Here is a 57,671-nt window from a genome sequence, read left to right on the forward strand (position 1 = left end):
GCAGGTTCCTGCTTTCACAATAAAATGATACGGAGGGATTTAACATGAATATTATCGACGAATTAACTTGGCGTGATGCCATTAACCAACAAACGAATGAAGAAAGACTTCGTGAACTTGTTGACGAAAAGAGTATTTCACTATATTGCGGAGTTGACCCAACTGGGGATTCTATGCACATCGGACATTTGATTCCATTTATGATGATGAAAAGATTTCAATTGGCAGGACATCATCCATACATTCTGATCGGTGGCGGAACAGGTACAATTGGAGACCCAAGTGGTCGTAAGACAGAACGTGTCTTACAAACAATGGAACAAGTCCAACATAATGTCGATGCTTTATCTAACCAAATGAGAAAATTATTTGGGAAAGATGCAAACATCACGTTTGTGAATAACTATGATTGGTTATCAAAAATCTCATTACTTGAATTTTTACGTGATTACGGTAAAAACTTCAATATTAACACGATGTTAGCGAAAGATATCGTAGCAAGTCGTTTGGAAGTCGGTATCTCATTTACAGAATTTACTTACCAAATCTTGCAATCAATTGACTTTTTACACTTACACAAAACATATGATGTTCAACTACAAATCGGTGGTGCTGATCAATGGGGGAACATCACAGCTGGATTAGACTTAATCCGTAAATTAGAAGGACCAGAAGCAGAAGCATTCGGTTTAACGATCCCATTGATGTTAAAAGCGGATGGGACAAAATTTGGTAAAACTGCCGGTGGCGCTATCTGGTTAGATCCTGAGAAAACATCACCATTTGAGTTCTACCAATTCTGGTTGAACCAAGATGACCGAGATGTTGTGAAATACTTGAAATTCTTTACTTTCTTATCACAAGAAGAAATTGAAGATTTGGCGAAAAAAGTTGAAACTGAACCTGAAAAACGTGAAGCACAACGACGTTTAGCAGAAGAAGTGACGAGATTCGTTCATAGTGAAGAAGACTTGAAAGAAGCGCAAAAAATAACAGAAGCATTGTTCTCTGGAAACATCAAAGAATTAAATGCAGCTGAGATTGCTCAAGGATTTGGTAAAATGCCAAACGTTGAAATTTCAAGTAAACCTGAAAATATCGTGGAATTATTGGTTTCCACAAAAATTGAACCATCAAAACGCCAAGCGCGTGAAGATGTTTCAAACGGAGCTATAAGTATTAACGGTGACCGTGTTACCGATTTAAATTTTGTCATAGATCCATCGAAGGAATTTGATGGTAAGTTTGTGGTTATTCGAAAGGGTAAGAAAAATTACTTTTTGGCCAAAGTAGTTGATTAGAATTTAGTAATTTTTTGGCTTGAAAATGGTCAACTCTATTACAAGATTCCAATTTTGAAACCCAACCTAAAAGGGTGACGTGGGATCTCGTTAATACAATCTTTACGAGGGAATTTACTTTTGTAAATTCCCTCGTTTTTTTTAATTTTTTTAAATGTGTAAACAATTTGCACAATTGATAATTATTATAAAATGATTAAAAAACCACTTGTGATTTAGTTTACAGAAATAAAAAACAGGTGTAATGTAGGGCTCGACAAAATTTAAATATTTTTTAGGAGGGTTTCACATGGAATCATTGTCAAATGAATTAAACCTAAATGCACTATTTATCGGAGACAAAGCGGAGAACGGCCAACTCTATAAAGATTTGTTGAACGATTTAGTAGATGAACATTTAGGCTGGCGACAAAACTACATGCCACAAGACATGCCAGTTATTACACCAGAAGAACAAAGTAGTGCAAGTTTTGAGCACACAGTCAATAAAACAAAAGATGTTTTATCTGAAATCTCAGCTCGTATGCGTACTCACTCAGTACCATGGCATACAGCTGGACGTTATTGGGGTCATATGAACTCTGAAACATTAATGCCATCTTTACTAGCATATAATTTCGCAATGCTATGGAATGGTAACAACGTTGCTTACGAATCTTCTCCAGCAACAAGTCAAATGGAAGAAGAAGTAGGACTAGAGTTTGCGAAATTAATGGGCTATAAAGATGGCTGGGGACACATCGTTGCTGATGGTTCTTTAGCTAACTTAGAAGGTCTTTGGTATGCACGTAACATCAAATCACTTCCACTTGCAATGAAAGAAGTTGCACCTGAATTAGTCTCAGGAAAAAGTGACTGGGAATTGATGAACATGTCTACAAAAGAAATCATGGACTTGTTAGATAGTGTTCCAGAAAAAATTGATGACATCAAAGCACATTCTGCACGTAGCGGAAAACATTTACAACAATTAGGAAAATGGTTAGTACCACAAACGAAACATTACTCATGGCTAAAAGCAGCTGATATCATCGGTATCGGGTTAGATCAAGTAATCCCTGTACCAGTTGATCACAACTATCGAATGGATATCAACGAACTTGAAAAAATCGTTCGTCAACTAGCAGCTGAAAAAACACCAATCTTGGGTGTAGTCGGTGTTGTTGGTTCGACAGAAGAAGGAGCCATTGACGGTATCGATAAAATTGTTGCATTACGTCGAGTATTAGAAAAAGATGGTATTTACTTCTACTTGCATGTTGATGCTGCTTACGGCGGTTATGGTCGTTCCATTTTCTTAGACGAAGAAAATAACTTTATTCCATTTGAAGAATTAAAAGATGTTCATGCAAAACATCATGTATTTACAGAAAACAAAGATTATATCTTAGAAGATGTACACCGTGCCTTCAAAGCAATTGAAGAAGCAGAATCTGTAACAATTGATCCACATAAAATGGGTTATGTTCCTTACTCAGCTGGTGGGATCGTCATCAAAGACGTACGTATGCGCGACGTTATTTCTTACTTTGCTACTTACGTGTTTGAAAAAGGCGCAGATATCCCAGCATTACTTGGTGCATACATTTTAGAAGGTTCAAAAGCAGGAGCAACTGCTGCTAGTGTTTGGGCTGCACATCATGTCTTACCACTTAATGTAACTGGTTATGGTAAATTGATGGGAGCTTCAATTGAAGGAGCACATCGTTTCTATAACTTCTTACAAGATTTATCATTTAAAGTTGGCGATAAAGAAATCGAAGTACATCCATTAACTTACCCAGATTTCAATATGGTTGACTATGTATTTAAAGAAAAAGGCAACGACGATCTAGTTGCAATGAACAAATTGAATCATGACGTTTATGACTACTCTTCATACGTTAAAGGTAGCATCTATGGTAATGAATTCTTGACATCACACACTGACTTTGCTATTCCAGATTATGGCAACAGCCCATTACAATTTGTGAACCAATTAGGTTTCTCAGATGAAGAATGGAACCGTGCAGGAAAAGTAACTGTTTTACGTGCAAGTGTAATGACACCATACATGAATAAAGCAGAAAACTTCGAAGAATATGCTGGAAAAATCAAAGCAGCTCTTCAAGAAAAATTAGAAAAAATCTACGCAAATCAATTACTAGCAAGCGAAGAAAAATAATAAAATAAAAAACATTCTGAGTATAAGAAGTAGAAGTCACTTTTATTGTATGCTATAAAACCGAATAAACGGTGGTAGCTCAATCGAAAAATACAGTTGAAGGATCTTTAAAATACAAAAAGTTATTTTTTAGATTCTTCTGCTGGTTTTTCTGAGCTCAGCACTTCTGTTATCTGCTCAGGTGTTTTTTGTTTTACAGGTTGTCTTTGAAGCGATACAAGTAATCTGTTCAAAACAGCCGAGGTTGTAATGAAATTGCTTGCGCTCTTTTAGGTATTTTGTATGAATGAAGAGAAAGATCGAAAAGCTTCAATACAAATACAGCGAATGGAACACAAGACTATTTCAGATTTTTCTTTTTTAGCAAATAATAACTAATAAAATCCAGTCACTAAGCATCGTTTTTATACTAAAAAAGTTGTGGGGAACAACCTCTTGGCTTTTGTCTTGCGACTTGGGATTACTTTGAAGACAATGTTTTTTTATTCAAAAAAAAACAAGGAGCGTGTCAACAGTGAGTAAATCACAAGTAAGTAAAATGGGTCTTGGGACCTTTGTCGGTCTGACGATGGCTTTGTGTGCGACAGTTCGGAGTATTCCGACTTTAGCAGCCGTTGGTTGGACATTGATTTTTTATTCAATTTTTGCCGTACTGTTTTTTGCCGGTCCTATTTCGATGGTTTCTGGTGAGCTTTCTACGATGCTTCCACAAGAAGGTGGACCACAATTATGGGTCAAAACTGCCTTAGGAAGTAAATGGGGATTTGTTGTTGCCTGGTTGCTTTGGGTTCAAATGTTCCCAGGGATGGTTATGGTTGCATCAACATTAGGTCCATTATTAGGAAATACATTCGGGAACGTAGAATTAGGCAATAATCATTTATTTGTATTAGGTTGTATTTTAGTTATTTATTGGATCATTACAATTTTGAACTTGAAATTTGATATGGCCAAAGTTGGTGGGAACATCGGCGTTTGGTTAGGTGTGTATATCCCAGTGGTTATCATGTTTGTCCTTGGTTTATTCGCCGCATTCAAAGTGGGGCTAGTATCTAATGGTTACTTAGGAGATTTTTCTTGGTCAAAAGCTTTCCCAGATTTACAACATAGTGAATCATTGAAATATCTTGCAGGTATCACATTTATTTTTGTTGGTATCGAAATGAGTTCTGTTTACATGCCTCGTTTAAAAGATGCAACGAAAAACTACACTAAAGGGGTCTTTATTGCGTTGATTGGTCTTGTTTTATTGAACGTGATCAATGCAATGTTAGTTGCCAATGTTGTACCAAATGGAAAAATGGAATTAGCAAACATTACGCAACCAATCTTGATTTATTGCCAAATCCTTGGCTTACCAACAATTATTGGGAACATCTTCAGCTTTATGGTGTTTATCGGTGTGTTACTTCAATTATCTGCATGGGTAACTGGACCATCTAAAACGATAATCCAAGTAGCACGTGAAGGTTTCTTACCACCTAAATTTGGATTCCATAAAGAAAATGAATATGGTGTTTCTCGTAATGTCGTATTAACTCAATCAATCGTTATTTCATTATTCGCTTTACTTTATGGCGTAATGGATGACGTCAGTGCTGTATTCTTAACATTAACAAATGCTACAACTGTTATTTATTGTATCGTCTATATTTTGATTGCTGTTTCATTGATCAAAATGAGAAAAAGCCATCCAGATTTAGAACGTCCTTATCGAATTGGTAAAAAAGGAAATGGAATGGCTTGGGTAGTTAGCTGCATGTTGATTTTCTCTATCATTGCAGTAGTTGTATCCACTTTAGGAACATCTACCTTGACGGATGCATTATTGGTAGCAGTTATTGCAATCGTTATGTTTGTCATTCCTTTGATCATCAATCGTTTTAAAAATGATTCTTGGGGAAGCGAAGTAGAAAAGAGTTTAAAAGAATAGAATAAATAAGAAGCAAGTAAAAAATGTAAATAGGGAAGGGGGCTATGACAAAAATCTTGTCACAGTCCCTTATTCCTAACAAACGGTGTTCCAGAAGTAGCTCATGTCTGTTACAGCATGGTTTGCCAAATGTATGCTTTTTAATCAGGGAACCTTTGCGAAAATAACGCTAATCATAAGGTTCAGCGGATTTGAGAAAATAATCGTCATTAGCATCGTCTATCCGCTAAAACAAAAAAATGATGCTATGACCAGTTGTCCTACCAAAAGAACGCTTTTTTTAGGTAGGACTTTTTTTGTAAAAAAAATAGGAGAAGATACGATGAATAAAAAAATATCTGTGAAAGAAAGTATGGCAGTTTTATTCATATTGTTGGCGATATTAGGAATACTGATTATTGGATTTCAATTGTCTCCGCATATTCCTATACTAATCGCTTTCATGTGTTTGTTATTTTACGGACGATTTAGAGGTTTCTCATGGGATGAGATTCATGATGGGATTGTCAAAGGAATTACTCCAGGGATCATCCCAATTTTGATTTTTCTGTTGATTGGTGTTTTGGTAGCTTCGTGGATTTTATCTGGAACGATTCCAACGATCATGGTTTATGGTTTCCAATTGATCTCGGTTCGCTTTTTCTTACCGACTGCTTTTCTTGTTTGTGCAATCGTCGGGATTACTGTTGGAAGCTCATTTACAACGATTTCAACGATCGGTATTGCTTTTTTAGGAATCGGTCATATTTTAGGTTTTAGTGATGCGATGACGACAGGAGCAGTTGTTTCGGGGGCTTTTTTAGGAAATAATTGTTCGCCGTTATCTGATACTACGAACCTGGCGGCCGGGATCGGAGAAGTAAACTTATTTGAGCATATCGCTCAAATGCGTTACACTGATTTGCCAGCATTTTTAATTGCTATGTTATTTTATGTTTTTCTTGGGAATGGGAGTCACACAGCGGATCTACAAGCGATCACGGACATGATCCAAAACATGAAAGCAGGTTTCTGGATCTCTCCATGGACGTTGATCCCATTAGTGATCTTGTTTGGTGGAGCGATTAAAAAAATTCCAGCGATTCCAACACTACTAGTTGGTTCAACTGCTGCGATCATTCTTTCCTTCATCAATCAACCACATTTAACGATGTCAAAAGTAGCTAATATTTTAATGAACGGCTATGTTGCCCATACAGCAGACCCTAAAATCAATGAATTGCTTTCAAGAGGGGGAATTGTTAGTATGCTTGGTTCAGCAAGCTTGATTCTTCTAGCTTTAGCTTTGGGTGGCTTGTTGATCAAATATACGATTGTGGAAACGATTGTTCAGGAATTGCGAGAAAAAATGGATCGGCCTTCTCGCTTGGTTGGCTTTACAGCATTAAGCTGTATCGGGATCAATTTGATCGTAGGCGAACAGTACTTGTCGATCATTTTACCAGGCGAAACCTTTAAGCGATCGTTCGATCGTGCGGGCGTTAATAAAAAGTATCTTACCAGAACTTTGGCAGATGCTGGAGCAACCGTTAATTCACTCGTTCCGTGGGGAGTTAGTGGTACCTTTATTATGGGCACGATGAAAGTCAGCGCATTACAATATCTACCATTTACTTTCTTCTCGATCTTAGCACCGATTTTTACGATTTTGAGTGGTTTCTGGCTTAATCAAAAGATGAAAAAACGTACCAGTGAATAGTCTAGGCACCATCAAGGTTTGAGAACGAGAAGCGAAATAGCTTTTTATACTCAGTTTCTTTTTCATGAAAAAGTTATTTGAAGAATGTAGATTCTTAAAAAATGAACCTGTATAGTAAAAAAAACAACTGAAGACACTACAAATAGTTTATTTGTGTGTTCAACAGTTGTTTTATTTTTTTTCTTATAAACGAGGAACGACGGTTTCTCGTTTGACGAGTTGATGAGGAATGACTAAACGAACACCGCTGCTGATTTCATCGTGGATCAATTCGTATAATTTTTGCATTGCAACCCTTCCTAATTCAGAAATATCGATATCGATACTGGTTAAATAAGGGTGAGTCAATGTAGCGAAAATAGAGTTATTGAAGCTGATGATCGATAGGGTATCAGGAATTCGATAGCCATACATCTGTGCTAGTTGCATCGTTCGTAAGGCAAAAATATCGTCAATGACTACCAGCGCTGTTGCTTGGGACTTTTTCAAAATGGCATCAAAAGCTAAATAATCTTCGGGTTGTTCGATCACTACACTAGGATGAACTGTAAGTCCAGCTAGCATCAAGGCTTTTTGGTAGCCAAAATAACGTTCGAAGTAAAGGCTCTCGTGGGTTGTATTGGTTACGAAAAGAATGCTTTCATGACCGTTTTGAATCAAGAAATCCGTGGCTTGTTTACCTAATAATTGGTTATCATTATCGACATAAATGATTTCATTCTCATGTCGGTAAGGCTGACCAATCAAAGTGAAAGGAATCTCATTCGTATAGAGATAATCTATGACAGGATCTTCACTGTCGGAATAAACTAAAATAAACCCATCGACTTGTTTTTGCAGATGCATCCGTTGCACGTTTTCTAATAAAGTATCAAAATTTTTGGCTGTTGCTATAGCAGTTGTCAGATCATAACGGCGTGCTTCTTCATTGATCGCTTCCATGATCTCAAGATAAAAAGGATTCCCAATCCGTTCTTTTGAATCAAGGGGTGGGAGAATGACGCCAATTGCGCTAGAAATTCTTTTCCCTAGATTTCTAGCAGTGATATTTGGTACATAGCCTAGTTCATCCATGACTTTTTGTACTTTCTTTTTGGTTGCCTCTGAGATGCTTGGATGGTCATTGATGACCCGTGAAACGGTCGAGGTCGCAACACCAGCTTTTTTGGCTACATCCTTCACTGTGATCGCCATAAACGATACACCTCTTTTCTAGACTTGCTTTTCATTTAAACGATGAAATTGATAAGTGGTAGAGCAAATTTTTTCTTGTCCCGGATATAATGCGATTGACCCAAATTCAGGGAAATGAACGGCATCAGGAAGTTCTTGTGGTTCAATTGCCAACCCATAATTTGAGTGCATTTTTTGCCCATTGATTAAAAAATCTGCTTCAAATCCAGTCGTAGAAAATAATACCATACTTTTGCTCGTCGTTGCTATAGACAACTGGCGCCCCGCTTGCTTTTCGGTCAAGGTAAGTATTTTCTTCGTTCGTTTAGGCGTACTTAAAACAAAAGCATCATCTAGTCCGTTTGGATCATTCGTTAAAATTTCCAGTAGCGAATGTGGGTGTTTAAAATTAAGCGGTAAGTCGCTGAGAGCGATCACTTCACCAGTTGGTATTTTTTCGTGATCTAAGGCTAATATTCCATCTGTTTGGATCGTTAGTTCATGATCGTAGATATCTCGTTTGCCATTGCCAGAAAGATTGAAATACGCATGATTCGTTGGGTTGCAGATGGTTTCAGTCGAGCTGCTTGTCTTGGTGATCATTTCTAAATTATTTTGAACAATCTGATACGTAACGGTTGCGGTGATCGGACCGGGATAACCGGAAAAAGTATCCTGCAAATAAAAAACAACACCGATCGCTGTAGGAGTCTCAAAAACTTCTACCTCCCAATACTGAAATGCCCAACCGTTTGAACCACCATGGATATGGTGATTTCCTTCGTTTTTTTCTAGCTGATGATCAGCCCAAGAGCCATTTTTAATTCTGCCAGCGACTGGTCCAATCGTTGCCCCAAAATAGCTTTGATCTTTTAAAACGTCTTCTAAGGAATCATAAGATAATAAGACATTTTCTAAGTGACCATTTTTATCTGGAGCTAGAATTTGATGAAGCCTTGCCCCGTAGTTGAGAAGAACGACTGTGAGTTCGTCGTTCTTCAATGTGATTTGCTTCAAGTTGGTGTTGGGAATGGGGATCACAGTGATGGAAGGTTTAGACATACTGTGTCCACTCATTTTTTAAATAGTCTAGTGTAAGGCAAGTCGTATCAGGTACGACTGGGATATCTTTTCCAAGATCTTCTATTCGTCCAACACCAATTGGAAATGCCCCGCTAGCACGGATTGCTTTGATCCCAGATTGTGCATCTTCGATCCCGATGCATTCTTGTGGGGATAAGCCAATTTCTTTTGCGGCCAATAAGAAAATATCGGGAGCCGGCTTACCCAGTTTGATCGTTGCAGGATCGGCAATTGCATCGAAAAATGGCGTTAATGCCATTTTAGCAAGGAGGAAAGGTCCGTTTTTACTAGCTGAAGCAAGGGCAATCTTGATCTTGTTTGCTCTCAATTCTTCAAGTAATGGCAATATCCCTGGAAAAACATCTGTAGGCGTGATCGCTTGAATCATTTCAAGATAGTACTCATTTTTTCTGTGCGCTAATTCTTGAAATTCTTGTGGGGAAAACTCACTTTCTTTTTGTCCGTAGGAAAGCAATAAGCGAAGTGAATCTTCTCGACTAACCCCTTTCAATTGTTCGTTGAATGTTCGATCAATAGGAACACCGATTTCCTGACCTAATTTTTTCCAAGCGCGATAATGAAACTCCGCAGTATCTGTAATCACCCCATCTAAGTCAAACAAAACTCCTTTAAACATCTAATTCCTCCTTACGCAAAGGTACCTTTAACTGGTCTTCTAAAAGATACGTTTTTTCGTACACCTTTAATGGGCAACTTTCGCCTGATACTAAGGTCAATTGCACCTGTTCACTAGACACCGAAACAAATAATAAACGACCACGATAATTCACATGGAAGGAGTAGGCTGTCCACGTGTTTGGTAAGAAAGGAGCAAAACGTAACTGTTCGTGATCTGTTTTCATTTGAGCGAATCCTTGGACGATTGCGAGCCAACTACCAGTCATCGACGTGATGTGTAAGCCGTCTTCGGTATCGTTATTATAATTATCTAAATCAAGGCGGGCTGTCCGTTGATACATTTCCACTGCCTTATCCTCCATACCTAATTCAGCAGCTAAAATGGCATGGATACTTGGTGAAAGGGAAGACTCATGAACGGTCATTGGTTCGTAAAAATCAAAGTTTCGTTGTTTTTCTTCTTTGCTAAACGAGTCGTTGAAGAAATAGATTCCTTGTAGCACATCCGCCTGCTTAATGAAACAAGAACGCAAGATTTTGTCCCAAGACCAATGTTGGTTTAATGGAAGCTCGCTAGGAGATAGCTCTGATACCGGCAATAATTCTTTATCCAAAAATGTATCATGTTGGACAAAAATACCTAATTCTTCATCTTTAGGAAAATACATATTTTCTGCAATGGTTTGCCAATTCGTTAGTTCTTCGTCAGTGACCGTTATAGCAGTTTCTGTTTGGAATTTTAAATAGTTTTCCCGGGTATACGTTAATACCCAGCAAGCTATCGTATTGGTATACCAGTTGTTATTGATGTTGTTTTCATATTCATTCGGACCAGTCACGCCATGGATCATATATTTGTTATGACGTTTTGAAAAATGAACCCGATCTGCCCAAAAACGAGCAATCTCAACTAATACTTCTAATCCTTCTTTTTTCAAATAAGCGGTGTCACCTGTATAGTTCGTATAGTTGTAAATCGCATAAGCGATCGCACCGTTACGATGGATCTCTTCAAAGGTAATTTCCCATTCGTTGTGGCATTCGACCCCTGTAAAAGTAACCATTGGGTACAAGGCGCCTTTTAAACCTTGTTGTTGGGCATTATGAATAGCTTGAGGCAATTGATTATGGCGATATTTAAGGAGATTTTTTGTCACTTCAGGTTTTGCTAAAGCAAGATATAAGGGGACAGCGTAAGCTTCCGTATCCCAATAAGTAGCACCACCGTATTTTTCTCCTGTAAAGCCTTTGGGTCCAATATTCAAACGTTCATCTTCGCCGTAATAAGTAGAAAATAGTTGGAAAAGATTGAAACGAATCCCTTGCTGTGCTTCCTCGTCACCTTCGATCACCACATCAGCCAGTGCCCAGCGTTTGCTCCAAGCAGTGGTTTGTTCTGCTTTTGCTTGCAGATAATGACTTTGTAAGTCACTAAATTCTTGGAGGATCTGTTGGACTTGCTGTGCTTCGGGGATGTTACGGCTCGTCAATACAAGCACTTCTTTATCAAGTGTCACGGATTGATTCGTTGTTAAGTCGAAAGAAAATTCCCCAAGGACGGCTAATGTATCTTCGTGGTAAATTGGTTGCGCTAATTCTTCATTCACGAAATGTCTCATGGCAGCTGTTACGGTAAATTGTTCGATCGCAAAATTATTTGGAATCGTTTTGGTCATTAAGTAGGCTGTTTCATCAGAAGTACCTCGACCGATTTCATTCCAAAAATGTTCATCATAGTTACTATCTTCATTTTGAACGTTACTATCCAATTTAGAGATGACTTTGACCGTGCCATTTCCTTCGAGCATCGTAACTGTTAAACGAATATAAGCAGCTTCGCTTTTGACGATACTTAAAAAACGTTCAAAGGTGATCTTTAGTTTGTTAGTTGCAGTCGTTACTGTGTAACTACGTGATAACACACCGTTTTTCATATTCAATTCCCAATAAAAGTCTTCTGGTTCGATTGTAGCAAGGTCTAATAATTGCTCATCGATATAGATATCCATGGCAATAAAATTGATTGCATTAATCACTTTGCCAAAATATTCGGGATAGCCATTTTTCCACCAACCAACACGAGTCTTATCGGGGTACCAAACCCCAGCTAAATAAGTTCCTTGATGATGATCACCTGAATAGGCTTCTTCAAAATTCCCTCGCATGCCCATGTATCCGTTACCAATACTAGTTAAAGATTCCTGTAAACGGAGATTTTCCCGATCTAATGTGTTGGTGCTGATCTTCCAAGGATCAATTTGAAATAGGCGCTTGATTTGTTTCATTGTACTCCTCCTAGATAATTTCATTGATACGTTTATAATAAACGCAACCGATTGCGTAAGTCAATATAAATAAAGCAGAATTTTTTAGCGGGGATTTAAAATAAAGAAATGAAAAGATAATTTTCCTGGAAAACATTAACTGTTTTGATAATAAGTTACTACTAAATGCGAAAAGAAAATGATTCTTCTGATAGCGACTGCTTGGGTAGAAAGTGAATAAAATCAAAAATAAAGCATTTACAAAAAAAGAAACAAAGGCTATAATAACTAACAACGAAACCGATTGCATAAAGGAGAGCAGGAGTTATGAAGAAATTATTTAATTTTGAGTTTTGGCAAAAATTTGGGAAAGCTTTAATGGTTGTTGTGGCAGTGATGCCAGCTGCGGGTTTGATGATCAGTATCGGGAAATCTATCCCGTTGATTGACCCTAACTTAGCTTTTTTAGTAACAACGGGTGGTGTCATTGAAAATATTGGTTGGGCGATCATCGGGAATTTACATCTGTTGTTTGCTTTAGCAATAGGTGGAAGTTGGGCAAAAGAGCGTGCAGGTGGTGCTTTTGCGGCAGGGATCTCATTTGTTTTGATCAACCGGATCACGGGAGCGATTTTCGGAGTGACGAGTGAGATGCTAGCAAATGAAGATGCCTTTACCCATACATTATTTGGCACGAAGATCATGGTCAAAGGATTTTTTACCAGCGTATTAGAGGCACCTGCGTTGAATATGGGCGTGTTTGTAGGGATTATTGCTGGTTTTGTTGGTGCAATGGCCTATAATAAATATTACAATTATCGTAAATTGCCTGATGCGTTATCTTTCTTTAATGGAAAACGATTTGTTCCTTTTGTAGTGATTCTTTGGTCAACGATTGTAGCTTTAGTATTGGCTGTTGTCTGGCCAAATGTCCAAGCAGGTATTAATAATTTTGGTCTTTGGATTGCTCAGTCACAAGAAAGTGCACCGGTTTTAGCGCCATTTCTTTATGGTACCTTAGAAAGATTATTGTTACCTTTTGGTTTGCATCATATGTTGACGATTCCGATCAATTATACGCAATTAGGGGGCACGTATGAAATCTTATCTGGTGCACAAGCAGGAACGCAAGTCTTTGGACAAGATCCTTTATGGTTAGCTTGGGCTACTGATTTGGTCAATTTAAAAGGTGCGGGGGATTTGTCACAGTATGAATTTGTGTTGAACAACTGGACACCAGCTCGTTTTAAAGTGGGACAAATGATTGGTTCTTCTGGTATTTTAATGGGGTTAGCTTTAGCCATGTATCGAAATGTTGATCTTGATAAAAAAGCGCGCTATCGTTCCATGTATTTCTCAGCTGCATTAGCTGTTTTTCTAACAGGGGTTACTGAACCATTAGAATTTATGTTTATGTTTGCTGCAGTTCCACTTTATATTGTTTATTCTGTGATCCAAGGGGCAGCATTTGCAATGGCAGATTTATTACCGTTACGTGTTCATTCCTTTGGAAACATCGAATTGTTAACTAGAACGCCTCTAGCGATGAAAGCTGGACTTGGTGGCGATTTGCTTAACTTCGTCATTTGCGTCATTTTGTTTGGAGTTGTTACGTACTTTGTGGCAAACTTCATGATCAAAAAATTCAATTTTGCTACACCAGGGCGTAATGGTAATTATGATAGTGACAGTAACGATAGCAATGGGAATGGAGAACAAACGACAGTCCAAGCTGGCACGTCAGACCCACAAATCATCAAAATCATTCACTTATTAGGCGGGAAAGATAATATCAAAGATGTAGATGCATGTATGACACGGTTACGTGTGAGTGTAGCTGATCGTGAGAAAGTAGGTTCAGAAGAAGAATGGAAACGTGCAGGCGCTATGGGGCTAATCGTCAAAGATAATGGTGTACAAGCTGTCTATGGTCCAAAAGCCGATGTATTAAAATCAGATATCGAAGATTTGCTTCGATCGGGGGCGCCTATCCCAGCTCCAGTAGAAGAAGTTGTTGTTGAAAAAGAAACAGCTAAAAATCAAACGTTAGGTATACGAAAAGAGTTGCAGACTGTAGCAGCTGGTGAAGTGATAGACTTGGCAACAGTCAATGATCCTGTTTTTTCAAAGAAAATGATGGGGGATGGCTTTGCTGTTATTCCAACGACTGGTGAAGTTGTGGCACCTATTACTGGGAAAGTAGTTAGTATTTTTCCAACCAAACATGCTATTGGAATGGAAACAGAAGAAGGTGCAGAAGTACTAATCCATATGGGAATCGACACAGTCCAAATGGATCAACCAGCTTTTGAAATCCTGGTAACAGAAGGTCAAACCGTTGAAGCAGGAGCAAAACTGGCACAAATGAATCTAACCGAAATCAAAAATGAAGGAAAAGATATAACGATTATGGTGGTATTTACGGATGGGAAAGTCAATGAAATGATTCTCAAACATTTAGGACCAACGGAATTAGGAACAGTAATTGGCGAAATAAAACTGTGATCATTATAAAAGACACCCAACAATAATGAGTAAGATGACCAGTACCAAATTTAATTCCTTATTTGGTTTCCGATAGTCAGTTTTTCTGTTTCTCAAATAAGTCTGAAAACACGAAAACGCTATACTTCGTTTTTGAGTTCTCAGACTTATTTTTTTGAATATCTGCGAGCAGGTAAACAATCACAGCTAATAATCCATCGCTATCCTATCATAAAAGAAATGAAGTAAGTTTTAATCAATAAGGAGAATTGAAGATGAAGATGATGACTTTGAATACACATAGCTGGTTAGAAGAATCACCAGAAGAAAAGATGCGCCAGATCGTAGATAAAATCTGTCAAGCAGATTATGATGTGATTGCTTTACAAGAAGTCAATCAATTAATCACTTCCGAAAGTATCGTGAATGAAGAATTAAACAAATTTTGTCCAGTTATAGAACAATCGCCCGTCCATGTCGATAATTTTGCTTATTGTTTGGTGCGCTACTTAGCCAAACAAGGGAAAGACTATTATTGGAGTTGGGAAATGAGTCATGTCGGTTATGGGATTTATGAAGAGGGGAATGCGCTGCTTTCTAAGACACCACTAACCAGTGAAGCAATCTATGTTTCTGAAACAAAGCAAAAAGAGGATTACCACACTCGGAAAATTTTGATCTGTCAGACGATGATCGATGACCAAACAATCACTCTAGCAAGCTGTCATTTTTCTTGGTGGATAGATGAAACGAAGGGCTTTGCTTTTGAATGGCATTGCTTGATGGAACACTTAGCTAATCTCTCAAATCCGCTGTTTTTAATGGGGGATTTTAACAACCCAGCAGGAGAGGCAGGCTATCGCTTGGTTGAAAAAAGCCCTCTTGCGATTGTCGATTCCTATACTGTTGCCCAAGAAGTTCATGGTCAGGCAACCATTGAACAGAAAATCGATGGATGGGAAACGAATACAGAGCAGTTAAGAATCGATTATATCTATGTACCACAGGAATTCTCAGTTCCTTTTTATCGTAGTATTTTTGATGGAAAACAAGAAATCATTGTAAGTGACCATTATGGAGTAGAGATAACGGTCAGCCCCATTCAATAAAATAATCAAAAAGTCCCATAGAAAGAAAAATGGATACATCCTTTCCATGGGACTTTTTGTTTGCAGCAGCTTCAGCTACGTGCAGAAATTTGATTAGATAATGAAATGACTGTTAGTGCGATGGGAAGCACCAAGGAGGAAGGCAATAAAATTCTCTGTTTCTTTGGTCTCTGCATTGTTTTTTTAACTCGGCTGGACTTTTTTTCCGATTGGCAGAAATGAATTCTCGGACATTTTTCAAGGAGTCGGACTCTTTAGTTACCGGTGTATTTTTTTGTAAATTGGTATTATGTAGTACTTCCTCATGTAAAATATCAAAATGGTCTATAAATCGATCTTTATCGGAATCGGTTAGAATTGGCAAGTTATCTAAAAGATTCAAAAGTACAACGAGGGAATCTTTGATTTTAGGCTCATGAGGTTGCAGAACTTCACCGCTAGGCTCACGATGTGGCAGTTCATTAATTAACTGCTCTATGATGCTTGTCAGCTCTTTTACCTCTTCAGGAGAGTTTGCAGTTTTTTTTAAAATGTCTAAAATGGTATTTCTTTTAGAATAATCTTGGTCATTAATACAAGTTGATTCACTCGTTGACCGAACATTTGAAATGGGCGTAGGTGATCGATCACCAATTACAGTTACATATAGCGGCTCAGTCTTACTATTTGGCAGCTCATACAGCTGTTCATTAGTTGATTCTTTAATTGATAGCGAATCCTCAGGTAGATCTTTAAGTATCATTTCAAGGTGAGACTCAGTATTAAGGGTAGTATTCGTAGATTGATGAACAAAAGCATGTCCGATTTTTTTTTTCAAAGTCAATTGTCGATTCGTTGTTTGAGGCATATGTATCACTCCTTCTTTTCTGTATTCTAGTATAGTTTATAAAAGAAGAGAGTAAATAAATATTTTTTCTTATGTTTAGAAAAAAAAGTAGCTACTAACACGATTCGTTTATTAGGACTACTATATTTGACGATTTGTTTGCTATTTTATAAAAAGGTATAAAAAAGAAACAGCTTCCGTGTTGAGAATTTATCTTTTTGATCCACAGAAGCAAGTCCCTTATTTTTTAGTTATCCTCCCAACCTGGTAACGATTTTTGACAAAGAGTCCGATCAAAACGAACCAACCAATCAGGAAGAATGTCATCACAAAGTAAAAGAAAATTGGTAAATCATAATAGAGAGTGATCTCATTGATTCCATTGTGCTGTTTGACGATAGGAGTACCGATATCTGTTAATTGATAATCTGTCAATTTTTTGCCGTGTTGCAGTAACACTGTGCGGTCATAGACAATGACTGGTAAATGGACAGTTTCTTCCCCAGTGTTTTTCCATTTGATCGTTAAACGTCCTCCAGGATGAGATTTAATGAACGTGGTTTCTCCTTCCAAGATTTCTTCATTATAGCGATCATATTTATTTGCTTTAGTTTCATGATAGATTGGTAGATAATCGGGTGTTGTCTTTTGAAAAACGAATAAACTAGTAGACATATCATGGTCATAAAATGTTTTTCTTGCCTCTGCTGGTGTATCAAAGAGATACGTGTGACGGCTGACAAATGTTTCGTCTTGCCATTTATCCAGATGCTGATAGAGGTTTTGGATCGTTTGTGCAGAAGCGACAAAGAGAAATAGGACACTCAACGCACGATACCAATTTTTCTTTTCCCATTGATTTAGAGCAAGTGCTAAAAAGAGTAGAAAGAGCAAGGTAAATGGGACAAAGAAACGAAAAGGAAACTGGATCAAGCTTACGAAAGGTACCTCTTTTTCCACTAGTGTTGTCCAAGGGATCAAACTGGTTGAAAGTAGGAAGAATCCAAGACTTGTGCGTAAAAGTAACTTTGTAAAAATGTCGTAGTGACGGCGGAAAAGAAGATACAGTATTAGTCCGATCAATAAAAAAATTGGGAAAATCTTGGGATACGCTAGCCAATAGCTGCCATCCAGATTGATTGCTTTTTGGCTCATCTCTCGGTTGACAAAAGGTGGCAAAATCTTATTTCCACCATAGACGATAGCTAATCCTGCCCAAATATTTGCTGTTAGTACAAAATAAAAGAGGACAGATTTGATCAGTTGCCCGATTGCTTTGCCTTTTTCTGTCTGAGTAAAGAAATAATAAAGATAAAAAGGGATATACATCAGTACCAACATAACGGTGGACAGTAAGTGGATCTGAGTCATCAGTGCAATTGAAAAGGTAACTTTCAAGACAGGAAATTTTTTATGAACAACAAAGTCCACTAATGGAATCATGCATAAGGGATAAAAACAGGTGCCCCAACTGGTAAAGCCCTGATTGACTGCCCAATATTGAATGGAATAAGTCGTCATAAATAATACCGAGATTGGTATGCTGACCCATTTTTTCACCTGAACATAATTCAATAGTGTCAACATCGACCAACCAGAAATCACAAAGAGAATAAAGTTTGATAAGATTTGATAGTGGAACCAACTGCCTGAAACTAAAACGATCAAGCCTTGAAAATAAGCAAACAACGGACCATAGATCGCATTGACGATACGCCCGCTTTGCTGAAATCCATACATGGAAGGGAAATAATGGAAATCCCAATTAGCGAATTGTTCAGCGGCATCGTAAAAACGGTTATAATGAAATGGTGCATCTGCTCCAATGATAAGGTCATGTGTTAGGATATTTGGCATAACAAATAAGAATGCAAATAGTAAAATTGTCAAATACGGAACATATTTTTTCAATTGTCATACTCCTTTTTTGATAGTGTAACTTATTTAATCATAAAGCTTACCTAAAAGAGTGGCAAGAAATTCGAAAAAATATGAAAAAAATTATCATTATTACAGGAAATTTTCAAAATACATCCTTTGTTGCTCGCTTTATTTAGATCAATAGTTAATTAAAAAAACAGCCATAGTATGAGATGCTATGGTTGTTTTTCCCTATTCGTATAAGACTAATAGTCAAATCTACGAATGATTCTTATTTTATCCGTTTATAGTTTTTATCAAAATAACGACCTTCTCGGATATCACTAGGCATTCCTTCATAAGGAGCTTCACTAATGACATCTTCATTATTGAGACCAGCGTCGCCCATATAAGTAATGTTAGCGAACTCTGGTACTAACAATTTTGGATAAGTTTCATATTTTTCACGTGCTGCTTCCATCTCAGCTATATGTTCATTTTGGAAAGTAACTGTGATCTCAGGATGTTCTTCAACCCATTTAGGAAAGAAAATCGTTCCATGTAATTTTTTTTCATTGGGCGTGAAATCCAAGGCCACGTCAGTACCAGTTGGTTCAGTCCAAGTAATTTTGAAGACGCCATCTGTTAACTTAACGATATCTGCTTCTTGATCTTTGACCCAACGGCCTTTGACCATTCCGCCGTGAATTCGATAGTCGACAGTATGGTCATTTTTAGCATACCATTCATATTCCCAACCATTATCGTACGTATAAATAAAGTGTGTACCAATAAAATCTTCTAGATCTTTAAATTCTTTCATGAAACAACAGCTCCTTTTAAATTAAAACATGTAATAAAGTACATGTTTTTGATTACGTGATTATGATAGAATGAATAAAAAGATTTGTCAAGGAGGAGAGAGCATGGCGAGAAAAAATACGCTACGCTATATTTTGTTAGGATTGTTGAGTAAAAGAAAGATGACAGGCTATGAATTAAACCAATCGTTCAAAAATGAAATCGGTGAGTTTTGGCAAGCGAAGCATAGTCAAATTTATCCTGAATTAGCAAGAATGGAAGAACGAGGGATCATCAAACATGAAGTTGAAATTACAGGGATGAAATTGGAGAAGAAAGTCTATCAATTAACGGATGAAGGAAAGGCATTGTTAAACGAATGGATTCGGACGCCAACGAATGAATTACCAGTCAATCGAGATGAGTTTGTGTTGAAATTATATTTTGTGAAAGATGTGAATGATCCGATGTTGAGAGAGATCATTGAGCAGCAAAGGGATCTTCATGAAGAAAAGCGAGCGCATCTATTGGCACGTCAAGAGAGGATATTTCCAACAAGAAAAGAACAAGAAGAAAATTATGGACACTATTTGATTTTATCCCATGCGATCAATCGAGAAACAGAATATGCGAATTGGTTGACGGGCGTATTAGAAGAGCAAAAAAGACAGAAATAATAAATGGAATAGAGAATATAAGATAAACTTAATTGAATAACTTCATTTAATGATAGTAGTGAATTGAAAAAGATAGAAAAGAAGCAAAAAATGTAGTCGATTATCGTCAATTTCTTAAACTGTTTTGGTAAAACACATGAGAAATTGGGAGAATTGACTACATTTTATTTTCCATTGCTTAAAGATTTTTCAATAATTGTTCGAAATCAATTTTTTCGCTTACGGGGACAATTTTATACGTGAGTTCATCTGTTGCTTCATCGTGGATGATATAAAGTTTTGAGTCTTCAGTTGTCTCTTTGAAATCACCGATCAATAAAACAGTATATCTTTCATCAATCAATTCGATTTCTTTGATTGCTTTGGAAAAAACTTTGCGGACATGCTTCATTTTTTTTAGACGTTCTTCGGCTTTTTCAGCTGATTTGTTCAACGTATAGCCTTCATCTAAATATTTTTTGATAATCTCAACCTTGATAACAGTAGGTAATTGATATTTTCGAGGACAATTCACACCAGTAGAAACGGAACGAATGAATTCTTTTTGTTCCCAATATCGTAACTGACGTGGAGACACACCGACAATTTCACTTAGTTCACTGATTCCTACCAGTAAATGATCATTTTCTAATAAACGTTTCAGGGATGCTCCTACCATTTTTGTCCCTCCTTTTGTTGTCTAACTTTCCTTAATTATACTTGGGATAACTTATGTGTCAAGTAGGTTGACAAATGAACGAAATAGGACTAAAGTATTCAAGTGGTTTCAGAAAGAATTCAGAAAGAAGGAGAAATATGAATAAAAATCAACCCGTAGATATTTACGGCAAACCATATAATCGGACACTATTAGTTGTCGTTTTATTGATTGGTACCTTTTGTACGGTATTAAATCAAACCTTATTAACTACAGCTTTTCCTACGCTGATGAAAGATTTTGATATCTCTGCATCAAGTGTTCAATGGCTAACAACAGGGTTCTTATTGGTTAACGGAATCATGATTCCGATTACTGCTTGGCTGATCAATAAATTTAGTTCAAGAAGTTTATATTTATCAGCAATGTCAGTCTTTTTAATCGGAACAATTACCTGTTTTGTTGCCCCTAACTTTAGTACTTTATTGATTGGACGTTTGATCCAAGCCTGTGGTGTGGGTGTTTCAATGCCTTTATTACAAAATATTATGTTATCGATTTTCCCACCAGAAAAAAGAGGATCTGCCATGGGGATGTCAGGAATCGTTATTGGATTGGCTCCAGCTTTAGGACCAACATTATCAGGTTATATTATTGATAACTATCATTGGCGTGATCTATTTGGTATGGTCTTACCAATTGTCGTCTTAGTTTTGGTCTTAGCCTTTTTCTTGATGCGAAGCGTTATTCCGTTATCAAATCCAAGTATCGATATTCTATCTGCTATCCTTTCAACAATTGGATTTGGTAGTTTGCTTTATGGCTTTTCAAGTGTCGGTGACGCTGGATGGGGCAGTGCGAAAGTGATCGGCTTCTTGATCGTAGGGGTAATATTTATTGCCTTATTTGCATGGCGCCAACTTCGTTTGGAAAATCCATTCTTGGAACTGCGTGTATTTAAATCATCAACCTTTACGATTGCAGCAGTTTTAGCTGGTGTAACGAATATGGCGATGGTCGGTGCTGAAATGGTTGTTCCTCTATATATCCAAAATATCCGTGGTGAATCAGCTTTTCATTCTGGCTTGATGTTACTACCCGGTGCCTTGATTATGGGGGCGATGATGCCGATCACAGGTGCGATCTTTGATAAACACGGTGCAAAACGTTTAGCGATTGTCGGGATGTTCGTGCTAACCGCTGCAACAGCACCATTTGCTTTCTTAACAAAAACAACGCCTGTTTTATATATTGTTGTTCTTTATGCGATTCGGATGTTTGGGATCTCTATGGTTATGATGCCAGTAACAACATCTGGTATGAATGCTTTACCAAACAAACTGATCAGTCATGGGACTGCAGTAAACAATACCTTCCGACAAATTGCTAGTTCGATTGGGACAGCTATTTTGATCAGTGTATTGACCAATGTAACAAAAGATAATCTACCTGCAAAATCAGTCTTAGAAAGCACGCCTTTAACTTATAAAGACCAAGCGATCAATGCGACATTATCTGGTTACCACGCAGCATTCTTTGTGGCGATCGTCTTTGGTGTGATTGGTTTTGTGATTGCCTTCTTATTGAAGAGAAAAGAACCTGTTCTAGCGAAAGCGGGGGATAAAGCATGATTATTTTCGTATTGATCATTAGTTTAGTGGCTTTTGCCCTAATGAATATCTTTGCAAAAAAAGCTTGGCAAACAATTGTATCATTACTTTTTGGGTTAGTCTTTGTGGCATCCTTAGGGTTGATCGTGGCTAATTTATCCAACCATTTTGGCATGGAAAAAGTAACTGAAACGAAAACCACTAACATCGTATCAAGTGCTGATTCAGATAGTGCAAATATGCTTTTATATCAAGCGTTAGGTGACGGGACTGAAAAAGTCTACCTTTACCGTACGAGTGAAGACCAAAAGAAACCAAAAGCTACCGGTACTGATAATGAAACCAATAAAGTAGAACGTACGACTGGTCAAGCGCAAAAAGTAGCAAAAACAACTTATTGGGTCTATAAAAATGATATGTATAAATTCTGGTTCAATCTAGCGGACAATAACCACGAGTATGCAAGTCGTGTGAACACCTTTAAAATTCCAGCTGATTGGATCGAATTAAGTACGGATCAAGCAAAAACATTAGCGCAACGAGTAAAAGAACAACAAAGTACGATGGAAAGCGACGCAAAGGCTTTTGTACAAGAAGGTCTGATGAAAGCTATGACTGAAAATCCAGCCATGACGCCAGAAGAACAAGCAACCTTGTCAAAAGAATTAGCAACGCAATTCCAACAACAAGCATTAACGAAATTAGTTGAAGAAGTCAAAGCCAATAAATAGTCAGCTAATCAAGTAAGTGCAAGAATCAGTTAATTTCAAAAAGGGCTCCTCCCTACAGTTGAACGATCAGCTGTGGAGGGTCCTTTTTTTTGTTATACTGAACAAAAAAGGAGTGGGGAAATGCAAAAAAAATATTCTTTCCAGTCAAAAATTTATGCTTCTGAAATAGGCAAGGGTGGCGCATATATCATTTTTCCTTATGATCTCAGAGAAGAGTTTGGTGTAGGTCGAGTCAAAGTTCAAGCGACATTTGATGAAGTAGCATATGAGGGAAGTATTGTGAATATGGGGGTGAAAAACGAAGATGGAACAATTTGCTACATCTTAGGGATACGTAAAGATATTCGTAAAAAAATTGAGAAAGACATCGGTGATATCGTTTCTGTAGAAGTGATTCCAAAAAATTAAAGCAGAAGATAGTTGTCTTCTGCTCATTTTTTATTAACTACCATGATGGATTTGCCACAATCCGATCTATTTTTCTAACTCAATTTCTCCGATTCCTTTCAATTCGAGATAAATCGAGGCTTGTTGATCATATCCAGAATAGTCAAAAGTCATATCCCAATAGTTATTTGACCCTTCAGTAACAGAAGTAAATTTAGAATATGGGTAATAGGTTGTCGTCTTTTCAGTTACTATTTTTAATTGAATATTGTTGTCGGCATTACTTTTTGGTTTTGGCAACTTTTTCAAAAAGTCTTGTTCATCTTTAAAACGAATGACAAAATTAGTAGGATATGCCATTGCTCGCTCAATCGGTAAAAGGTGATTATTTTTTGGAGTAAAATTTATTTCGTCAAAATAGTTGATCTTACTTGTATCAATAGGTAGTTCCCATTCGCCTTTAAAAATAGAATATGTTTTTGGGTCACTTGTTCTGTAGGCTGTGATGCCATTGATTTGTATGGTTGTCTCTTCAAGAGAGGGAACCGAGCCCGTTTTTGTAGGATGTAGATTGTAAATAAATTCCAATGTGTTTGTTTCTCGATCAATGGTCTGTTCCTCATTGATCGAACGGAATAGCGACAAGTCTTCTTTTTCTTCTGCTAGACCTGAACGAAAATCAATCAAATACTGATCTTGCCCATTTTTGATCCCAAAATTTAATCCATATTTCTCCCATTTTTTGTTTAAAAGCTCCGAGTTTTTTGGAAGATGAACAGTAAAATGTAACCCTAGTTCATTTTTATCTACATAGAGTTCTGTTAACTGTATATCTGCTTTTTTATCATAAGCTGTAAGTTGTTGGCTGGAAATAAACCCTTCATGATTCAATGTTTCAGAAGTAAATTTCCCAAACCGTAAAAAATTAGCAGTTGCAGTGCCTAAGGGTGAGTAAGCATACAAACAGATACTTATGAGAAATACGGCAACAGCTATCAAATAACCCCGTTTTTTTATGTAGTTTTTAAGTGGAACCTGTTTCTCCTTTCGTATAGAGTCATAGGTGGCTTCTAATTTGGTTCGTACTTCTGAGGGTAAGCGTTCCTCTTTTTTGAGTTCTTCCATAAATTTCTTTTCAGAAATAGTCATTTTTTCTCCTCCTAGCTCTCCTCTATTTTTAGTAGTTTTTTCCCTCGAGCAAGGTGTGTCTTCACTGTATTGACTGGTTCAGATAATATCGTGCTGATTTCTTTGATGGAAAACCCATTATAGTAATAGAGCACCAACGGAATTCGATATTTCAAATCTAATTTTTGTAGCATGTGTTTTAATTCCATTGAACGTATCGTTGTATTTTTTTCTTCCTCGTATTCTACATAAAAAGTTTCTTTCTTTGATTTTTTGAGAATTTTTTTGCAATTATTAATGAGAATTTTGCATAACCAGGTGTTAAAATATTCTGGTTTTTGCACGCTTTGGATATTTTTGTAGGCCGTCAATGCTGTTTCTTGTAAACAATCTGCAATATCTTCTGAATTGTTCAAAAACTTACGCGCTGTATTATAGAGAACAGCTTCATAACTTTTAAACAATTGGACAAATGCCTCTTTATCTCCCTCCTTTGCTTTTTTTACTAAAAATAAATCACTGGGCACACGATTTTCCTCCCACTTCATAAAGATTTTTTCTCTTACATCTATTAGAGTCAAATAAATAGGAAAAAGTTTCAAATACATAAAAATAATTTTGGCTATTTAAGCGTTTTCTAAAAGATGCATATTCTATCATTTAACTGTAAAAAACATAGGTACAGAAATAGGGAATAACTACAGCTCTAAAGTTGCAATTGGAGAAGCAATATGTGCTGGGGGGGTCTACACGCAAGAGTGGTACATCTACTATTCTTACAATCCAGTCAACAGTGCATGCTATGTTGTTTCTAACACATAATATTACTGACTAAAAAATAAAGAAGAAACTGAGCTAAAACTTGTCTCAGTTTCTTCTAGTATCTCTAAAAAAGAATAAATAGTGTTCAAAGTCTGACCTTCGGCAATAAGCCGAAATTGTCCAAAAATTTGAGAAGAACCAAGTAGACGACAATCAACAGGGAAAACAAGTATTTGTGTTTCTTGTCAATTGCCGGAAATTCCTTCTTATTTCTTGCTGCTAAGGACTTCTCAATCTCTTTCAAACAATATCAATCGTTTATTCTGCACGCAGAGCAATCGCTGCATCTTTTTTAGCAGCCATTCTTGCTGGGATGTGCCCACCTAACATCGTTAAGATCGTAGAGACGATCACGAGGATCAGTGCATGGAGTGGGTTCAATTGAGCCACATTTTTTAGATCAGTCATTTGATAGAGTAAATGATTGATTGGGAACGTTGCTAACCAAGCAATCAAAACACCTAATAAGCCCGAAGAAATTCCTAAGATACAAGTTTCTGCATCAAAGACACGAGTGATATCTTTTTTACGAGCCCCTAATGCTTTTAACACCCCGATTTCTTTGGTACGTTCGATGACTGAAGTATACGTGATAATACTGATCATGATCATACTTGTCACTAGTGAGATACCAGCAAAAGCAACCAATACATAAGTGATGGCATCCATCAAACCACCAGTCAATTCAGTCATTGTTCCTGCTAAGTCAGAGTAAATGATTTTATCTTCTTCTGCTTTTCCTTTGTTGTAAGCATCTAAGTAATCAAGGATTTTTTCTTTGTCACCAAAGTTATTTGGATAGATCATGATGCTAGTTGGAATGCTGTCACCGCCTAAATAGCTGATCAGTGATTGTTTAGCTGTTTCATCCACTTTTTCGTTGGACATCACATTCGTATCACTATCTTTTTGCGCTTTTACAATCTCAGAATCTTTATTTTCGTTAACGATTTGTGTCGTTAATTGATCACTATATGCGATTCCAGGGGAAAGAAGATTCATTGTTGAAGAAGATTTTACTCGTAAAATCCCTGCAATCTTTACTTCACTCGTTGAATTAGCATACATCGTATCGTAATCAGTATTTGGAATAAAGTTGCCAGTAGGTAATTTCGTGTAGTAATCATTGTTGTTGATCACTTTGAAAGTTGTCCCAACAATGCGATCAAAGTCTAATTTTTGACCGTCTTTTACATCAAAGCCCAGGTTTTTCAAGGCATTGATATTTGTATTGTTGTTACCATCTACGATCAAGACCACGTCATTCGCAGAAGCAGGATAACTGCCTGAAAGCAGTGAATAGTTCGCTTTTAAAAAGTTTTCTTTTTGATTGTCTAACTGTGTTGGAAAACTGGAAACACCGACACCCGTCATAGCAGACATCGTGCTTGATAATGATAATGATTCGTTTTCAGGGTTTTGGTTAGAGAAACTTACTGGTTGCACTTTACCATCAACTTGGCGAAGCATATTGATACCAGTAGCACGAGTAAAGCCAATATTATTACTTAAATTAGGATCGATATCTTTGACATAATCTACATAAGATTGGTCGATTTTATTGGTGTGCTGTGCTTTATCTTCATCACTGATTTTAGCAGTTACCTGTTTTGTATTTGGATAATCCGCTTTACTCGTACCCAATGAAGCAGAATCTGTTGAACGATTGGTTGTCACTTTGGAGATAGTGATCGGGAATTTTGCCATCGTTTCAGACTGTGTTTTATCAATTTGTTTTTGGAAGCCTGAAGATAATGCCAAGACGATCGCAATCCCGATGATCCCAATACTTGAAGCAAAGGACGTCAAAAATGTTCGCCCCTTTTTCGTGCGGATATTATTAAATGAAAGTTTCAAGGCTGTCCAGAAACTCATTTTTGTCCGACGTAAATTGAATTGATCATCTTTTGGTCGTTCGATATGAGGATGTGAATCTGCCAAGATTTTACCATCTGAAAATTCAATGATTCGATCTGCATATTGATGAGCAAGATCAGGGTTATGGGTAACCATGATTACTAGCTTCTCATTAGATAGTTCTTGGATCAATTCCATGATTTGGATACTTGTTTCGGTATCTAGTGCTCCAGTTGGTTCATCGCATAAGAGGATATCTGGATCGTTGGCTAAAGCACGGGCAATTGCGACCCGTTGCATTTGTCCGCCAGATAATTGGTTTGGTTTTTTGTGCATATGGTCCGTTAAACCGACACGGCGTAAGGCTTCCTCAGCCTTTTGGCGTTTTTCTTCTTTGGCCACACCGCTAAGTGTCATCCCTAATTCAACATTTTCGATGATTCCTAAATGTCCAATCAAGTTATAACTTTGAAAAATAAAACCAATCGAATTGTTTCGGTAAGCATCCCACTCACTATCTTTAAAGTCTTTTGTGGACTTTCCGTTGATCACCATATCTCCGGAATCATAGTTGTCTAAGCCACCGATGACATTCAACATCGTTGTTTTTCCTGAACCACTTGGACCAAGAATGGCAACAAATTCTTTTTTTCTAAAGGCAACAGATACGCCATCTAATGCTTTAGTCGTTGTTTCGCCAACTTTATAATATTTCTTTATATCTTTAAGTTGTAGCATATTCGTCCTTCTTTCTTATTAGAATATTCGGTATACTTAAAAGTATATCAGAACAATAAACGCAGTATAATCAATGAATGTTAACTCAATATGAACAATCAGAAAGAAACAAGAAATTTTTCAAAAAATCGAGGGAATAAAATGAACCGTATATTAGTAGTAGAAGATGATGAAAATTTACAATTGCTTTATCGTTCAGTATTAGAACATGCTGGGTTTTCGGTAGTCACAGCTAGTAGTGGAACAGAAGCACTAGCACGATTGGAAAATTTTCATGTAGAATTGATTATTACCGATATCATGATGCCTGAGATGGATGGTTATGAATTGTTGGAAAGTTTACGAGATGGGAAAATAGAGCTTCCTGTGCTGATGATCACGGCTAAAGCCGATTTTGAAGATAAAAAACGCGGTTTCCAGTTAGGAACGGATGATTACATGACGAAACCCGTAGATGTCAATGAAATGGTTTTACGTGTGGAAGCGTTATTAAGGCGAGCAAAAATCAATCATAGTAATCAATTGAACATTGGAAATACTACCTTAGATCAGGAAACGTATGAAGTGAGACAAAATGAAAAGGTTAGTGTGCTGCCTCAGAAAGAATTTCTTTTGCTTTACAAACTGTTAGCTTACCCGAATAAGATTTTTACGAGACAACAATTGATGGACGATATTTGGGGGTTGGATACAAATACAGAAGAACGAACGATCGATGTACATATCAAACGATTAAGGACACGTTTTGAAGCAAGTGAAGATTTTCAGCTCATCACCGTTAGAGGACTCGGGTATAAAGCGGAGGTCAAAAGATGAAAAAGAAATTATACTCTCAACTGTGGATCTACTTTGCTAGCATTGTGTTTGTTTCAATATTAGTGACTCTACTGTGCTTCTTAGGCTTTATTTTTTTGCTTTCTCATCAAAACGTTACGCCATCTGAAAGACCAACACTCTATCCGTTATTCGTTTTTGCTTTTTTTAGCATGATCGTCGGCACGGTAATCTCTGGCTTTGTCGGTCATAGGATCTTGAAGCCAATCAGTGAACTACGTAAAAATATGAGTAAAGTAGCTACAGGTGATTTTTCTATTCGAATGGAGGAACCTCCCAAAGTCGCAGAAGTCCAACAGTTATATAAAGATTTCAACGTGATGGTCCAAGAACTCAATAGCATCGAAACGCTAAGAAATGATTTTGTTTCGAGTGTTTCACATGAGTTTAAAACACCACTAGCGACGATCCAAGGCTATGTCCAATTGTTACAAGCACCAGATATTCCAGAAGAAGAGAAGCAAGTGTTTTTGCAACGATTGATTGAAAATATTACTCAGCTCTCACAGTTGACTGAAAATATCTTGAAACTAAATAAGTTAGAAAACCAAAGTGTCAAAATCGAAAAGCATAAATTTCGTTTAGATGAACAAATACGAGAAGTCATCGTGTTTTTGCAACCTAAATGGGAAGGGTTGAAGTTGCATATCGATTTGGATACGGTCTTTTATGAGGGAAACGAAGAATTTTTATACCAGGTGTGGTTGAATATCATGGATAATGCGATCAAGTATAATCAACCTGATGGCAAGATCGAAATTCGTTTGACTCAAAATGCTACAGATATTTTATTGGAAGTAACGGATTCAGGTGTAGGGATGAACGAAGAAACTCAAAATCGCATTTTTGAAAAATTTTATCAAGGAGACACAAGCCGTCAGATGGCTGGCAATGGCTTGGGATTGTCTTTGGTAAAAAAAATCCTTGAATTGCATGAGGGTACGATACGCTATAACAGCATTCCTGAGGTAGGAACCACAGCTGTGATCAGCTTGAAAAAATAAAAAGCTAAACTTTAATGATGAAGTAGTTGTTCTGTTCAATTGTTTTATTATGAACTAAAACCAGATCAATTACGTTATAAAAGAAACATACTAAGATGAGTGGGTAAGGTATTCCGTCGAATATCTTGCCCACTCATCTTAGTATGTTTTTGTCTTTCTCAAATGGCTCAACTCTAATAATCTGAAGCAACAATTGATTTCGGGTCGTTATTTATAGATTTTAGATCTGAGTATTATGCTGTTTTATTTAAAATAATCAACATTTATATTTTAAAACAATATTATATGTAGTATAATATGTTGTGAAAGAAGATATTGTATAAAAGAAGGTGAAGGAATGCACATCCAAGTTCCAACGATATTACTTGATGGCACGGTATTAGCTGCATTGAGTAAAGAAGATATGTATGGCTATGCGTTGACTAAAATCGTACAGGAAAGCCTGTCGGTAAGTGAGTCAACGATGTATCCCGTCTTAAGAAGGTTAAAAAAAGAAGGATTTTTAGATACTTATGATGAACCCTTTGAAGGAAGAAATCGTCGATATTATCAATTAACACCAGCGGGGTATAATCGGTTAGAAGATATTATTGATGAGTGGATCGTCTTTCGAGATTCCTTAAATCGATTATTGGAGGATAATAAACATGAATGAATATTTAGATGAGGTAATAGAGGAAATCCAAGAGATTCCTGAAGATGACCGATTCGATTTGATTCAATATTATGAAGAATATTTTTTAGATTCTGGCAAAACAATTGATCAAATCATTGAAGAATATGGTACGCCTAAACAGTTTGCGCTTAAATTGAAAATCAATTATTTCTCTGAACAAGATGATTCAGCAACAGATGAAGTCAACCCAAGAAGTTCTAAACGACAAATTCGATTGATTTGGATGATCATGATTGGCTTATGTGCCTCCCCTCTGTTGATTCCTTTGGCGATTGGTTTTGTTGCAGTGATCGTGGGGTTATTATGTCTATTAGTCGCTTTGCTGGTAGGTGGTTATGTCGGTTGTATTACTGTTTTAGGGCTTGGATTATTTTCAGTTGTTTCGGGTATTGGTGTGTTGGGGCAGTCGATAGAAAGTGGATTATTTTACGTTGGATTAGGGCTATTCGCTACCGGAACTGTCGTCTTCTGTGCGCCGCTCCTTCTGAAAATGACAAAATGGATATTTAAAATGATGATGAATTTTGTGAAGTGGGTTGGACGTCGTTTTGTAACGAGACGTGCGATTCATTCGTCGAAGTTATAAGAAAAAGAGGTGTGAAGATGAAATTAAAATATTTTTTAATGGCTGGTCTAGGCTTGATGGTTAGTGGTGGCTTACTTGCCGGGACAACCTATGCGTTTGGGACGCACCGAAGCCTTGCTTGGGAAAATGGCCCTCAATTGGTCGAAATGAAGCATGACTCACAAGTGATATCGACAAAAGAAAAAATCAACAAAATAGTGGTCAATGCACAATACCAACAAGTTGAGATCAAACGTGGCAAAAATTTTGAAGTTAACTCTACGTATGAAAAAGCAAGTAAACCTCAAGTCACTACTAAAGGAGATACTTTGACGATTAACGGAAGTGGTCGTGAACAAAACGTCTTGTTTCATGTAATGAATAACACATCCAAAATCACTCTGACAGTTCCTAGCGAACTTCCTTTAGATCAACTTGTGTTAGAAGGAGAGCAAGGACAACTTTTATTAAATGACGTAGTGAGTGAGAATGTTTCCGTTACAAATAATGGTGGATACATTACATTTAATAAAGTTGATGGAAAAAAAGTCAAAGTAAATTCTGTGCAAAGTTATGTAAATATTGATAATTCAGATATTTCAAACATCGAATTGAATGCCAAGTATGGGAATCTATTCTTAAATGGATTCAAAAATACCCAAGGAACAGTTATGTTAGAAAATTGCTATGTAGACTTTCTTGATAATGGAGAGATTGGATTAGATATTGATCTATTAGGGATGTCAACTGTCACAAAAAATAATGAAGAATTACCAATCAAAACAGTGATCAAAGGAGAAAACAATATAAAAATCACTGGTTATGATAGCAGTGTGGTGATAGCTGACGAAAACCATCAATATGATGTTTAAAAAGGATAAAGTCTGTCATTAAGAGTAAGTAAAGAGAAATAAATCGAAGAGGTTCAAAGATAGGTGCAACTATTTTTGGAACTTTTCGATTTTTTGATTAAGCGATTTTTTTCAAAAGATTTTGAATGACGGTCGTTGATTATGGATGATGATCCACGTAAAAGTTTTTTTCGAATAACAGTTTATTCACATTTAGATAACGATTTTACATCTTTTATCTCGGATAGGTTAGCTAATATAACAGACATGACTGTTAGGATGCTAAGACATCGGGCAGTATCATGGGGAATAACGATTTTTTTCATCGCTTAACTTACAAATCTGTAGTAAAATAAGAGAAAATAGAGAAAACACAGCTGAGATAATAAGGTGGAAAAATAGATGAGAATAGATGAAGCGAAACGAGAAGAGCTACAGTTAGAAATAACAAAATTACATAATTATCTCACGGAACTTAATCATAAATATTATGATACAAAAAAAGAACGTGTGATGATCGATTACCCGAATAACTCAGAAGGTCGGCAATTAGAACAAGTTTACAATGAAGTATTCCATCATTTATTGAAAGTAAAGAGGGAATTAGACTATTACTCTTTGCCGATTTTAGATACAGGGATCTTAAAGTACGACGAAGAAAAAGAGCGTTTTGTGTTCAAATCAGTTCGAGAGAATTTGATTCTTTCTGCAGGAATTGATTTAGAGATTTTAGTGGAAGATTATTTTACTGAAGAAAAACATTGGGTACGCACAAGGTTAGAATATCTACCCCAAACTTCCGGAGGACCACAAGTGAGTGGTTGGTATATCACAGAAGATAAGGAATTAGAATTAGAGGGAGTGATGGCACGGATTAGAAAGAAACCAATCATGTAGGAATGGTCTAAGAAAGGAACTAAGTGATGAGTGAAAAGAAAGCGGTTTATGTAAATGGGTATATTGGATTGATCGGTTTGGTGTTATTAGTTGGTATCGGCGGCTTCTTATTCTATTTTGGCATGACAAGTGGAGCAATCTTCCAGACGGTCATGGGTTTCGTTTGTTGGTTGATTGCTATTGCACTACTAAGCTCCGCAACGGTTGTTAGTCCCAACCAAGCAAAAGTTATTTTGTTTTTTGGACAGTACATTGGGACGATACGAGAAAGTGGGTTTTTCTTAACGGTTCCGTTTGCACAAAAAATCAACTTATCTTTAAAAGTACGAAATTTTAACAGTTCGGTTTTAAAGGTGAACGATCTAGACGGCAATCCCATCGAAATATCTGCCGTCGTAGTCTTTAAAGTTGTTGACACGGCTAAGGCGTTGTTCGATGTGGCGTATTACCAAGATTTTGTTGAGATTCAAAGTGAGACAGCGATTCGTCATATTGCCAGCCAATACCCTTATGATACTTTCAATGAAGAAGATTTGACTTTGCGAGGCAATACGACTGCCATCTCTGATGAATTAGCCAACGAGCTACAAGAGCGGTTATCTGTTGCTGGGGTCGAGGTGATTGAAACGAGATTGAATCATCTAGCTTATGCGACTGAGATTGCTAGTGCAATGTTACAAAGACAACAAGCAAAAGCTATTTTATCTGCTCGGCAAACGATCGTTGAAGGAGCAGTTACGATGACACAAATGGCATTGGAACAAATTGAAACAGGACAAGAAATCAATTTCACAGATGATCGGAAAGTCCAATTGATCAATAACCTACTTGTTTCGATTATTACAGATAAAGGAACACAACCAGTCATTAATACAGGGACAGTGAAAGAAAAATAGCCATTATTGAGTAAATATCGTATGATTGTAACGAATTTTTCAACTGTATTTTTTCTATAATAGAACAGTAGAGTAGTCAGAGACTGAGCCAAAACTCAGTCTTTTTTAGTATTTCTAAAAACGAATAAACGGTGTTCAAGAAGCAACTCCTCAACAATAAGCGATGATTTTCTAAAATATGAGGAGCTATTTTAAAAAATCCTCTCTTATTCGCTCGGAGTTGAACGCTTCTTTCACAGCCTCTTGCTTTAAACGGTGTTCAAACATCAGCTCCTTGAAATAAGCCTGAATTTTTCAAAACATGAGAAGCTGTTTCAAAAAATTCTTTCTTATTGTCATCAGAGCTACCCGATGTTTTCACGACCTCTGATTCACGGCGTTCAAAGAGCTGACCTCTTGTTCACGGTAAGATCAAAGCGGCATCTTCAAAAAATTTGAGAAGCAGTTTTCGGAAATTCCTTCTTATTTCTTGATGCTAAACACTTTTATCTCAACTTCTTTTTATAAAATTCATCAAACTATTATCTAAATAAAAAACGATTCGATTCAAGCTTGCGGATCACTCTTTTGCTTTGTGATAGATAAATGACAATATTGAAAGATATTTGACAGCTAAATCAAAGGTAAAATACGGTCTTTTTTTTTATAATTGCCCTATCATATGTGAAAGAAGGAGAGGAAATGAAGAAACTACTGGTCGGGATTGGCATTTCCATTGCAGCGTTGGTATTAGGTTCGGTAGTTTTTATCTTTGGGGGCCTAAAAATTGCGGATCGAATGATCATGGGTGGCGATAGCTACTATGTCAAAATTACGACAGATGGAGAAAAAGAGGAAATAAAAGATAATCGTAATGAAATAACCATCCAATATAAATATACTCTTCCCGGATATGATGAAAAGGGAAGTGAAAAAATATTAACATTTAATGGACAAAAACCGCGTCCTTTAAGAAAAGGAGCCTATTTAGAGATTACATGGAATGAAAAAAAAGGTGTCACTTCTTATGAAGAAGTTAAACAAAACGATATACCTAAGTTAGCACAAGAAAAACTAAGTAAAGGATAGATGAAAATGGAAAAAATTGTTGAGGTTCAAAATGTAACAAAAATCTACGGTAAGAATAATGAGAAGAAGACACAAGCCTTAAGTGGGATTAGCTTTACAGTAGAAAAAGGAGAATTTATCGGAATCATGGGGGCTTCTGGATCTGGTAAATCAACGTTGTTAAATATTTTATCTACATTAGACAAACCCACAGACGGAAATATCCGAATCAATCAAAACGATGTAACAAAGTTAAAAGGAAACCAATTAGCAGACTTTCGTGCGAAAGAGATTGGCTTTATTTTCCAAGATTTTAATTTACTAGAAAACTTAACTGCACAAGAAAACATTGCAGTACCACTTTCCTTACAAGGCGTTAAACCTAAAGAAATCAAGCGACGGGTCAAAGCAGTAGCAGAACGTTTATCGATTTCTCATATCATGGGAAGTTATCCTTCTGAGATTTCAGGTGGTCAAAAACAACGGGTAGCAGCAGCTCGTGCCTTGGTTACACAACCAACGATCTTATTAGGTGATGAACCGACTGGAGCTTTAGATTCTAAGAGTGCGCGTGATTTGCTAGATACGATGAAAGAATTGAATCAAAAAGATGATGTTTCAATTCTATTAGTAACACATGATCCGTTTTCTGCTAGCTACTGTGAACGAATCTTATTTATCAAAGATGGCGGTATCCACGAAGAAGTCAAACGTGGCGAACAAAGCCGTGATGAGTTTTATCGTCATATTTTAACGATCTTAGGAAATCTAGAACAGTAAGGGGAGGAAAAAACATGCTTTGGAAATTATCGCTTACTGGGATTAAAGGGCGTTTAAGAGATTATATTGTTTTATTTTCAGGTTTGGTTATGACTTCAGCTATTTTTTATATGTTCGAGTCAATCGCAAGCAATGAAGCGTTTTTAGAAAGTAATTCTACCGTTGGATCAACTGTTTTAATTTTTCATTTTGGCTCGGTATTATTAGCAATCATTACTTTTGTATACATCCTTTATGCTAATTCATTTTTAATGGCGATGCGTCAGAAAGATTATGCAATGTTTATGATGTTAGGGGCTAAGGGCAGAAAAATTGCACAAATGATTTTTACCGAAACATTTGTTGTGGGTGCAACGGCGACCGTCGTTGGCTCTGCGATTGGTGTAGGGCTAACAAGTATTGTGGAACGAATACTCGTTGAACAATTAAACATTTCAATTACACATTTTACACCATTTAGTGTAAAGGGTATTCTGATCACTCTTTTCTTTTTTGCTGTTTTGTTTTTATTAGCAGCAATCACCAATGCTTTTTCAATTGTGAAAAAGCCAATTCTTACATTGATTCGTGCGGAAGCTACACCAACACGAATGAAACAAAATAAATTTTTATTTTTACTTGAAGTTGTATTAGGGGTTGTTTTATTAGGCGTTGGTTATTACGTTCTATCAGAAATTGCACGTATTGGATTGTCTGGTTTAGGGATTTCTCTCGTAACGATTTGTCTGGGAACCTATTTCATTTTCCATTCAGTGATTATTTTCTTCTTGTCTTTACTGAAAAAATCAGAAGGTATCTCATTGAAAAAGTTGAACAACTTTACCTTATCACAATTAAGCTTTAGGATTCGGGACTATACGCAAATGCTTTCAATGGTAGCGATCTTATTTGCTTTAGCTTTAGGAGCGTTAACGGTTGGTTTAGGATTCAGAAATCAAATCTCCGCATTGACCAATTCATCAAACGCTTATGATTTAGTTCTAAACAATGCACAAAAGATTGACCAAGGAAAAGTCGGAGAACTAAATCCAACGTCAAATAACATCTATGCCCAAAAAGAAGATGAACAATACGTTTATTACAATTATGATGAATGGGAAAAAGAGCCGCTTAGATATATTGCATATAGTGGGAACACTTTTGCGGATAACAAAGTAAAGACAGCAACTGCTGAAGAAATCGCAAATTCAAGTGATTTGCAAGAGACATTAAGACAAAACGAATTACCTACGCAACAAGCGAAGGGAATAAAATTAGTTCGTGCAAGTGAATTCGATCAATTAGCGTTGCCAGAAACAACGTTACAATTAATTACAGTCAAAGATTTTGAAGCAAGTTTATCAGGTATCGAAACATTAGTAAAAGAAAATAATCAAGTCAATCCAGAGTTGAAAGATTACCAAGCCATGAGTGGACAAAAATATGAAATGTATCAACAAGTGAATGGTATTTTCTCAGGGATGGAATTTATGGGCTTCTTCCTAGGAATTGCGTTCTTAGCGATGTTAGCAAGTTGCTTGATGTTTAAGATTCTTTCAGGTAGTAAGAGTGACATTGGTCGATATACGATGTTAGAAAAAATCGGTGCGACTCGTGGCTTATTAAGACAATCGATTCGACGAGAAATTGGTGTTTTATTCTTAGCGCCTGGTATTTTAGGAGCGATCCATGTCTTATTTGGTTTAAGACTATTTGAATTTTTAATGAATGATCCATATCGTGATGTGTTGATACCATTCGGAATTTTCTTTGTCATGTACTTTATTTACTATGTATTGACTGTTTGGTTATATACAAGTATTGTTTTGAAAAGAGAGAAATAAAAATACTCTAAATAGGTGAAATTGGTTGGTTTCATCGATAGCACTTGTTAAAGAGACGAAAAAGAAGCATTGGTTCATCTGAGGTATTGAACTAGGCAATATCAGCTTCTGGAGGAATAAATTGTTCCATATGGATTACTGAAGTGGTTTGATGGACGATCCAATAGTTAAACAAAAGGCACACTCCTTTGATTTTTGTTCGTTACTTGAATCTTACAAGGTTGTGTGCTTTTTGTGTACGCTAAAACAAGAAACATCTGAGACATCACACGTTCACTCTAAACATGAATAAGCCGGAGAAGAGACTGAGACAAAACTTGTCTCAACCTCTTCTCCGACTTGTTTTCAGAGCTAGACACTTCTGTCATAGCTTTTTTTAAGTTAATCTACTCCACGATGGATGGATGATCGCTAAGTTTTTCAATAAAGGAATGGTATCGGCTTTGACTTTAATGACAGTCGTTTTTGGAATTTCTCTGGCAGATAGTTGCAAGTACAATTCCCAGTAATTTGGTGTTTTCATTGTAGAAAGATATTCTGGTTTTTTCGTAATTGTTTTTAAAGACCAAGTGTCTACGTCAACTAGCGACATCTCATTTTTATCCCAAGACACAGGTACTACCAAAGGTTTTGAAACGTTTTTAACTTTGGTTTCTTTATTATCTTCTTTTTTCGGTTCATCGTATTTAGTTAAATCATACGATTCAATGATCGTATTCAATTTTTTGGCGTATTGTTTATCTGTAGCATAGCGGCCTTCCAGATACTTCGTTGCCTCTTTATAACTTTTGGCTTCAGATTTCCAAGTTGGTTTGTAGAAATCTTTGTTATTGGACAACCCGCCTTTGATCAATTTCGCATAGTCTTCTAAGCTTTCTTTATAAGAAGGGTATTTACGGAAGGTTGCATGGATTTGGTAATTTGCACCGTTGCTGTCTTGTTCCAAAGTATTGAACAAAACACTTTTTCCTTCATAAGTTCCTTTTATGCCAAACAGATTATAGTTTGGTTCACTTGCCAACAAACTATTGCCAGAACCACTTTCTAAAATCGCTTGAGCCATCATAACAGAAGCGTAAATGCCTTCTTTTTGACCAATTTCTTGCGCGCTTGTAGCAATTTTTTTCAAAAACTGATCCGTTGTTTGATTTTTTGTAAAGTTGAATGAATCATTTAAACCATCTAAAATCGACTGGTTTTTCAGTTGGTCAGTCACGCTTGGTAGACCTGCGATATTGACACGTACTGCAAAATCTGGTCTGAAATCAGCAATTGAAGTAATCCGAACTTTGTCACCTGGTTGAGGGGCATGAATAAATTGTCCATTACCAATATAAATCCCAACGTGGTGAGTGACACCTGAGGAAGGTCCCCAGAATACTAAGTCACCTGGTTGTGCTTGATCTATTGGAATCTGTGTTCCAGCGTATTGTTGTTCACCTGTCCATCCACCGATATAATGACCAGTAGCTTTCATGTAAACATAATAAGCTAAACCCGAACAGTCAAATGTACTTGGTCCTTTTGCTCCCCAAACGTAGGGTCTGCCTAAATATTTATAGGCTTCTTTCACGATTTCTTTTTGAACTGCTGTCGTGTTTGTTGGTAAAGTTGTTTCAATCGGTGTTTTGCTGACAAAATCGGAGGACCCGTCTACAGGATTTTCAATTCCTGCCTGTTGACCTTTATTTTTGTCATTTATTTGGTGATTGGAAGAATTATTGGTATTCGCTGAAACAACTGAATCGTTACTGGTTGACGTTGACGGTTTCGATTGTTCTTTTGAACTATCAGTTGGTTTATTTTTATCTGTGCTAGGTTTCGTTGTATCATTAGGTTTTGTCGTTTGAGAAGAATCTTGAGTATTTCCAGCTGAATTAGTCGTATCCTGAGTAGAAGAGTCTTCAGATGGAACAGTTGGTGTGTTGAATGAAGCAGTCAATGATAGATCCATTACACCAACGACAAAGAATCTTTTTTGATAATTCACTTCTTGGGCACCATTTACTTGGAAAGAAAGTAATTTTTCACCTTTAGGAGGGGTGATTTCATAGAACACTTTCGTTCCTTCTTTCAACCCACTGACCGTGCCATTAGGTTGGATGGTCAACTCTTTTTCTTCTCGAGGGGCGCTACTGATAACAGACAGCTTAATTTTCCCCAGTAATTCGGGATTAACTGTCAGTGTATGTGTCGCAACTTCTTCCGCAGGTTTCTCAGTTGATTCACCTGTTTCAGTCGTTGATGATTCACCCGTTGAGCCAGTTGTGGCTGATGAATCTGTGGTGGACGATTCAGTTGTGTCTGTACTTGATGCTGTTGAAGTTACAGAATCACTTCCCGAAACAAGTGAGCTACTTGTAGTTGTTGGTTGGTTTTCTGTTGCAAAAACAGCTTGAGTCGATAAAATCGTTGGAGCAATCAGCCAAGATGCAGCAAGTAGGCGTATTGCTTTATTTTTGTTCATATGCGGTACTCCTTTTCTTTTTGCTTGTGACGAGTCTCTATGCTCATGCAACTGTTGTTAATACATAACAAAGATCTGATTTTTTTGATTAATAAGCTACGATTCTTTTTTCTAATAAGTCGCTTCGCTTTAATATTTTAATTATTCTGCATGCCATTAATTTGTTGGGGGAGAACAAATTTGGGGGAAATGGTCATACTACTTAAATTGTACCAAAGGAGATAGATTTCTACAAAATATTTGTAAAAATAACGACCGTAAAAAACAAAAAAAAAATAAAACACAAAAATACTTCATCATGTTTTATTTTTTTCTTCATAATTTATTCACAAATGCTACTTACACGCTTAGTTGAAGCTCTTTTTTTCAATTCTACTGGTAATAATTTTTCGCTCCATTCTTTTTCAGGCGACTGGATACGGGCTAATAATAATTGAGCAGCAGATTGTCCTAATTCAAAAATTGGTTGAGCGATCGTCGTTAATTTTGGTTTGACATATTCACACATATCCACATTATCGTATCCAATCACACTATAATCTTCGGGGATTTTCTTTCCATGTTCTTCCAACCCACGATAAATACCAAAAGCGAGCTCGTCGTTTAAGGCAAAGATTGCGGTCGCAGAGGAATTAAGAATCGTTGGAACGACCTGGTACCCACCATTTTTAGAAAAATGAGTAGGTAGTAACAATAAATTGTCGTGCGAGAGCTGATAAAAATCTAGTGCATGTTTAAAACCCTCGATCCTACGATAGACGTTTTCAGGGGGATTTTGTGGATAAACGAGCGCAATGGATTGGTGACCTAAATGAAGTAAGTGTGTACCAGCCAAGTATCCTCCACGAAAATCATCTGTGCTGATCGCATCACTAAATCCTTCAGCCTTTTTTTGATCCAACACAATAAAAGGTCGATTTTGTTTCTTAAGATTTTCATTGATTGCTGTAGTCGAAACAGCGGAAGTAGCTATGATAAACCCATCGACTCCTCGTCGTGCTAATTCGGCTAAATACTCAATTTCTTTTTGATGGTCAGAATCAGCGTTACATAAAATCGTCACGAAGTTTTGTTTGTATAACACATCTTCAATTCCACGCATTAGCGTATTAAAAAAAGGGTTGGTGATATCCGGCACGAGGACACCGATCGTTTTTGTTTCTTTCGTAATCATTTGGCGAGCGACATAGTCAGGTTGATAGCCGAGAATGTCTTTTGAAGCAAGCACTTTTTCAACTGTTTTAGCGCTGAATTTTTCTTCATTACCATTTAAAATCAATGAAACAGTGGCAATGGAAACACCAGAATGTTTTGCCACGTCTTTAATCGTTATTTTCTTTTTCTTCATTCTGATACTCCTATCTGACGGTTACTTTTATTTTCCCATGGAAAACCAGCAATGTAAATGAAAAACAAGGCGTGTTTGGTTCCTTTATCTGGCTTCTTCGATTGCTTGAAGGATTTCTTTGGTTGTACGCACTCGTGCTGTTTTTGGAAACATTTTTTCAAAAAAGAGCGTATGAAGTTCTAGATCTCGATCACTACAACCATCTTCGATAACAATAACATGGTAACCATGTTGAAAAGCATCTAAAGCGGTGGCATAGACACCGTTTGAAGTTGCTACACCTGAAAGAATGAGCGTATCGATCTTTCTTCGACGAAGTTGGGCATCTAAAGACGTTCCAAAAAAAGCACTTGGATTATGTTTAGTGATCGTGAGTGTGTTTTGTGTTCCTTTGGTGGTAGGTTCAAGTAATAAATCAGTAAATTCTTTAGGGGGGGTATAAAAAGCACCTGCTTGTGCTCGGTCATTTTTAGCACTCAAATACTGAAAGCTGGTAATATCGACATTGACTAGTATATTCCAAGCAGGTGTATGCTTTAACTGCTCAGCAATCAGTTGATTGTTTGAGAGGATGGTGGTTGCATCATAAGGGAATAATTGCCCAGAATTCACAATTCCTTTTTGGAGATCGATTGGTAAAAAAGCTGTTTTTGCTAATTCGAGTGGAATAGGTGATTTTGTAGTAGTCATGGGTTTTCCTTCTTTCAATGAATAGATCGTTTTCCATGTAAGTAAAACATAATTTCTGTATTTGTCAATGAATCGTCTATCAAATCTTTAGTCTGATTCATTTCAATGGTAAAATAAAAAGTAGCGACTTTATTCGTAAAGAGATGGAGATGAGAGAAGAAGGATGAGCTATGTAGAAGTAATCAACGAATGTAAACGGTACAAAATGGGAGAAACAACGATTACCGCAAATGATAATATTTCATTTGCGATCAAAAAAGGAGAACTAGTCATTATACTTGGTCCAAGTGGTGCAGGGAAGTCAACAGTTCTTAATATATTAGGCGGGATGGATAAGCCAGATGAAGGGCAAATCATCATTGATCAGACAGACATCGCTCAGTTCAACGATAAACAATTGACCGCCTATCGTCGAACAGATGTCGGATTTGTATTTCAATTTTATAATTTGGTACCGAATTTAACAGCAAAAGAAAATGTCGAGTTGGCAACAGAAGTTTCACCAGATGCGTTAGATCCAGTGGAGGTATTGACACAAGTAGGTCTGGCACATCGGCTGGACAATTTTCCTTCACAGCTTTCAGGAGGAGAACAGCAGCGTGTTTCCATTGCTCGAGCATTAGCAAAAAATCCGAAATTACTTCTATGTGATGAACCAACAGGTGCGTTGGATTTTGAAACAGGGAAACAGGTGTTGAAGTTATTACAAAATGCGAGTAGAGAACATGGAAATACGGTGTTGATCATTACTCATAATTCTGCCTTAGCACCGATTGCTGATCGTGTCATCCATATCAACGATGCGAAAGTCCGTTCGATTGAAACAAACGATCATCCTTCAACCATTGATGAGATTGTGTGGTAAGGAGGGGCTATGAAAACAAAAACATATCTTAAAGCAAGTGCTAGAGAAATCAAACAATCGAAAGGCAGATTTATTGCCATTGTATTGATCATTTTGCTAGGGACCTTGTTATTCGTAGGCGTTAAAATGGCGGGGCCGGTTATGCAAAAAACGATGGATCACTATGTTGAAAAAGGCAATCTATCGGATTTACAAATCATTTCAACTGGTGGTTTAACGGAACAAGACGTAACTAGAGCCGAAAAAATCCCTGATGCACAACTGGAAACGGGAAAACAATTTTATTATTCCAGCTCAAGTAAAAACGAAGTTGTGCAAGTTTTTTCTTATAAAAAATCAAATAAACAAAACCTTTTAGAAGTAGTAGATGGGCATTTACCAAAGAATAAAGACGAACTCGTACTAGATGAAAAAGCAAAAAGTCTAGGCTATAAAATAGGCGAAACGTATAAGATCGATTCTGACAACGTGAAAAAGAAAGACTATCAAATTGTTGGATTTGTACGATCGCCACTTTTCATCAATAATTTAGAACGTGGTTTTGCCAATGTCGGGAACGGCACGATCGATTATTTTGTTTATTTACCTGAAACAGAATTTAACACAGACATTCAATCGGTTATTTACTTAACGTTTAAAAATGTTTCATCCTTTGATACTTATAGTAAAGAATATCGGGACAAAATGGCACAAAACCAAAAAAGCGTGGAGAAACTTTTTCAAGATCGACCAGCTGCACGTTTAACTGAACTAAGGGAACAAGCTAAGGAGTCTTTACAACCAGAAAAAGAAAAGGTGAGTGCTGGTCAAGAACAAATTAGTCTGGCACAAAGTCAATTGGCAGCTGCCAGAGCCCAACTAGAGCAACAACGTTCAATGATCGAACAATTGCCTGAAGTACAACGAACAGTAGCAACTAATGAACTAGCTACGCAAGAAGCACAGCTAGCTGAGCAAGAAAAGCAAGTCGCTGAACAACAAGAAAAACTGAATGATGCACAGGCCCAAATTACCGAAAATGAAGAAAAGATCAATCGTTTGGAAAAACCAACCTATCGTTTCCAAGAGCGTTCAGATAATGTGGGTTTTCAAGAATTTGGTGATTTAGCTGAACGGATCGCAGCCATTGCTAATGTTTTTCCTGTTTTCTTCTTCTTTATTGCAGCATTGATCACTTTTACGACGATGACACGGATGGTCGAAGAAAACCGACGAGAAATCGGTACGTTGAAAGCATTAGGCTATACTAAATTTGAAATTGCAAAAAAATATGCTATTTATGCAAGTTTAGCTTCTGGTCTAGGAATTATTTTAGGAACCGTCTTAGGAACCAATCTATTACCAAGAATTATTTTTGAACTATCGAATGAACGCTATGATATCGGATCAGCAGTCATTTTTTATGATTGGTCTCCGATTTTACAAGCGGCAGTGGCGTTTTTTATCGCTGCATTTGATGCAGCAATGATCGTATTATTCAAAGATTTAAGAGAAAGACCGGCAGCTTTATTACAACCCAAAGCGCCAAAACCAGGCAAAAGAATATTATTGGAATATATCACACCACTGTGGTCAAGATTAAGCTTTAATCAGAAAATCAGTTATCGAAATCTGTTCCGTTATAAATCCAGAATGTTTATGGCAATCGTTGGGATTGCTGGTTGTGCTGGTTTAATGGTAGCAGGCGTAGGATTGAAAGACTCTTTAAGCTCTGTTTCTGATAAACAATTTGGCCCAATTACGAATTACCAAGCAATTGTCACTTTAGATGGAGAAACAGAAAACAGTGAAACAAAAGCAAAGGAACAGTTAGAATCCGATCCGAAAATTACTGATTTGCTAGCAGTAAACATGCAAACGATCGAGCTTCGGCAACAAGGACAAGCGACTCAAAGCGTAACGATGATCATACCGGAAACGTCAAAAGGTCTATCACCGTTTATTCACTTGATCTCATTAAAAGGACGTAACATGGAGTTGAATGATTCAGGAATCGTCCTCACACAAAAAGCTGCCGAACTGTTTGATGTATCTGAAGGAGACCGCCTTTCATTGTACACGGATGACCAAAAAGAGTTATCGGTTACGGTGAAAGCCATTGCTCAAAACTATTTAGGAAACTTTGTTTATATGAGCCCTGCCTATTATCAAAAAGTATCAGGAAACGAAGCTTCTACAAATGCTTATTTAGTTCAAGCTGACCCAATGTCTAAAAAACAAGAGAATGCTTTGTCAGAAAAGCTATTGGGAACCAATGCAGTAACAAATACATCATTTGTTTCGAAACAAATGGAAACCCAAGAAGAATCACTTGCGAACCTCGATTCAATCGTTGTGATTTTTGTCGTTTTATCAGGGCTGTTAGCGTTTATCGTGTTGTATAATTTAACCAATATCAATATTTCTGAACGAGTGCGGGAATTATCAACGATCAAAGTACTAGGCTTTTTTGATAAAGAAGTAACGATGTATATTGTGAGGGAGAATATTATTTTTACTTTAGTTGGTATTGTAGGTGGATTTGGCATCGGCTACGTCCTAACTGACTTTATTTTACAACAGGCTTCAATGGAGACGGTGATCTTCCCCTTAGTGATCACTTGGAAAGCATATGCTCTTTCTGCTGTTTTGACTATTGAATTTACAGTTATCGTTATGATAGCGACCCACTTCAAGCTGAAAAATATCAATATGATTGATGCTTTGAAATCAAACGAATAAAAAAAGCTTCTTGCTAAAAGTTGAGTAGACTTTTGCAAGAAGTTTTTTTATTAAGTAACTGGTTGATGAAAAGAAAATTTGGTATAGGGAAAATAATACGTAGGTTTTGTTATGCCAATTTGTTGGATGTGCGACAGTTTATAATGGGTGAGGTCTTCCTATTAGAGGACTTAGCTCTGTCCTTGATAAACGCTTCCTTTTCCTTTATAATAGGATTTGTAAACTTGTATATATAAGTTGGAATAATAGCTGATTGGAGGCGAATGAGGATGTCGTTTAATGAGAAAGTAGTTTATCAAATTTATCCTAAATCTTATCGTGATAGTAATGGTGACGGGATTGGCGATTTAAAAGGGATCAAAGAAAAATTACCTTATCTGCATGAACTAGGGGTCGATATGATTTGGTTGAACCCTATTTATCCGAGTCCACAAAAAGATAATGGCTATGATATTTCTGATTATGTAGCGATTGATCCACTATTTGGAACGATGGAAGAATTTGAAGAACTAGTCACACAAGCAAAGAGCTATAATATAGAGATTATGCTTGATATGGTTTTAAACCATGTCTCAATAGAACATGAATGGTTTCAAAAAGCTTTAGCTGGCGATCGTTTTTACCAAGATTTTTTTATTCTAAGAGATGAGCCAACCGATTGGGTATCTAAATTTGGTGGTAATGCATGGGCGCCTTTTGGAGATACGGGTAAGTATTATTTACATCTCTATGATCAAACACAAGCAGATTTAAATTGGCGAAATGAAGCAGTTCAAGCAGAGTTGTTCAAAGTTGTTCGTTTTTGGATATCTAAAGGGGTCAAAGGCTTTCGCTTTGATGTGATCAACGTAATCGGGAAAGATGAAGAACTCAAAAATAATGCAGAGAACCAAGGAAAAGCAGAATATACTGACAAGCCGATTACTCATACGTATCTTCAACGATTAAATCGGGAAACTTTTGGTCAAGATCCAGAAATCATCACAGTTGGAGAAATGAGTTCAACGACGATTGAAAATTGTATTTTGTATACGGAACCAAGTCGGAATGAGCTTTCGATGGTGTTCAATTTTCATCATTTGAAGGTTGATTACGAAAATGGAAACAAATGGAGTACGCCACCTTTTGATTTTGAAGCTTTAAAAAGTCTGTTCCATACATGGGGCGAAGCGATGAGTAAAGGAAATGGCTGGAATGCGTTGTTCTTAAATAACCACGACCAGCCAAGAGCCCTCAACCGCTTTGTAGCAATTGATAAATACCGCACAGAAGGGGCTAAAATGTTAGCGACGATGATCCATTTGAATCGTGGGACGCCTTATATTTATATGGGGGAAGAAATTGGGATGATCGATCCAGACTTTCAGCATATCGATGATTACGTCGATGTAGAAAGTTTAAATGCTTACCAAGAAATGCTGAACCAATCATTCTCGGAAGAAGAAGCTTTTCGGCGAATCAAGGCGAAATCCAGAGATAACGCTCGGACACCGATGCAATGGACAAGTGATGAAACAGCTGGCTTTACCACAGGAACACCTTGGTTAGGTTTAGCAGCAAATCATGAGGTCATCAATGTAGAACAAGAACGTACATCTGAACAATCGATTTTCGCATACTACAAAAAATTGATTCAATTGCGAAAACAATATCCTGTAATTGCATCAGGGGACTATCAAGCTTATGAACCCGATCATCCTCAAGTATACGGTTATTTAAGACAATTAGACGGACAAAAATTATTGGTTTTAACTAATTTTTACGAAAATGAAACGACCATAACGATCCCAGAAGAATTTGCTAGTGCCCAACCGCTTATCAGCAATTATGCCAATACTCTTATTCAAGAGGAATTGACCCTAAGGCCTTATCAAGCGATCGCCCTGTTGATCCAGTAAATAAAAGATCAAGAGCAAAAAATTGGTAAACGATGAGCCGATAGTAACTGAGCATGATCTTTGTTTCTAAAGTAATAAAAAATTTTCATGAGTTTGACAAATTACTGATGTCCTTATGAGCAACTGTTTTGAAAAAAACGATGAATCGGTTGTAGATAAAATTTTACACGAGATATTTCGAAAGAAAATTGTATTTTTAATGAACCATCAGCTGGTGGTAAAACATTCGACGCTTAATCCATGAGTTATTGGATTAAGGTCGTTTTTATTTTGTCTAAAAACAAATGTGAGATAAGAAGAAAGAATCATGAAAAAAAACGATTGAGTAATGATAAAATTGAGTATCGCAAATCAAAGAATATGATGGAAGCAATAACAATTTAATGTATGCTCTCATCTAAGAAAAAAGAGGATACAATATCATTAATATACCTAGTGTAAGATGGACTATAAATCTTTTATTTGTATTTTGCCTAAAACTTGCCTGAAGTTTTTCTGAAACCCAAACAAATTGTAATTCGTTTTTGGGATGGTCTATTAAATACTGTTTAAATATTTCGCGTTCCTTTTTTTGGATTTAATTAAGTAAAAACCTGTAACAGCACTGATGGTAAGGGCTATTCCCAAATAGGGAATTATATAATTCAAATTTTTAGGAACGTCTTCAATAGGGAAAAAGTAGTGAATAACACGTTCCAAAATAAAAAAGACAATAACATAAATGATAAATGAAAATTTTCTTTTTAGAGCAAAAGAAGGATCCTTTTTTTCATAATATTGCGAGATTGCTTTTTTTCGTTTCTTTTGTTCTTGTTCAGTTAGGTTTGGAAAAGTACGCTCTCTTTCTTGTTTATATAGAGCCATGATATCTGAATACTCCTGTTGGATCTGCCTGACTTTGTAGACTGTATAAATAAAACTACCATAATATATTAAAGTAAACATAAATTTAATTAAAAGCATTATTTAGTTCTCCTTAAAGACCTTTTTTTAATTATAGCAAACAACATTTGAAAGTAGCTTTAAAAATGTAATAAAAAAGAGAGCGGGGCAATAATCAGATTTTTTTCTGACTATTGTCTCACTCTCTTTTTCTTTTACCCATTAACCTTTACATAAAGCGTAATATGTAGGTGAAATATTTCTTCAGATGATAAGTAGTAGAAGAAGCTTGATTGATTTCCTCAATCAATGAAAGAAATATATATAAACGTTATGGTAAACGATCAAAATTCAAGAATATTAATTGGGAATATTGAGCGTTTATGCTTAATTAGAACAAGTAAAATAAATGTTGCAGGGGAGATGATCCATACGATTTTGTCAGCTTCGGTAACAAAATGGACATTGGAAAGAGACATCAATTGAAAACAGGGGAAACACCTAAAGCTGATGAAGTGGTATTGACGAGAAAATAATGATCAAAAATAAGAGCAAAAAAGGAGTAAATATGAGTAAAAAAAAATTAACAGCAAAACGTAAAAAACAGCTATTAACGATGTTTGCGGTGGCTGGGGTGATGGGAAATACTGGGATTGCACCAACGATGGCATTAGCGGATACTTTGACACCAACAGCTGAAACTGCTACTGAACAAACACAGGCGAATGAAGCAAAAGAAGTCATCGATCAAACGATACAAAACGTCACAGATCCGTTAGTAAACCCAACGGATTCAACCACTACAACTAGTGATTCATTAGCAACAACTGATGAAGCAACGGATGAAACAACTGAGAACACCCAGGAACAAGCAAAAGAACAAGAACAAGCAACAGCAGCGACTGCCGAAAGTGAAGGGGATGCAACTAATCCAACAGCTGAAGCGCCAAAAGTAGCGAAAAAAGCGAACGTGGTAGCTGCCTCCGAGATAACAGGCACGTGGGGTACCAGTCCGTATACTTTTGATGAAAACACAGGAGTATTGACAATCGGAGCAGGTGAGTTAAGTGGATATACAGAATCCCCATGGTCCGAAAATAAAAACGTAGATGCTGAAGCAATCAAGAAAATTGTCTTGTCTGGAAAAGTAGTTGCTCCAAAAAATTCTAGGTTATTATTTAGTGGAAATACCCCTGCTGAAAAACTTACGAATGTAACTGAAATCGAAGGGTTAAGTCAACTGGATACCAGTAACGTAACAGATATGTGGAAAATGTTTAAAGATATGAGTAGCATAACAAGTCTAGATGTAAGTGGCTTTGATACCAGTAACGTAACAGATATGCGTTCTATGTTTTATGGTATGAGCAGCGTAACAAGTCTAGATGTAAGCAATTTTGACACTAGCAAAGTAACATTTATGTCTTATATGTTTGCTGATGCTCCACTTAAGAAATTAACTCTAGGAGATACATTTAAATTTGTAGAAGCAAACGCAAGTCTTACTTCTGCTTGGAAGAGAGAAGATGGCAAAGGGACGTTTTATTCAGCAGAAGATTTCATGAAAAACTATGGCACCGGTGATCTGACTGCTGGCACGTATGTTTCCGTTGAAACAGACACGTGGGGAACTAGTCCGTATATGTTTGATAAAGATACAGGAACGTTAACAATCGGAGCAGGTGAGTTAAGTGGCTATAAAGAATCGCCATGGAGCAGCAATAAAGTAGATAATAAAGCCATCAAAAAAATTGTCTTGGCTGGGAAAGTAGTTGCTCCAGAAAATTCAAACTACTTATTTAGTACAAGTACCGTTGGTAAGGATCTTACGAATGTAACTGAAATCGAAGGGTTAAGTCAACTGGATACCAGCAACGTAACAGATATGAGTTATATGTTTTTTGGTATGAGCAGTGTAACAAGTTTAGATGTAAGTAGCTTTGATACCAGTAACGTAACAACTATGAGTTATATGTTTTATGGTATGAGCAGTGTAACAGGTTTAGATGTAAGCAACTTTGATACCAGTAACGTAACAACTATGGGTTATATGTTTAAAGGTATGGGTAGCGTAACAAGTCTAGATTTAAGCAACTTTGACACCAGCAACGTAACAGATATGACTGATATGTTTTTTGGTACTTCACTTAAAAAATTAATTCTAGGAGATACCTTTAAATTTGTAGCAGGAAAAGGAGCTCTTACTTCTGCTTGGAAGAGAGAAGATGGCAAAGGAAAGGCTTATACAGCAGCAGATTTCATGAAAAACTATGGCACTGGTGACTTGACTGCGGGCACGTATGTTTCCGTTGAAATAGGCACATGGGGAACTAGTCCGTATAATTTTGATGAAACCACAGGGACATTGACGATCGAAGCAGGTGAGTTAAGTGGTTTTGTAGAATCGCCATGGTCCGAAAACAAAAAAGTAGATGCTACAGCCATCAAGAAAATTGTCTTGTCTGGAAAAGTAGTTGCTCCAGAAAATTCTTTTTTATTATTTAGTGGAAATACCTCGGCTGACAAACCTACGAATGTAACTGAAATCGAAGGGTTAAGTCAACTGGATACCAGTAACGTAACAGATATGAGTAAAATGTTTAAAGGTATGAGTAGCATAACAAGTCTAGATGTAAGTGGCTTTGATACCAGTAAAGTAACAAATATGCAACATATGTTTTCCGGTATGAGCAGCGTAACAAGTCTAGATGTAAGTGGCTTTGATACCAGTAACGTAACAGATATGGCTAATATGTTTCGTGGTATGAGCAGTGTAACAAGTTTAGATGTAAGTGGTTTTGATACCAGTAATGTAACAACTATGGAGAATATGTTTTACAATATAAGCAGCGTAACAAGTCTAGATTTAAGTGTTTTTGATACTAGTAACGTAACAACTATGCAGGATATGTTTAAGGACACACCTCTTGCTAAATTAACACTAGGCGATCACTTTAAAGCGGTTGGAGACACTAAGTTATCAGCGCCGAAAGCACTGAACGAAGGGGATCAGCTGACAGGAAATTGGATTCGTGAAGATGGTCAGTCCAAAGGCTATTCACCTGCTGACTTTATGACAAATTACGGAACTGGGGATTTAACGGCAGGAACTTATGTGGCAGAACTAGTGAAAAGTGAGTTGAAACCATAAGAATATCATGTAGGAGATGTCAATATTACTGGAACCTACACAGGGGATATGTCTCTCGGACGATTAACCGTTAATGGCAAAGTTGTCAGCTGGAACGGTAGCTTCAAAGATGGTCAATTCAGCTATTATGTCGGTGTTGGCAAATTAAAAGTCGGCGACAAAGTCGTATTAGATGGCTACAACAAAGAGAAGGAATTGATAGATTCAAAAGAGATTGAAGTGATTTCCGAATCTTCAGGATCAATTGATCAGGTGGACACTTATAAGCTAGGTGATTCAACCATTACTGGAACTTATACGGGGGATATCCATAAAGGAAAACTAGTAGTGAATGGGGAAGTAATCAGCTGGGGCGGAACCTATAAAGATGGTAAGTTTAGCTATTATGTGAACTCTCAAATCATCAAAGCAGGGGATCAAGCAACGATTCAAGGCTATGATAAATTCGATACACCACTAGGGGACCCACAACCAGTGACTATAGGAGAACAACTGGGTCAATTAACAGAAGCCCATCGTGTGGGAATCAGTACAGTGATCGAAGGAAACTACACAGGCGATGTTTACCAAGGAATCTTATTGGTCAATGGTGAAAAAGTTAGTCAAGGCGGTAGCTTCAAAGATGGCAAGTTCAGTTATTATGTAGGAAACCTTAAAGTGTCAGAAGACGATCAGGTAGTCTTGATGGGTGCCAACAATCGAGGACAACAAATTCCAGGATCAGAGATTGATGTCACTATTCAAACACCAACAGCTGAAATCAACGAATTGACTTATAAAATCGGCACACAAACGATCAAAGGAGCCTATGGTTCTGATACCCAAGTCCACCAAGGACACTTGTTTGTCAATGGTAAACTGATCAGTAAAGGTGGGAGCTTTAAGGATGGGGCAATCAGTTATTATGTGAAGCCAGACCTAATCAAAGCTGATGATCAAGTAACAATGAATTTCTATGATGGCAGTGGCAACTTATTGGCTGAAAACCAAACAGTTTCTGTAAACTAAGGAAAAATAAATTTATGTAAGTCTAAAAACTGGGGCATTGATTAGAAAAAATCTGATCAATGTCTCAGTTTTCTTGATTTAAGATACGCTCAAAATTCAAACAGGTTGAGCTAAATGATGAATACCGGAATGTGTACAGAGGTTTATATTTTGTGTCAAATAAAATTAAAAATTTATGCCATTTCAAAAGAAAAGTGACACACAAAAAATACATTATATCAGGGGTTTCTTCTTTTTTTAACTTGTGAACTTAGCTATCTTTTCCCTTTCTATTCTTACTTTTTAGTTTAAAAATATCTATTGTCATTGTGTCGATCAAATCTCCATTTTCTGGACATTAATATCTAAAAATAAATATGATGTAAAATTATGTGTTACTCAGTGTTGTGTAGTAATTACACTGATCAACCTGCCAAGAGTCCAATCACAACCACCTTTGAACAACATGAAACAACGATGACTAATAACAATGGATTTAACGCTTCGCAAAATCCATTGGATGGACAATGATATTAGCAATGATGATTTCCCATTCTGATTGTAAAAGATCAATAAAGTTGATATAATGAATACGAAAAGAGGAGTTGCGCTAACAACTCCTTAACAGCACCGTTTAAGACGGTGACCAGTTTAATATTATTTTTGAAAAATAATCGTCGACCGGCTAAAGCTGACGGTTATTTTTTTTGATTGTTGTTTACAACTGCCAAGATTCCAAAAATGATTGTTGCGATTAAAGAACCGAAACCAATCATTAATCCTAGCGCCGTTTCAACAGGCAAAAGGCTTCTCCTTTCTGTAAGATTTTGGAAGTACGCACATACGCACCACCTCACTTTCAATCGGATAGCCACCGTCACAAACTTTACTGTCTTGATTATTATTAGCATATCTAAAATCGATTAAAAATTCTCGATTTTAGTTGTTTTTTCTATAATTTTAGCGAGGTGATCGTGATGGAATAATCTATTGTTTTACTCGGTAAAATTCAGGAAATCAAGACACAGCCATTGCTTGTGCGATTTACATTACCAATGAGCCCTGAATCAATCAATCAGTGGTCAATATAGAAATAACGGATAAATTGCTTATTTTGGAAGAAGGCAATTATACTATTTCAGTAACAGGTCACTTCAATAAACGGAATCACTTAGTCATTGAATCGATATAAATTAAAAACCCCAATCATTTTATGCGATTGATGAGCATACAAAAGAAGAGCTGCACTCCTAAATGTGGATTGCAGCTCTTGTTGTTTTACATAGAAACAGGAACAAAGGTCTGTTTAGTAGAGACTGGGACAATAGTCTTCTTCAGTAAGAAAAATAAGCTTGATCGTCCTAGTCCCTCGTTTTTTTGAGAGGTGTTCCAGACTTTCTTTACTCTTTTTCAAAGTAGTCTTTTTCCGAAAATTCTGCTTTTTGGTAGACACCCTGATCGCCATAATACTTGTTGTAGCGTTGTTTGAACTTTTTAAAAGTAAAGACAACCAATAATTTGATCAATGTGTAGATGGGGATCCCAAAAATTACACCCATGAGTCCTAGTAAATCACCCATCACTAATAAAACAATCAAAATAGTGATTGGATGGACTTGAAGGCGATTGCCCATAACTCGAGGGATAACTAAGTCCCCATGAAGTAATTGGACGATGAACCAGACCAAAACAAACTTAATTGCCATGAATGTCGAATCTTGGAAAGCAATAAACAATCCAGGAAAGAAGGCAATAAATGGTCCAATGTAAGGAATGATACATAAAATCCCAGCTGCGATTGCTAGTATGCTTGCAAATTCTAAGCCGATCAATAAAAATGTGACCCAATAAACAGCTCCTAAGATGAAAGAAGCAATGATTTGCCCTTTTAAGAAATCACCTAATTGTTGATTGGCGATTTTAGTCAATGTGCGAAAATCTGTACGGAACTTGGGTGGTACGATCCCTAACACAGCTTGATAAAATTTCTGAGGATCTCTTAATAAGAAGAACGCAATGATTGGACCAGTAAACAATGTAATAAAGGTAGATGTTACTGCTGAAAAGATATTCCCGATACTTTGTGCGCCACTTTCCCAATAATCGCCAATAAACGAGGCAAAATTAGACGTCCAATCATCAATCGATGAAAAGAATTGATCGAATGTGTCCGCAAAAGGTGTTTGCGCTAGGAAGTTTTTCAAAGTTTGTATAAAATCGTTGAACAAATCAGGAAAACTAGTCATTAGTGTTTTGGCTTGTTGCTCCAAGAAAGGAACTAACCAAACACTCCCTAAGCCGATCAAAAATAAAATAATGACATAAACAATAGTAACAGATAAATTTCTAGATAGTTTTCGACTCAAACGTTTGATCAACGGGTCTAGTAAATAATATAAAACTAACGCAAATAGTACTGGAGCGAGTGTCGTCGCAAAAATCACAAAAAATGGTTTAAAAATAAAACCGATCTGCTGAAAAAAATAGATCACTAAAGCTAACATAATCAACAACCCTAATACATAATAGGAAGTTGTTCCTCCTAGAAAACGTATCAGACGAGACTGATCTTTAGAATTATTCTTCAATTTGTTACTCCTTTCAATGTACTAAATCGCTCTAAGTTCAAGATAAAAGTAAAAGGAAATTGTTTTTTACCTATCGGGAACGTCAAGCTGATTTATCTTATTATAGTCGGAACTAGTGACAAAAAGAAAATGATACTGTTCAGAAATGGCTAGAAAATAAAAAGAAATAGTTTTAAGAAAACGCTTGACTATTTATTTAGCGATATGATAAATTAAATCCTGTTGCTAAAACGTAAAGATTACGATTTGGTAACTTTAATCGTAAAATGAAAGAAGATGAAGGAGTGTCGTCAGGAGTGTCGTCAAATGAAGCGTTTGGTTTATTTATTAGGGATAGTAGTTACTGTTTGTATACTTGCCAGTTGTGGCAATCAACAAGAAGCCGCGAACAAAAAAGAAAAATTGCAGGTGATGACGACTTTTTATCCAATGTATGATTTCACGAAAGAAGTAGTTGGAGATGAAGGAGAAGTTGAGTTATTGATTCCTGCTGGGACAGATTCACACGACTATGAGCCATCAGCAAAAGATATGGCAAAAATTCAAAATGCGGATGTCTTTGTCTATAACAACGAAAATATGGAAACCTGGGTACCAGCAATCCAAAACACATTGAAAGAGGGGAATGTGTTAGCAGTCAAAGCGACTGAAGGGATGTTGTTGTTACCGGGTAGTGAAGAAGGACATGACCATAGTCATGGCGAAGCAGGGCATTTTCATGAATTAGACCCGCATGTTTGGTTAGCTCCAAGTTTAGCAATGAAACAAGTAAAAAGTATAAGGGATCAACTGATCACAAAATACCCCGATAAAAAAGAAGCCTTTACTAAAAATGCGGAGAATTATTTAGAAAAATTACAAGAACTTCATCAGAGTTATCAGGATACCTTAAGTAAAGCAAAACAAAAATCTTTTGTTACCCAACATGCCGCATTCAACTATTTGGCATTAGAGTATGGACTGAAACAAGTGTCAATAGCTGGCTTATCCTCAAGTGAGGAGCCTTCAGCCGCAAGAATTGCTGAATTAAAACAGTTTGTAAAAGATCATGGGATCAAATATATTTATTTCGAAGAAAATGCTAAAGACAGTATCGCTAGAACTCTAGCAAATGAAGCCGGCGTTTCTTTGGCTGTCTTGAATCCTCTAGAAGGTTTAACGAAAGAACAACTTGCAAATGGTGAAAACTACGTAACCATAATGAAAGAAAACCTCAAGTCATTACAAAAAACGACAGATACAGTGAATCCACTGGAAGCCACACTGACACCAGAAAAAGAAAAAAATGTATATAATTGTTACTTTGAAGATTCAGCTGTGAAAGACCGCAAATTGTTCGATTGGAAAGGGCAATGGCAAACGGTCGATAACTATTTAGCTGATGGAACCTTAGATCCCGTATTTGAGTATAAGGCAAAAATCGATCCAAAAAAATCAGCAAAAGAGTACAAGGATTATTATACCGTCGGATACCATACGGATGTCGAAAAGATCAAGATTGACGGAGATCGAATGGCATTTACTTTTAAAAATGGTGAGACGAAGCAATCATCTTACCGATATGCAGGTAAAAGAGTTTTGAATTACGCTGCAGGAAATCGAGGCGTACGCTACTTATTTGAAGCAGTAGAGCCAGAAAGTGGCGCTTATCGATATGTACAATTCAGTGATCATTCGATTGCACCAACAGATTCGGAACATTTTCATATCTATTTAGGGAATGAAAGTCAAGAAAGTTTACTGGCAGAAATGGATCATTGGCCAACTTTTTATCCAGTGGAGATGAGTGGGCAAGAAATTGCGCAAGAAATGCTGTTACATTAAACTACAAAATAGGAACAAGAAAAGATAAATAAGAAAAAATGAGCAAAACAAACAGACGAGTTTTGCTCATTTTTTTGTTTGTTTTTTGGGAGAAGTCTGAGATTTACGAGATCAATTTTTTTAAACCACGTACAGAAGCCGGAATCACTTCGCCATTTGCTAACGTGATTTCACGAGTTTTTTTGTTGATCGTACGGACATTTTGAGTATTGATCACGTATGATTTATGGCAGCGGATAAAATGACGGTTCATTTTCTCTATTTCTTTGATTTTATCATAGAACTGCATTTGCGCATGAGTCAAATGAACCTCTAATTTATGTGGCGTTCCTGGGGAAGTAGTGAAATACTGGATATCTTTGATCGGAAGAAATTTTATTTCATCGTTAAATTCGATTTTAAAAATATCTTTTTGTAAAGGAGTCGCTTTGACATCTTCAAAGATCTTACTTAAAATACGTTCCACATTTTCTTTTAAATCAAAAATATCTTCTTTGATAATATAATCAGTCGGTTCAATATTACTCTTTAAGATAGACATTGAAAGATCCGCATGAGAAGTAACATAAATAATTTTTCCTAAAGGATCTAGATCTCTTACGCGTTTTCCGATCATAATACCATCTAGATCGCTATCTTTTAATTCAATGTCTAAAAAATAAATACCAAAAGATGAGGTTCGTACTCTAGCTGCTTGAAGAAGTTCAATTGGATCAGAAGTGGCGATATGGACATAACTATCCAAATTCTCAATCATAATTCGATTTTTGATCACTGCTGAAATTACTTCCAACTGTTTCGTGTCATCTTCGCAAATATAAATTGGAATCATACGAATACTCCTTTATTTTGTTTGTATATAGATTGTCTGAGAAAAACGTTGATTCTCAATAGATGTCTCTAAAAAGATATAAGGATTGGCCTTTGACAGCTCATCCAAAATGAATAAACCGA

At 36.7% G+C, this 57,671-nt stretch carries 46 protein-coding genes and 2 pseudogenes (1 of these 48 running past the window's edge); 29 read left to right on the forward strand and 19 right to left on the reverse strand.

Annotated features, from left to right (window positions below; all coding sequences use genetic code 11):
• Positions 1-44 precede the first annotated feature (44 nt).
• The 4 genes from tyrS (at position 45) to nhaC (ending at position 7,097) form a co-directional block, all read left to right on the forward strand.
• On the forward strand, positions 45-1,301 hold the full coding sequence (gene tyrS / locus AB3I42_RS06345; protein WP_010736915.1) for a tyrosine--tRNA ligase: 1,257 nt from the start codon (positions 45-47) through the stop codon (positions 1,299-1,301).
• Positions 1,302-1,590: 289 nt separating this feature from the next.
• A complete protein-coding gene (gene tdc / locus AB3I42_RS06350) occupies positions 1,591-3,465 on the forward strand; it encodes a tyrosine decarboxylase (RefSeq protein WP_010736916.1) in 1,875 nt (624 codons plus the stop codon).
• A gap of 514 nt (positions 3,466-3,979) precedes the next feature.
• Positions 3,980-5,398: a tyrosine-tyramine antiporter gene (gene tyrP / locus AB3I42_RS06355; RefSeq protein ID WP_010720263.1), complete on the forward strand. Its 1,419-nt coding sequence runs from the start codon at positions 3,980-3,982 to the stop codon at positions 5,396-5,398.
• 322 nt (positions 5,399-5,720) lie between these two features.
• Positions 5,721-7,097, forward strand: a complete 1,377-nt coding sequence (nhaC, locus tag AB3I42_RS06360) for a Na+/H+ antiporter NhaC (protein ID WP_010736917.1) — start codon at positions 5,721-5,723, stop codon at positions 7,095-7,097.
• 183 nt (positions 7,098-7,280) lie between these two features.
• On the opposite strand, the gene AB3I42_RS06365 is transcribed toward nhaC, so the two are convergent.
• The 4 genes from AB3I42_RS06365 to AB3I42_RS06380 are packed head-to-tail and all read right to left on the reverse strand — an operon-like array spanning position 7,281 to position 12,277.
• On the reverse strand, positions 7,281-8,291 hold the full coding sequence (locus AB3I42_RS06365) for a LacI family DNA-binding transcriptional regulator (protein ID WP_010736918.1): 1,011 nt from the start codon (positions 8,289-8,291) through the stop codon (positions 7,281-7,283).
• An 18-nt stretch (positions 8,292-8,309) separates the two neighbouring features.
• Positions 8,310-9,332 (reverse strand): aldose epimerase family protein, encoded by a 1,023-nt coding sequence (locus AB3I42_RS06370; protein ID WP_010736919.1) that lies wholly within the window; start codon positions 9,330-9,332, stop codon positions 8,310-8,312.
• Positions 9,325-9,990 (reverse strand): beta-phosphoglucomutase, encoded by a 666-nt coding sequence (gene pgmB, locus AB3I42_RS06375; RefSeq protein WP_010736920.1) that lies wholly within the window; start codon positions 9,988-9,990, stop codon positions 9,325-9,327. The genes AB3I42_RS06370 and pgmB overlap by 8 nt, the downstream gene beginning before the upstream one ends.
• Entirely contained in the window at positions 9,983-12,277 is a 2,295-nt protein-coding gene (locus tag AB3I42_RS06380; RefSeq protein WP_010736921.1) for a glycoside hydrolase family 65 protein, read from the reverse strand. The genes pgmB and AB3I42_RS06380 overlap by 8 nt, the downstream gene beginning before the upstream one ends.
• A gap of 306 nt (positions 12,278-12,583) precedes the next feature.
• Between AB3I42_RS06380 and AB3I42_RS06385 the strand changes: the two genes are divergently transcribed.
• Both AB3I42_RS06385 and AB3I42_RS06390 read left to right on the forward strand, forming a co-directional pair.
• Positions 12,584-14,761 (forward strand): PTS transporter subunit IIBC, encoded by a 2,178-nt coding sequence (locus tag AB3I42_RS06385; protein ID WP_131773346.1) that lies wholly within the window; start codon positions 12,584-12,586, stop codon positions 14,759-14,761.
• A 254-nt stretch (positions 14,762-15,015) separates the two neighbouring features.
• Positions 15,016-15,849, forward strand: a complete 834-nt coding sequence (locus tag AB3I42_RS06390) for an endonuclease/exonuclease/phosphatase family protein (protein WP_010736923.1) — start codon at positions 15,016-15,018, stop codon at positions 15,847-15,849.
• Positions 15,850-15,961: 112 nt separating this feature from the next.
• Here the strand turns inward: AB3I42_RS06390 and AB3I42_RS06395 are convergent, their stop codons facing one another.
• The 3 genes from AB3I42_RS06395 to AB3I42_RS06405 all read right to left on the reverse strand — a co-directional run bounded on the left by AB3I42_RS06395 (position 15,962) and on the right by AB3I42_RS06405 (position 19,358).
• Complete coding sequence (locus AB3I42_RS06395) at positions 15,962-16,696, reverse strand: hypothetical protein (RefSeq protein WP_034866747.1); 735 nt, start codon at positions 16,694-16,696, stop codon at positions 15,962-15,964.
• Between the two features lie 219 nt (positions 16,697-16,915).
• Complete coding sequence (locus AB3I42_RS06400) at positions 16,916-18,586, reverse strand: hypothetical protein (RefSeq protein WP_181914277.1); 1,671 nt, start codon at positions 18,584-18,586, stop codon at positions 16,916-16,918.
• 241 nt (positions 18,587-18,827) lie between these two features.
• On the reverse strand, positions 18,828-19,358 hold the full coding sequence (locus AB3I42_RS06405; RefSeq protein ID WP_010736926.1) for a phenolic acid decarboxylase: 531 nt from the start codon (positions 19,356-19,358) through the stop codon (positions 18,828-18,830).
• A 103-nt stretch (positions 19,359-19,461) separates the two neighbouring features.
• Between AB3I42_RS06405 and AB3I42_RS06410 the strand changes: the two genes are divergently transcribed.
• Positions 19,462-20,013 carry a PadR family transcriptional regulator gene (locus AB3I42_RS06410; protein WP_010736927.1) on the forward strand — a complete coding sequence of 184 codons (552 nt, stop codon included), beginning with the start codon at positions 19,462-19,464 and terminating at the stop codon, positions 20,011-20,013.
• A gap of 178 nt (positions 20,014-20,191) precedes the next feature.
• Here the strand turns inward: AB3I42_RS06410 and AB3I42_RS06415 are convergent, their stop codons facing one another.
• Positions 20,192-20,671 carry a MerR family transcriptional regulator gene (locus tag AB3I42_RS06415; protein WP_010720251.1) on the reverse strand — a complete coding sequence of 160 codons (480 nt, stop codon included), beginning with the start codon at positions 20,669-20,671 and terminating at the stop codon, positions 20,192-20,194.
• 137 nt (positions 20,672-20,808) lie between these two features.
• Between AB3I42_RS06415 and AB3I42_RS06420 the strand changes: the two genes are divergently transcribed.
• From AB3I42_RS06420 to AB3I42_RS06430, 3 genes are all read left to right on the forward strand, one after another.
• Positions 20,809-22,281 (forward strand): MDR family MFS transporter, encoded by a 1,473-nt coding sequence (locus tag AB3I42_RS06420; protein WP_010736928.1) that lies wholly within the window; start codon positions 20,809-20,811, stop codon positions 22,279-22,281.
• Positions 22,278-22,991: a DUF4811 domain-containing protein gene (locus tag AB3I42_RS06425; protein WP_010736929.1), complete on the forward strand. Its 714-nt coding sequence runs from the start codon at positions 22,278-22,280 to the stop codon at positions 22,989-22,991. The genes AB3I42_RS06420 and AB3I42_RS06425 overlap by 4 nt, the downstream gene beginning before the upstream one ends.
• Positions 22,992-23,111: 120 nt before the next feature.
• A complete protein-coding gene (locus tag AB3I42_RS06430; RefSeq protein WP_010736930.1) occupies positions 23,112-23,399 on the forward strand; it encodes a DUF1905 domain-containing protein in 288 nt (95 codons plus the stop codon).
• Between the two features lie 66 nt (positions 23,400-23,465).
• On the opposite strand, the gene AB3I42_RS06435 is transcribed toward AB3I42_RS06430, so the two are convergent.
• From AB3I42_RS06435 to AB3I42_RS06445, 3 genes are all read right to left on the reverse strand, one after another.
• On the reverse strand, positions 23,466-24,527 hold the full coding sequence (locus AB3I42_RS06435) for a hypothetical protein (RefSeq protein WP_010736931.1): 1,062 nt from the start codon (positions 24,525-24,527) through the stop codon (positions 23,466-23,468).
• A gap of 11 nt (positions 24,528-24,538) precedes the next feature.
• Complete coding sequence (locus AB3I42_RS06440) at positions 24,539-25,054, reverse strand: RNA polymerase sigma factor (RefSeq protein ID WP_014834318.1); 516 nt, start codon at positions 25,052-25,054, stop codon at positions 24,539-24,541.
• Between the two features lie 532 nt (positions 25,055-25,586).
• Positions 25,587-27,923 (reverse strand): ATP-binding cassette domain-containing protein, encoded by a 2,337-nt coding sequence (locus tag AB3I42_RS06445; RefSeq protein WP_131773347.1) that lies wholly within the window; start codon positions 27,921-27,923, stop codon positions 25,587-25,589.
• A gap of 141 nt (positions 27,924-28,064) precedes the next feature.
• On the opposite strand from AB3I42_RS06445, the gene AB3I42_RS06450 reads away from it, so the two are divergent.
• From AB3I42_RS06450 to AB3I42_RS06495, 10 genes are all read left to right on the forward strand, one after another.
• The gene (locus AB3I42_RS06450) at positions 28,065-28,739 is read left to right on the forward strand and encodes a response regulator transcription factor (protein ID WP_010720244.1); all 675 of its coding nucleotides are present in this window, start codon (positions 28,065-28,067) and stop codon (positions 28,737-28,739) included.
• The gene (locus tag AB3I42_RS06455) at positions 28,736-29,761 is read left to right on the forward strand and encodes a HAMP domain-containing sensor histidine kinase (RefSeq protein ID WP_010736934.1); all 1,026 of its coding nucleotides are present in this window, start codon (positions 28,736-28,738) and stop codon (positions 29,759-29,761) included. The genes AB3I42_RS06450 and AB3I42_RS06455 overlap by 4 nt, the downstream gene beginning before the upstream one ends.
• Positions 29,762-30,098: 337 nt before the next feature.
• Positions 30,099-30,416, forward strand: a complete 318-nt coding sequence (locus AB3I42_RS06460; RefSeq protein WP_010736935.1) for a PadR family transcriptional regulator — start codon at positions 30,099-30,101, stop codon at positions 30,414-30,416.
• Entirely contained in the window at positions 30,409-31,023 is a 615-nt protein-coding gene (locus AB3I42_RS06465) for a DUF1700 domain-containing protein (protein WP_034866751.1), read from the forward strand. The genes AB3I42_RS06460 and AB3I42_RS06465 overlap by 8 nt, the downstream gene beginning before the upstream one ends.
• A 17-nt stretch (positions 31,024-31,040) precedes the next feature.
• Positions 31,041-31,874 carry a DUF4097 family beta strand repeat-containing protein gene (locus AB3I42_RS06470; protein WP_181914281.1) on the forward strand — a complete coding sequence of 278 codons (834 nt, stop codon included), beginning with the start codon at positions 31,041-31,043 and terminating at the stop codon, positions 31,872-31,874.
• A 381-nt stretch (positions 31,875-32,255) separates the two neighbouring features.
• The gene (locus AB3I42_RS06475) at positions 32,256-32,750 is read left to right on the forward strand and encodes a DUF5348 domain-containing protein (protein WP_010720238.1); all 495 of its coding nucleotides are present in this window, start codon (positions 32,256-32,258) and stop codon (positions 32,748-32,750) included.
• Between the two features lie 26 nt (positions 32,751-32,776).
• The gene (locus AB3I42_RS06480; protein WP_034699254.1) at positions 32,777-33,646 is read left to right on the forward strand and encodes an SPFH domain-containing protein; all 870 of its coding nucleotides are present in this window, start codon (positions 32,777-32,779) and stop codon (positions 33,644-33,646) included.
• A 681-nt stretch (positions 33,647-34,327) separates the two neighbouring features.
• Positions 34,328-34,714 carry a YxeA family protein gene (locus AB3I42_RS06485; RefSeq protein ID WP_010736939.1) on the forward strand — a complete coding sequence of 129 codons (387 nt, stop codon included), beginning with the start codon at positions 34,328-34,330 and terminating at the stop codon, positions 34,712-34,714.
• 6 nt (positions 34,715-34,720) lie between these two features.
• Positions 34,721-35,473, forward strand: coding sequence for an ABC transporter ATP-binding protein (locus tag AB3I42_RS06490; protein ID WP_010720235.1), 753 nt, complete (start codon positions 34,721-34,723; stop codon positions 35,471-35,473).
• Between the two features lie 14 nt (positions 35,474-35,487).
• On the forward strand, positions 35,488-37,296 hold the full coding sequence (locus tag AB3I42_RS06495; protein WP_368022383.1) for an FtsX-like permease family protein: 1,809 nt from the start codon (positions 35,488-35,490) through the stop codon (positions 37,294-37,296).
• Between the two features lie 376 nt (positions 37,297-37,672).
• Here the strand turns inward: AB3I42_RS06495 and AB3I42_RS06500 are convergent, their stop codons facing one another.
• The 3 genes from AB3I42_RS06500 to AB3I42_RS06510 form a co-directional block, all read right to left on the reverse strand.
• Positions 37,673-39,763 (reverse strand): glucosaminidase domain-containing protein, encoded by a 2,091-nt coding sequence (locus AB3I42_RS06500; protein WP_181914282.1) that lies wholly within the window; start codon positions 39,761-39,763, stop codon positions 37,673-37,675.
• 322 nt (positions 39,764-40,085) lie between these two features.
• Positions 40,086-41,111 (reverse strand): ribose utilization transcriptional repressor RbsR, encoded by a 1,026-nt coding sequence (locus tag AB3I42_RS06505; RefSeq protein WP_010720232.1) that lies wholly within the window; start codon positions 41,109-41,111, stop codon positions 40,086-40,088.
• Between the two features lie 84 nt (positions 41,112-41,195).
• Positions 41,196-41,801 (reverse strand): cysteine hydrolase, encoded by a 606-nt coding sequence (locus AB3I42_RS06510; protein WP_034867134.1) that lies wholly within the window; start codon positions 41,799-41,801, stop codon positions 41,196-41,198.
• A gap of 163 nt (positions 41,802-41,964) precedes the next feature.
• On the opposite strand from AB3I42_RS06510, the gene AB3I42_RS06515 reads away from it, so the two are divergent.
• The 3 genes from AB3I42_RS06515 (at position 41,965) to treC (ending at position 47,285) form a co-directional block, all read left to right on the forward strand.
• Positions 41,965-42,666: an ABC transporter ATP-binding protein gene (locus AB3I42_RS06515; RefSeq protein ID WP_010720230.1), complete on the forward strand. Its 702-nt coding sequence runs from the start codon at positions 41,965-41,967 to the stop codon at positions 42,664-42,666.
• Between the two features lie 9 nt (positions 42,667-42,675).
• Entirely contained in the window at positions 42,676-45,387 is a 2,712-nt protein-coding gene (locus AB3I42_RS06520) for an FtsX-like permease family protein (RefSeq protein WP_368022384.1), read from the forward strand.
• Positions 45,388-45,656: 269 nt separating this feature from the next.
• Positions 45,657-47,285, forward strand: coding sequence for an alpha,alpha-phosphotrehalase (treC, locus tag AB3I42_RS06525; protein WP_081123192.1), 1,629 nt, complete (start codon positions 45,657-45,659; stop codon positions 47,283-47,285).
• 537 nt (positions 47,286-47,822) lie between these two features.
• Here the strand turns inward: treC and AB3I42_RS06530 are convergent.
• Positions 47,823-48,248, reverse strand: a complete 426-nt coding sequence (locus tag AB3I42_RS06530) for a hypothetical protein (protein WP_228012178.1) — start codon at positions 48,246-48,248, stop codon at positions 47,823-47,825.
• Positions 48,249-48,735: 487 nt separating this feature from the next.
• Between AB3I42_RS06530 and AB3I42_RS06535 the strand changes: the two genes are divergently transcribed.
• The 4 genes and pseudogenes from AB3I42_RS06535 (at position 48,736) to AB3I42_RS06550 (ending at position 52,836) form a co-directional block, all read left to right on the forward strand.
• Positions 48,736-51,318, forward strand: coding sequence for a BspA family leucine-rich repeat surface protein (locus tag AB3I42_RS06535; protein WP_368022385.1), 2,583 nt, complete (start codon positions 48,736-48,738; stop codon positions 51,316-51,318).
• 12 nt (positions 51,319-51,330) lie between these two features.
• Positions 51,331-51,531: pseudogene (locus tag AB3I42_RS06540) on the forward strand (immunoglobulin-like domain-containing protein); the annotation flags it as partial.
• Between the two features lie 39 nt (positions 51,532-51,570).
• Positions 51,571-52,326 carry an immunoglobulin-like domain-containing protein gene (locus AB3I42_RS06545; RefSeq protein WP_368022391.1) on the forward strand — a complete coding sequence of 252 codons (756 nt, stop codon included), beginning with the start codon at positions 51,571-51,573 and terminating at the stop codon, positions 52,324-52,326.
• 369 nt (positions 52,327-52,695) lie between these two features.
• Positions 52,696-52,836 carry a hypothetical protein gene (locus tag AB3I42_RS06550; protein WP_161639905.1) on the forward strand — a complete coding sequence of 47 codons (141 nt, stop codon included), beginning with the start codon at positions 52,696-52,698 and terminating at the stop codon, positions 52,834-52,836.
• Between the two features lie 167 nt (positions 52,837-53,003).
• Here the strand turns inward: AB3I42_RS06550 and AB3I42_RS06555 are convergent, their stop codons facing one another.
• Positions 53,004-53,108 carry a putative holin-like toxin gene (locus tag AB3I42_RS06555; RefSeq protein WP_223603620.1) on the reverse strand — a complete coding sequence of 35 codons (105 nt, stop codon included), beginning with the start codon at positions 53,106-53,108 and terminating at the stop codon, positions 53,004-53,006.
• Positions 53,109-53,294: 186 nt separating this feature from the next.
• On the opposite strand from AB3I42_RS06555, the pseudogene AB3I42_RS06560 reads away from it, so the two are divergent.
• A pseudogene (locus AB3I42_RS06560) lies at positions 53,295-53,497 on the forward strand (hypothetical protein).
• Positions 53,498-53,705: 208 nt separating this feature from the next.
• Here AB3I42_RS06560 and AB3I42_RS06565 read toward each other — a convergent pair.
• The gene (locus tag AB3I42_RS06565) at positions 53,706-54,893 is read right to left on the reverse strand and encodes an AI-2E family transporter (protein ID WP_010720222.1); all 1,188 of its coding nucleotides are present in this window, start codon (positions 54,891-54,893) and stop codon (positions 53,706-53,708) included.
• 306 nt (positions 54,894-55,199) lie between these two features.
• On the opposite strand from AB3I42_RS06565, the gene AB3I42_RS06570 reads away from it, so the two are divergent.
• Complete coding sequence (locus AB3I42_RS06570; RefSeq protein WP_368022386.1) at positions 55,200-56,717, forward strand: zinc ABC transporter substrate-binding protein AdcA; 1,518 nt, start codon at positions 55,200-55,202, stop codon at positions 56,715-56,717.
• A gap of 103 nt (positions 56,718-56,820) precedes the next feature.
• On the opposite strand, the gene AB3I42_RS06575 is transcribed toward AB3I42_RS06570, so the two are convergent.
• Positions 56,821-57,549 carry a LytR/AlgR family response regulator transcription factor gene (locus AB3I42_RS06575; protein WP_368022387.1) on the reverse strand — a complete coding sequence of 243 codons (729 nt, stop codon included), beginning with the start codon at positions 57,547-57,549 and terminating at the stop codon, positions 56,821-56,823.
• 12 nt (positions 57,550-57,561) lie between these two features.
• Positions 57,562-57,671, reverse strand: partial view of a GHKL domain-containing protein gene (locus tag AB3I42_RS06580; RefSeq protein WP_368022388.1) — the 3' end only. 1,168 nt of this gene lie beyond the right edge of the window; only the last 110 of its 1,278 coding nucleotides appear in the window; its start codon lies beyond the right edge, outside the window; its stop codon occupies positions 57,562-57,564.

This window comes from Enterococcus sp. C53, assembly GCF_040887425.1.
GTDB lineage: Bacteria > Bacillota > Bacilli > Lactobacillales > Enterococcaceae > Enterococcus_B > Enterococcus_B hirae.

Excerpts from the sequence above, each read along its gene's own strand:
- tyrS (WP_010736915.1), top strand. The coding sequence starts at position 45 with ATGAATATTATCGACGAATTAACTTGGCGTGATGCCATTAACCAACAA.
- tdc (WP_010736916.1), top strand. The coding sequence starts at position 1,591 with ATGGAATCATTGTCAAATGAATTAAACCTAAATGCACTATTTATCGGA.
- nhaC (WP_010736917.1), top strand. The coding sequence starts at position 5,721 with ATGAATAAAAAAATATCTGTGAAAGAAAGTATGGCAGTTTTATTCATA.
- AB3I42_RS06365 (WP_010736918.1), bottom strand. The coding sequence starts at position 8,291 with ATGGCGATCACAGTGAAGGATGTAGCCAAAAAAGCTGGTGTTGCGACC.
- AB3I42_RS06370 (WP_010736919.1), bottom strand. The coding sequence starts at position 9,332 with ATGTCTAAACCTTCCATCACTGTGATCCCCATTCCCAACACCAACTTG.
- pgmB (WP_010736920.1), bottom strand. The coding sequence starts at position 9,990 with ATGTTTAAAGGAGTTTTGTTTGACTTAGATGGGGTGATTACAGATACT.
- AB3I42_RS06380 (WP_010736921.1), bottom strand. The coding sequence starts at position 12,277 with ATGAAACAAATCAAGCGCCTATTTCAAATTGATCCTTGGAAGATCAGC.
- AB3I42_RS06385 (WP_131773346.1), top strand. The coding sequence starts at position 12,584 with ATGAAGAAATTATTTAATTTTGAGTTTTGGCAAAAATTTGGGAAAGCT.
- AB3I42_RS06390 (WP_010736923.1), top strand. The coding sequence starts at position 15,016 with ATGAAGATGATGACTTTGAATACACATAGCTGGTTAGAAGAATCACCA.
- AB3I42_RS06395 (WP_034866747.1), bottom strand. The coding sequence starts at position 16,696 with ATGCCTCAAACAACGAATCGACAATTGACTTTGAAAAAAAAAATCGGA.
- AB3I42_RS06405 (WP_010736926.1), bottom strand. The coding sequence starts at position 19,358 with ATGAAAGAATTTAAAGATCTAGAAGATTTTATTGGTACACACTTTATT.
- AB3I42_RS06410 (WP_010736927.1), top strand. The coding sequence starts at position 19,462 with ATGGCGAGAAAAAATACGCTACGCTATATTTTGTTAGGATTGTTGAGT.
- AB3I42_RS06415 (WP_010720251.1), bottom strand. The coding sequence starts at position 20,671 with ATGGTAGGAGCATCCCTGAAACGTTTATTAGAAAATGATCATTTACTG.
- AB3I42_RS06420 (WP_010736928.1), top strand. The coding sequence starts at position 20,809 with ATGAATAAAAATCAACCCGTAGATATTTACGGCAAACCATATAATCGG.
- AB3I42_RS06425 (WP_010736929.1), top strand. The coding sequence starts at position 22,278 with ATGATTATTTTCGTATTGATCATTAGTTTAGTGGCTTTTGCCCTAATG.
- AB3I42_RS06430 (WP_010736930.1), top strand. The coding sequence starts at position 23,112 with ATGCAAAAAAAATATTCTTTCCAGTCAAAAATTTATGCTTCTGAAATA.
- AB3I42_RS06435 (WP_010736931.1), bottom strand. The coding sequence starts at position 24,527 with ATGACTATTTCTGAAAAGAAATTTATGGAAGAACTCAAAAAAGAGGAA.
- AB3I42_RS06440 (WP_014834318.1), bottom strand. The coding sequence starts at position 25,054 with ATGAAGTGGGAGGAAAATCGTGTGCCCAGTGATTTATTTTTAGTAAAA.
- AB3I42_RS06445 (WP_131773347.1), bottom strand. The coding sequence starts at position 27,923 with ATGCTACAACTTAAAGATATAAAGAAATATTATAAAGTTGGCGAAACA.
- AB3I42_RS06450 (WP_010720244.1), top strand. The coding sequence starts at position 28,065 with ATGAACCGTATATTAGTAGTAGAAGATGATGAAAATTTACAATTGCTT.
- AB3I42_RS06455 (WP_010736934.1), top strand. The coding sequence starts at position 28,736 with ATGAAAAAGAAATTATACTCTCAACTGTGGATCTACTTTGCTAGCATT.
- AB3I42_RS06460 (WP_010736935.1), top strand. The coding sequence starts at position 30,099 with ATGCACATCCAAGTTCCAACGATATTACTTGATGGCACGGTATTAGCT.
- AB3I42_RS06465 (WP_034866751.1), top strand. The coding sequence starts at position 30,409 with ATGAATGAATATTTAGATGAGGTAATAGAGGAAATCCAAGAGATTCCT.
- AB3I42_RS06470 (WP_181914281.1), top strand. The coding sequence starts at position 31,041 with ATGAAATTAAAATATTTTTTAATGGCTGGTCTAGGCTTGATGGTTAGT.
- AB3I42_RS06475 (WP_010720238.1), top strand. The coding sequence starts at position 32,256 with ATGAGAATAGATGAAGCGAAACGAGAAGAGCTACAGTTAGAAATAACA.
- AB3I42_RS06480 (WP_034699254.1), top strand. The coding sequence starts at position 32,777 with ATGAGTGAAAAGAAAGCGGTTTATGTAAATGGGTATATTGGATTGATC.
- AB3I42_RS06485 (WP_010736939.1), top strand. The coding sequence starts at position 34,328 with ATGAAGAAACTACTGGTCGGGATTGGCATTTCCATTGCAGCGTTGGTA.
- AB3I42_RS06490 (WP_010720235.1), top strand. The coding sequence starts at position 34,721 with ATGGAAAAAATTGTTGAGGTTCAAAATGTAACAAAAATCTACGGTAAG.
- AB3I42_RS06495 (WP_368022383.1), top strand. The coding sequence starts at position 35,488 with ATGCTTTGGAAATTATCGCTTACTGGGATTAAAGGGCGTTTAAGAGAT.
- AB3I42_RS06500 (WP_181914282.1), bottom strand. The coding sequence starts at position 39,763 with ATGAACAAAAATAAAGCAATACGCCTACTTGCTGCATCTTGGCTGATT.
- AB3I42_RS06505 (WP_010720232.1), bottom strand. The coding sequence starts at position 41,111 with ATGAAGAAAAAGAAAATAACGATTAAAGACGTGGCAAAACATTCTGGT.
- AB3I42_RS06510 (WP_034867134.1), bottom strand. The coding sequence starts at position 41,801 with ATGACTACTACAAAATCACCTATTCCACTCGAATTAGCAAAAACAGCT.
- AB3I42_RS06515 (WP_010720230.1), top strand. The coding sequence starts at position 41,965 with ATGAGCTATGTAGAAGTAATCAACGAATGTAAACGGTACAAAATGGGA.
- AB3I42_RS06520 (WP_368022384.1), top strand. The coding sequence starts at position 42,676 with ATGAAAACAAAAACATATCTTAAAGCAAGTGCTAGAGAAATCAAACAA.
- treC (WP_081123192.1), top strand. The coding sequence starts at position 45,657 with ATGTCGTTTAATGAGAAAGTAGTTTATCAAATTTATCCTAAATCTTAT.
- AB3I42_RS06530 (WP_228012178.1), bottom strand. The coding sequence starts at position 48,248 with ATGCTTTTAATTAAATTTATGTTTACTTTAATATATTATGGTAGTTTT.
- AB3I42_RS06535 (WP_368022385.1), top strand. The coding sequence starts at position 48,736 with ATGAGTAAAAAAAAATTAACAGCAAAACGTAAAAAACAGCTATTAACG.
- AB3I42_RS06550 (WP_161639905.1), top strand. The coding sequence starts at position 52,696 with ATGTGTTACTCAGTGTTGTGTAGTAATTACACTGATCAACCTGCCAAG.
- AB3I42_RS06570 (WP_368022386.1), top strand. The coding sequence starts at position 55,200 with ATGAAGCGTTTGGTTTATTTATTAGGGATAGTAGTTACTGTTTGTATA.
- AB3I42_RS06575 (WP_368022387.1), bottom strand. The coding sequence starts at position 57,549 with ATGATTCCAATTTATATTTGCGAAGATGACACGAAACAGTTGGAAGTA.